The sequence below is a fragment of the Caldalkalibacillus mannanilyticus JCM 10596 genome, assembly GCF_000615945.1.
Lineage (GTDB): Bacteria > Bacillota > Bacilli > Caldalkalibacillales > JCM-10596 > Bacillus_AT > Bacillus_AT mannanilyticus.
Window position 1 is genome coordinate 1 of sequence record NZ_BAMO01000038.1, and the last position, 49,953, is coordinate 49,953.

General features: G+C 41.0%; 48 protein-coding genes, 1 other RNA gene, 5 pseudogenes, 1 riboswitch and 1 other annotated feature. Of the genes and pseudogenes, 9 read left to right on the plus strand and 45 right to left on the minus strand.

Annotated features, from left to right (window positions below):
• On the minus strand, positions 1 to 884 hold an 884-nt coding region (gene icd / locus JCM10596_RS18280), incomplete at its 3' end, for an NADP-dependent isocitrate dehydrogenase (protein ID WP_025028370.1).
• A gap of 70 nt (positions 885 to 954) precedes the next feature.
• Positions 955 to 2,064: a citrate synthase gene (gene citZ / locus JCM10596_RS18290; protein WP_025028371.1), complete on the minus strand. Its 1,110-nt coding sequence runs from the start codon at positions 2,062 to 2,064 to the stop codon at positions 955 to 957.
• Positions 2,065 to 2,394: 330 nt separating this feature from the next.
• Here citZ and ytvI point away from each other — a divergent pair.
• Positions 2,395 to 3,425, plus strand: a pseudogene (gene ytvI, locus JCM10596_RS26360) (sporulation integral membrane protein YtvI).
• 53 nt (positions 3,426 to 3,478) lie between these two features.
• Here ytvI and JCM10596_RS18300 read toward each other — a convergent pair.
• The 9 genes from JCM10596_RS18300 to JCM10596_RS18340 form a co-directional block, all read right to left on the minus strand.
• On the minus strand, positions 3,479 to 3,871 hold the full coding sequence (locus JCM10596_RS18300; RefSeq protein ID WP_025028372.1) for an FxsA family protein: 393 nt from the start codon (positions 3,869 to 3,871) through the stop codon (positions 3,479 to 3,481).
• A 4-nt stretch (positions 3,872 to 3,875) separates the two neighbouring features.
• Positions 3,876 to 4,301: an acyl-CoA thioesterase gene (locus tag JCM10596_RS18305; RefSeq protein WP_025028373.1), complete on the minus strand. Its 426-nt coding sequence runs from the start codon at positions 4,299 to 4,301 to the stop codon at positions 3,876 to 3,878.
• A gap of 11 nt (positions 4,302 to 4,312) precedes the next feature.
• Positions 4,313 to 6,061, minus strand: coding sequence for a pyruvate kinase (gene pyk, locus JCM10596_RS18310; RefSeq protein ID WP_025028374.1), 1,749 nt, complete (start codon positions 6,059 to 6,061; stop codon positions 4,313 to 4,315).
• Between the two features lie 45 nt (positions 6,062 to 6,106).
• Positions 6,107 to 7,066 (minus strand): 6-phosphofructokinase, encoded by a 960-nt coding sequence (pfkA, locus tag JCM10596_RS18315; RefSeq protein WP_025028375.1) that lies wholly within the window; start codon positions 7,064 to 7,066, stop codon positions 6,107 to 6,109.
• A 112-nt stretch (positions 7,067 to 7,178) separates the two neighbouring features.
• Positions 7,179 to 8,156: an acetyl-CoA carboxylase carboxyl transferase subunit alpha gene (gene accA / locus JCM10596_RS18320; RefSeq protein WP_025028376.1), complete on the minus strand. Its 978-nt coding sequence runs from the start codon at positions 8,154 to 8,156 to the stop codon at positions 7,179 to 7,181.
• Entirely contained in the window at positions 8,156 to 9,013 is an 858-nt protein-coding gene (accD, locus tag JCM10596_RS18325) for an acetyl-CoA carboxylase, carboxyltransferase subunit beta (protein WP_025028377.1), read from the minus strand. The genes accA and accD overlap by 1 nt, the downstream gene beginning before the upstream one ends.
• Before the next feature lie 21 nt (positions 9,014 to 9,034).
• A complete protein-coding gene (locus tag JCM10596_RS18330) occupies positions 9,035 to 9,217 on the minus strand; it encodes a hypothetical protein (protein ID WP_025028378.1) in 183 nt (60 codons plus the stop codon).
• A gap of 64 nt (positions 9,218 to 9,281) precedes the next feature.
• The gene (gene ystJ, locus JCM10596_RS18335; RefSeq protein ID WP_025028379.1) at positions 9,282 to 10,517 is read right to left on the minus strand and encodes an NADP-dependent malic enzyme; all 1,236 of its coding nucleotides are present in this window, start codon (positions 10,515 to 10,517) and stop codon (positions 9,282 to 9,284) included.
• A 94-nt stretch (positions 10,518 to 10,611) separates the two neighbouring features.
• Positions 10,612 to 14,043, minus strand: coding sequence for a DNA polymerase III subunit alpha (locus tag JCM10596_RS18340; RefSeq protein WP_025028380.1), 3,432 nt, complete (start codon positions 14,041 to 14,043; stop codon positions 10,612 to 10,614).
• 89 nt (positions 14,044 to 14,132) lie between these two features.
• Here JCM10596_RS18340 and JCM10596_RS26365 point away from each other — a divergent pair.
• The 4 genes and pseudogenes from JCM10596_RS26365 to JCM10596_RS31745 all read left to right on the plus strand — a co-directional run.
• Positions 14,133 to 14,932: pseudogene (locus JCM10596_RS26365) on the plus strand (Cof-type HAD-IIB family hydrolase).
• A gap of 83 nt (positions 14,933 to 15,015) precedes the next feature.
• Positions 15,016 to 15,342, plus strand: a complete 327-nt coding sequence (locus JCM10596_RS18350; protein WP_025028381.1) for a YtrH family sporulation protein — start codon at positions 15,016 to 15,018, stop codon at positions 15,340 to 15,342.
• A complete protein-coding gene (locus JCM10596_RS18355) occupies positions 15,339 to 15,833 on the plus strand; it encodes a LapA family protein (RefSeq protein ID WP_025028382.1) in 495 nt (164 codons plus the stop codon). The genes JCM10596_RS18350 and JCM10596_RS18355 overlap by 4 nt, the downstream gene beginning before the upstream one ends.
• Before the next feature lie 173 nt (positions 15,834 to 16,006).
• Positions 16,007 to 16,168, plus strand: a pseudogene (locus JCM10596_RS31745) (YtzJ family protein); the annotation flags it as partial.
• A 111-nt stretch (positions 16,169 to 16,279) separates the two neighbouring features.
• On the opposite strand, the gene JCM10596_RS18360 reads toward JCM10596_RS31745, so the two are convergent.
• The 7 genes from JCM10596_RS18360 to JCM10596_RS29620 all read right to left on the minus strand — a co-directional run bounded on the left by JCM10596_RS18360 (position 16,280) and on the right by JCM10596_RS29620 (position 22,972).
• Positions 16,280 to 17,350 (minus strand): TadE/TadG family type IV pilus assembly protein, encoded by a 1,071-nt coding sequence (locus tag JCM10596_RS18360; RefSeq protein ID WP_025028383.1) that lies wholly within the window; start codon positions 17,348 to 17,350, stop codon positions 16,280 to 16,282.
• Complete coding sequence (locus JCM10596_RS28185) at positions 17,343 to 18,011, minus strand: TadE/TadG family type IV pilus assembly protein (protein ID WP_025028384.1); 669 nt, start codon at positions 18,009 to 18,011, stop codon at positions 17,343 to 17,345. The genes JCM10596_RS18360 and JCM10596_RS28185 overlap by 8 nt, the downstream gene beginning before the upstream one ends.
• Positions 18,012 to 18,141: 130 nt before the next feature.
• Positions 18,142 to 18,930 (minus strand): tRNA threonylcarbamoyladenosine dehydratase, encoded by a 789-nt coding sequence (locus JCM10596_RS18370; protein WP_025028385.1) that lies wholly within the window; start codon positions 18,928 to 18,930, stop codon positions 18,142 to 18,144.
• Positions 18,931 to 19,057: 127 nt separating this feature from the next.
• Positions 19,058 to 19,236: non-coding RNA, 6S RNA (ssrS, locus tag JCM10596_RS28905), on the minus strand.
• 81 nt (positions 19,237 to 19,317) lie between these two features.
• Positions 19,318 to 21,090, minus strand: coding sequence for an aspartate--tRNA ligase (gene aspS / locus JCM10596_RS18380; RefSeq protein ID WP_025028386.1), 1,773 nt, complete (start codon positions 21,088 to 21,090; stop codon positions 19,318 to 19,320).
• Positions 21,090 to 22,367 carry a histidine--tRNA ligase gene (gene hisS, locus JCM10596_RS18385; RefSeq protein ID WP_025028387.1) on the minus strand — a complete coding sequence of 426 codons (1,278 nt, stop codon included), beginning with the start codon at positions 22,365 to 22,367 and terminating at the stop codon, positions 21,090 to 21,092. The genes aspS and hisS overlap by 1 nt, the downstream gene beginning before the upstream one ends.
• 89 nt (positions 22,368 to 22,456) lie before the next feature.
• Positions 22,457 to 22,721, minus strand: a binding site (T-box leader).
• A 74-nt stretch (positions 22,722 to 22,795) separates the two neighbouring features.
• Positions 22,796 to 22,972 carry a hypothetical protein gene (locus tag JCM10596_RS29620; RefSeq protein WP_159102375.1) on the minus strand — a complete coding sequence of 59 codons (177 nt, stop codon included), beginning with the start codon at positions 22,970 to 22,972 and terminating at the stop codon, positions 22,796 to 22,798.
• A gap of 136 nt (positions 22,973 to 23,108) precedes the next feature.
• On the opposite strand from JCM10596_RS29620, the gene JCM10596_RS28190 reads away from it, so the two are divergent.
• Positions 23,109 to 24,632: an N-acetylmuramoyl-L-alanine amidase family protein gene (locus JCM10596_RS28190; protein ID WP_025028389.1), complete on the plus strand. Its 1,524-nt coding sequence runs from the start codon at positions 23,109 to 23,111 to the stop codon at positions 24,630 to 24,632.
• A 58-nt stretch (positions 24,633 to 24,690) separates the two neighbouring features.
• Here JCM10596_RS28190 and JCM10596_RS18405 read toward each other — a convergent pair whose 3' ends face one another.
• From JCM10596_RS18405 to JCM10596_RS18465, 16 genes are all read right to left on the minus strand, one after another.
• Entirely contained in the window at positions 24,691 to 26,268 is a 1,578-nt protein-coding gene (locus JCM10596_RS18405; RefSeq protein WP_025028390.1) for a Na+/H+ antiporter NhaC family protein, read from the minus strand.
• Between the two features lie 130 nt (positions 26,269 to 26,398).
• Positions 26,399 to 26,588, minus strand: a riboswitch (Lysine riboswitch).
• Between the two features lie 89 nt (positions 26,589 to 26,677).
• Positions 26,678 to 27,124, minus strand: coding sequence for a D-aminoacyl-tRNA deacylase (gene dtd / locus JCM10596_RS18415; RefSeq protein ID WP_025028392.1), 447 nt, complete (start codon positions 27,122 to 27,124; stop codon positions 26,678 to 26,680).
• A gap of 17 nt (positions 27,125 to 27,141) precedes the next feature.
• Positions 27,142 to 29,307: a RelA/SpoT family protein gene (locus JCM10596_RS18420; RefSeq protein ID WP_025028393.1), complete on the minus strand. Its 2,166-nt coding sequence runs from the start codon at positions 29,305 to 29,307 to the stop codon at positions 27,142 to 27,144.
• Between the two features lie 231 nt (positions 29,308 to 29,538).
• The gene (locus JCM10596_RS18425) at positions 29,539 to 30,054 is read right to left on the minus strand and encodes an adenine phosphoribosyltransferase (protein WP_025028394.1); all 516 of its coding nucleotides are present in this window, start codon (positions 30,052 to 30,054) and stop codon (positions 29,539 to 29,541) included.
• Positions 30,054 to 30,512: a single-stranded-DNA-specific exonuclease C-terminal domain-containing protein gene (locus JCM10596_RS30440; RefSeq protein ID WP_439644863.1), complete on the minus strand. Its 459-nt coding sequence runs from the start codon at positions 30,510 to 30,512 to the stop codon at positions 30,054 to 30,056. The genes JCM10596_RS18425 and JCM10596_RS30440 overlap by 1 nt, the downstream gene beginning before the upstream one ends.
• 50 nt (positions 30,513 to 30,562) lie before the next feature.
• Positions 30,563 to 31,648 (minus strand): single-stranded-DNA-specific exonuclease RecJ, encoded by a 1,086-nt coding sequence (locus JCM10596_RS30445; protein ID WP_051541376.1) that lies wholly within the window; start codon positions 31,646 to 31,648, stop codon positions 30,563 to 30,565.
• On the minus strand, positions 31,624 to 32,430 hold the full coding sequence (locus JCM10596_RS30450; protein WP_051541377.1) for a single-stranded-DNA-specific exonuclease RecJ: 807 nt from the start codon (positions 32,428 to 32,430) through the stop codon (positions 31,624 to 31,626). The genes JCM10596_RS30445 and JCM10596_RS30450 overlap by 25 nt, the downstream gene beginning before the upstream one ends.
• 115 nt (positions 32,431 to 32,545) lie before the next feature.
• Positions 32,546 to 32,875, minus strand: coding sequence for a LapA family protein (locus JCM10596_RS18435; protein ID WP_025028395.1), 330 nt, complete (start codon positions 32,873 to 32,875; stop codon positions 32,546 to 32,548).
• A gap of 49 nt (positions 32,876 to 32,924) precedes the next feature.
• Positions 32,925 to 33,860 carry a cation diffusion facilitator family transporter gene (locus JCM10596_RS18440; protein WP_025028396.1) on the minus strand — a complete coding sequence of 312 codons (936 nt, stop codon included), beginning with the start codon at positions 33,858 to 33,860 and terminating at the stop codon, positions 32,925 to 32,927.
• 275 nt (positions 33,861 to 34,135) lie between these two features.
• On the minus strand, positions 34,136 to 34,549 hold the full coding sequence (locus JCM10596_RS18445) for a hypothetical protein (protein WP_025028397.1): 414 nt from the start codon (positions 34,547 to 34,549) through the stop codon (positions 34,136 to 34,138).
• Between the two features lie 26 nt (positions 34,550 to 34,575).
• Positions 34,576 to 35,355: an undecaprenyl-diphosphate phosphatase gene (locus tag JCM10596_RS18450; protein WP_025028398.1), complete on the minus strand. Its 780-nt coding sequence runs from the start codon at positions 35,353 to 35,355 to the stop codon at positions 34,576 to 34,578.
• A gap of 176 nt (positions 35,356 to 35,531) precedes the next feature.
• The gene (gene secF, locus JCM10596_RS30455) at positions 35,532 to 36,083 is read right to left on the minus strand and encodes a protein translocase subunit SecF (RefSeq protein ID WP_234410557.1); all 552 of its coding nucleotides are present in this window, start codon (positions 36,081 to 36,083) and stop codon (positions 35,532 to 35,534) included.
• The gene (locus JCM10596_RS30460) at positions 36,065 to 36,463 is read right to left on the minus strand and encodes a hypothetical protein (RefSeq protein WP_234410558.1); all 399 of its coding nucleotides are present in this window, start codon (positions 36,461 to 36,463) and stop codon (positions 36,065 to 36,067) included. The genes secF and JCM10596_RS30460 overlap by 19 nt, the downstream gene beginning before the upstream one ends.
• Positions 36,453 to 37,751: a protein translocase subunit SecD gene (secD, locus tag JCM10596_RS28920; RefSeq protein ID WP_081792105.1), complete on the minus strand. Its 1,299-nt coding sequence runs from the start codon at positions 37,749 to 37,751 to the stop codon at positions 36,453 to 36,455. Before secD ends, JCM10596_RS30460 begins: the two co-directional genes overlap by 11 nt.
• Before the next feature lie 56 nt (positions 37,752 to 37,807).
• Positions 37,808 to 38,053, minus strand: coding sequence for a post-transcriptional regulator (locus JCM10596_RS18460; protein ID WP_025028399.1), 246 nt, complete (start codon positions 38,051 to 38,053; stop codon positions 37,808 to 37,810).
• A gap of 14 nt (positions 38,054 to 38,067) precedes the next feature.
• Complete coding sequence (locus JCM10596_RS18465) at positions 38,068 to 38,568, minus strand: COG2426 family protein (protein WP_034681708.1); 501 nt, start codon at positions 38,566 to 38,568, stop codon at positions 38,068 to 38,070.
• Positions 38,569 to 38,675: 107 nt separating this feature from the next.
• Here JCM10596_RS18465 and spoVB point away from each other — a divergent pair, with 107 nt between their 5' ends.
• On the plus strand, positions 38,676 to 39,884 hold the full coding sequence (spoVB, locus tag JCM10596_RS26395) for a stage V sporulation protein B (protein WP_369345669.1): 1,209 nt from the start codon (positions 38,676 to 38,678) through the stop codon (positions 39,882 to 39,884).
• Positions 39,885 to 39,934: 50 nt separating this feature from the next.
• Entirely contained in the window at positions 39,935 to 40,255 is a 321-nt protein-coding gene (locus JCM10596_RS31495) for a hypothetical protein (protein ID WP_439644865.1), read from the plus strand.
• A 21-nt stretch (positions 40,256 to 40,276) separates the two neighbouring features.
• On the opposite strand, the gene JCM10596_RS18475 is transcribed toward JCM10596_RS31495, so the two are convergent.
• Positions 40,277 to 40,966: a DUF421 domain-containing protein gene (locus tag JCM10596_RS18475; protein WP_025028401.1), complete on the minus strand. Its 690-nt coding sequence runs from the start codon at positions 40,964 to 40,966 to the stop codon at positions 40,277 to 40,279.
• A gap of 233 nt (positions 40,967 to 41,199) precedes the next feature.
• On the opposite strand from JCM10596_RS18475, the pseudogene JCM10596_RS31500 reads away from it, so the two are divergent.
• Positions 41,200 to 41,501: pseudogene (locus JCM10596_RS31500) on the plus strand (TIGR04086 family membrane protein).
• 83 nt (positions 41,502 to 41,584) lie between these two features.
• Here the strand turns inward: JCM10596_RS31500 and yajC are convergent.
• From yajC to JCM10596_RS18530, 10 genes and pseudogenes are all read right to left on the minus strand, one after another.
• Positions 41,585 to 41,851 (minus strand): preprotein translocase subunit YajC, encoded by a 267-nt coding sequence (gene yajC, locus JCM10596_RS18485; protein WP_025028402.1) that lies wholly within the window; start codon positions 41,849 to 41,851, stop codon positions 41,585 to 41,587.
• 33 nt (positions 41,852 to 41,884) lie between these two features.
• Positions 41,885 to 43,023: pseudogene (gene tgt, locus JCM10596_RS26405) on the minus strand (tRNA guanosine(34) transglycosylase Tgt).
• Between the two features lie 6 nt (positions 43,024 to 43,029).
• Complete coding sequence (gene queA, locus JCM10596_RS18495; protein WP_025028403.1) at positions 43,030 to 44,058, minus strand: tRNA preQ1(34) S-adenosylmethionine ribosyltransferase-isomerase QueA; 1,029 nt, start codon at positions 44,056 to 44,058, stop codon at positions 43,030 to 43,032.
• 27 nt (positions 44,059 to 44,085) lie between these two features.
• Positions 44,086 to 44,895, minus strand: a complete 810-nt coding sequence (locus tag JCM10596_RS18500; RefSeq protein ID WP_025028404.1) for a DUF8618 domain-containing protein — start codon at positions 44,893 to 44,895, stop codon at positions 44,086 to 44,088.
• Positions 44,862 to 46,193, minus strand: coding sequence for a SpoIID/LytB domain-containing protein (locus JCM10596_RS18505; protein WP_025028405.1), 1,332 nt, complete (start codon positions 46,191 to 46,193; stop codon positions 44,862 to 44,864). The genes JCM10596_RS18500 and JCM10596_RS18505 overlap by 34 nt, the downstream gene beginning before the upstream one ends.
• Positions 46,194 to 46,246: 53 nt before the next feature.
• Entirely contained in the window at positions 46,247 to 47,254 is a 1,008-nt protein-coding gene (ruvB, locus tag JCM10596_RS18510; protein ID WP_025028406.1) for a Holliday junction branch migration DNA helicase RuvB, read from the minus strand.
• 81 nt (positions 47,255 to 47,335) lie between these two features.
• Entirely contained in the window at positions 47,336 to 47,974 is a 639-nt protein-coding gene (gene ruvA / locus JCM10596_RS18515) for a Holliday junction branch migration protein RuvA (RefSeq protein WP_025028407.1), read from the minus strand.
• Positions 47,975 to 47,988: 14 nt separating this feature from the next.
• The gene (gene ruvC / locus JCM10596_RS18520) at positions 47,989 to 48,495 is read right to left on the minus strand and encodes a crossover junction endodeoxyribonuclease RuvC (RefSeq protein WP_025028408.1); all 507 of its coding nucleotides are present in this window, start codon (positions 48,493 to 48,495) and stop codon (positions 47,989 to 47,991) included.
• A 109-nt stretch (positions 48,496 to 48,604) separates the two neighbouring features.
• Entirely contained in the window at positions 48,605 to 49,198 is a 594-nt protein-coding gene (locus JCM10596_RS26410; RefSeq protein WP_148302643.1) for a BofC C-terminal domain-containing protein, read from the minus strand.
• 149 nt (positions 49,199 to 49,347) lie between these two features.
• A partial coding sequence (locus JCM10596_RS18530; RefSeq protein ID WP_025028410.1) for a YhcN/YlaJ family sporulation lipoprotein occupies positions 49,348 to 49,953 on the minus strand: 606 nt, incomplete at its 5' end.

Below are 49,953 nucleotides of genomic sequence, written 5' to 3' on the forward strand. Positions count from 1 at the left end.
CGACATCTTTTAATAATAATCTTGCCTTCTGCCTCTGCCTTTGCTTGTGCTTCATTAGCCGCTTTTTGTCCTTGTTCGGCAGCAATTTTATCATATTGAGCCCATGTAAATACTCGATCACCGTATTCACGCTCAGCTAATTCATAACCCCAGTTCTTGAAAGCTCCTTCAGTAAACTTCATGATGTTCCCTTTATGTACAAGGGTAACACTTTTACGATTGTGTTGGATCGCATACTCGATAGAAGCTCGAACGAGTCGCTCTGTTCCTTCAGAAGATACTGGTTTAAGTCCAATTCCGGAAGTTTCAGGGAAGCGGATTTTCTTTACACCCATTTCATCCTGCAAGAACTTTAAGACCTTTTGCACTTCATCTGATCCAGCTTGCCACTCAATACCAGCATAAATATCCTCTGTATTTTCACGGAAGATAACCATATCTACCTGCTCAGGATGACGGACAGGAGAAGGTACCCCTTCAAAATAACGCACAGGGCGCAGACAGACATATAAATCTAATTCCTGGCGTAATGCCACGTTTAGAGAACGGATTCCTCCACCAATAGGAGTTGTAAGCGGTCCTTTGATCGCAATCAGGTATTCACGAATCGCTGTAAGAGTATCCTCTGGTAACCACTCATTGTATTTATTAAAAGCTTTTTCTCCAGCATATACCTCATACCAAGCAATTTTCTTCTCACCATTATAGGCTTTCTCAACCGCTGCATCTAAAACTCTTGATGCCGCAGCCCAGATATCTGGTCCAGTACCGTCACCCTCAATAAAAGGAACGATCGGGTTATTAGGAACCTGTAGTCTTCCTTGTTGATCAACTGTAATTTGTTCTCCATGAGTTGGTGCTTCAAATGTTTTTAAATTTGCCATTGCAGTAGCCCTCCATCAACTTATATTTCTTAGTAGTCAAATACCATTATTAATGATTCATTTCCATCCATTATCTTTGATGGATTGGAACATAGTCTTGTTTCTGTGGTCCTACATAATCTGCACGAGGACGAATCAAGCGGTTGTTTGCATATTGCTCTAGGATATGTCCGATCCAGCCCGAAGCACGAGAAACAGCAAAAATAGGAGTAAATAGGTCACGCTCAATTCCTAAACTGTAGTAAACCGATGCGGAATAGAAATCAACATTTGGTTTTAATCCTTTTTCTCTTTCTACAACTTCATTGATCTTCACAGACATATCATACCATTTTGGCTGCCCTGTAAGTTCTGTTAACGCCTTAGACATTTCTTTTAAATGCTTAGCGCGCGGATCTCCATCCTTATAAACACGATGACCAAAGCCCATAATCTTTTCTTTATTCGCTAGAGCATTTAGAATATACCCTTCTGCTTTATCTACTTCTCCGATTGCTTCAAGAGTCGCCATAACTTGCTCATTTGCTCCCCCATGCAAAGGACCTTTTAATGCTCCAATAGCCGAAGTAATCCCTGAATACATATCCGATAGTGTCGCAACGGTTACACGCGCTGTAAACGTTGAAGCATTGAACTCATGATCAGCATGAAGAACCAAAGCTTTGTTAAAGGCTTCAACAGAGATGGCAGATGGCTCTTCTCCAGTCAGCATATATAAGAAGTTGGCTGCTACTCCAAGATCAGAACGTGGCGCAATTGGATCTTTTCCTGCACGTATTCTAGCAAAAGCGGTAACAATGGTTCCGATTTTCGCTTGAATACAGATCGCCTTACGGATGTTAGAATCATCATCCATCTCCTCAGCTTCTTGATCAAATAATCCTAAAGCAGAAATGGCCGTTCTTAATGCACCCATTGGATGAATATTATTAGGGAACAAGCGAATTTGATCAATTAATTCCTGTGGAATCGAAGCGTTTTCAGCTAATTGCTTCGTTAATTGATCAAGCTCACTTTGATTTGGGAGTTTCCCATACCATAATAAATAAATGACTTCCTCAAAGCTTGCATGTGACGCTAAATCATCAATGTCAATTCCTCTGTAAGTTAACACTCCATCAATAATCGAACTGATTGATGATTCTGCTGCAATGACTCCTTCTAATCCGCGAGTACTCATGAGCATCTCTCCTTTATTTAGTAAGAATATGGTGAAAAAAGGGATATTATAAAACATTCCTAGTGGTTTCACTGCTTGAAACCGCGTTTCTATTCCATTTAATATTATATATTAAAATTCTACTTGAGTACATGTTTTTTCTAAAATTGTTTCAGTTTCATTAATTTTTATGCATGATTGATTGTTCTACAGCGTAATAAAAGGTAAAATTTACTTACTTAATTCCGATTAGTTTTCTATAGGAGGTCATTTTTTTGGATAAATCATTCTGGAATGCATTAGTTCGATTCATACTCGTCACCTTGGCTATTATCTTCTCTTTTATTTGGAATGTATTACATTCTTCCTTTAATTTATCCATTTTTAATTGGAATTATCTTTGCTCTCATGCTTAACCCCCTTGTCGATATATTAGAAAGAAGAGCCAAGTTCCCAAGATGGCTTTCCGTTACATTAGCCATTATCCTGCTCTTAGCCATACTAGTAACCATCGTCGTCCTAGTAGTGATTGAAATTGCAAATGAGATTACCAATCTACAAGTAATGCTTCCGGTCTATATTGAAGATTACGTCACTCGAATTCAGGAATTTATCCTTGATGATATCTTGTCCTTCTATGACCAATTCACTGCTTTCTATAGTTCATTGGAACCAGATGTGCAAAAAAATATTGAAACACAAGTCACTACCTTTACGGAACAAGTCGTTTCACTAGGTAAAAATGCGGTAAAAGAGATTTTTAATGGTTTACTTGCCTTTATTGGAGCCATTCCTAGTATGGCAACAGCCTTTATTATTTCATTACTCGCCTCCTTCTTTATTAGTAAAGACTGGCCCAAGCTACGCAAAAGATTCTTGCAATTCGCACCAGATCGAATTCATACAAGCGGTGGAGCTGTTTTGCGAGATTTAAGAAAAGCTTTATTCGGTTTTGTTAAAGCCCAATTTACCCTGATCTCGATCACTTTTACCATCGTTCTCATTGGTTTTATTGTCTTGAGGGTTGAATATGGGTTAACCCTCGCTATCATCATTGCTTTTGTCGACTTATTACCTATATCGGGACGGGCATGATCTTCATACCGTGGATTATTTATCTCTTTATTAATGGAGATTATTCTATGGTGATTGGGCTCTCTGTCCTTTACGCTATTGTCGTTGTTCAACGCCAAATGATGGAACCAAAAATACTTGGAACCAACGTGGGGCTTGATCCTCTTCTTACTCTTGTTGCTTTATTTGTTGGCTTTCAATTGTTTGGGTTAATCGGACTTATTATCGGACCCGTTCTCATGGTCATTTTTAGCGCAATGGCAAGGGCAGGGGTATTTAGAGATTTATGGGCGTTTATACGAGGATAAAAGAAAGGACGATTCATCAATATACAACGTGATGAATCGTCCTTCTTTATACTTTATCTTTTTATTATCGTGAAATGACCGTGCTTAATCCATTTTTCGAACCATTTTCTTAACATCGCCTTTACAATGTTTCGAGTATAGGGTACTAAGAGAAAGAATCCCACGATATCCGTGAAAAATCCAGGTGTCAACAGAACAGCTCCTCCTACAAGGATACAAATGCCATCTAGGACAGCCTGGCCGGGCATTTCTCCCTTCTCAAGCTGAAGTCTTACAAGCTGTAGGGTTTGTAATCCTTCTCGCTTCGCTAGCCATGCCCCAATGATTCCTGTCAGAATCACCAAACCAACTGTGGGCCATGCCCCGATCCATTTTCCTACACTGATTAATCCCCAAAGCTCTATAACAGGAACGATAATTAACATTAGGACCAAAATTCGAAACATGTCCTTAGACTCCTTCAAGAGTTTTTTGTTGGATCAGCTCGTGAAGCTCTTGCCATATCTTTTTCAAATGAATTGGTTTGAAATTGGCATTTGTCCAGCAGTGCGAAGAATCTCCTGTGACCAATAGCTCACCGTCTCGACAAATCTCATATTGAAAGGAGAGCTTCACACCTGTATATTTCTCAATTCTAGTACGAATTTCAACCATATCATCGTAAAGCGCGGGTCTTAAAAAGGAGCATCGTACATTTAGAACAGGAAGCTTCAAGCCTTTTTCTTCAGCTGTTCGGTAGTCTTGACCTAATGCCCTCAGCATTTCTGTCCGCCCTACTTCAAACCAATTCAAATAATTTCCATGATAGACAACTCCCATTTGATCCGTTTCAGAGTAACGCACTCTAAGGGTTGTCGAAAAAAAAGTGTTTTTCATTATCATCTTCCTTACAATACTTTTGCATGACCGGAATAGATATGTCCTCTGATCGCATCCACTGTGATTTCTTTGCCATCTGCCAGCGTTTTTGTCGCACCTTCTACTCCCACTATAACAGGAATACTTAAGCTTAGTCCTACAACCGCTGCATGAGAGGTTAAGCCAGCTTCTTCTGTAATGACAGCTGCAGCCTTTTCAAAGGCTGCCATCATATCCTTATCCGTGCCAATCGTTACTAAGATTGAATTCTCTTCTACCTTCGCAAGAGCTTCTTCCGCAGTATGGGCGACAACAACCTTACCTGTTACTGCCTTGGTACCGATCCCTTGACCTTTGGCTACAACGTCACCGACAACATGAATTTTCATTAAATTCGTTGTTCCAGATTCGCGTACAGGAACCCCTGCGGTGATGACAACTAAGTCACCATACTTGATTTTGTTAGCTTTTACTGCTGCGTCTACTGAAACCTCAAGCATCTCATCCGTTGAGTTCGCCATTTCAGCAAAGACCGGATAGACACCCCAAACCAATGAAAGCCTGCGAAATACTTTTTCGCTTGGTGTAACAGCTATAATTGGAGCTTTAGGGCGATATTTTGAAACCATTCTGGCTGTATAACCACTTTCTGTCGGTGTCAAAATAGCGGATGCATTTAAGTCTAAAGCAGACTTAGAAACAGCATGACTGATCGTATCTGTGATGGTACTTTGACGCTCCCCATCATTCTCCCACCCTTTATATTGCAGAGAATCTTCAGAGCGCTTAGCAATTCTAGCCATTGTTACAACAGATTCAACTGGATATTTTCCAGCTGCTGTTTCTCCTGAAAGCATGACAGCATCTGTTCCATCAAAAATAGCGTTTGCCACATCCCCCACTTCAGCGCGTGTAGGTCTAGGGTTTCTTTGCATAGAATCTAACATTTGAGTCGCTGTAATAACCGGCTTCCCTAATTCATTACACTTGCGAATCATCATTTTTTGATAAATAGGAACATCTTCGGCAGGAACCTCAACCCCTAGATCACCACGAGCCACCATAATTCCATCAGCAATCGCTAATATTTCATCAATATTGTCAACGCCTTCTTGATTTTCGATTTTAGCAATGATTTGTACATCTGGCTGATTTTGCTCTTCAATAATTTTTCTGATTTCTAGTATATCACTTGCTTTTCGTACAAAGGAAGCAGCAATAAAGTCGATTCCCTGTCCTAATCCAAAACGGATATCGGCAGCATCCTTTTCTGTGATTCCTGGCAGGTTAATCGCCACTCCAGGTACGTTGACACCTTTTTTACTTTTCAGTTGCCCTCCATTGAGAATGCGAGTATGGATATCAGAACCTTCTACTTTTTCTACTTGAACCTCGATCAAACCATCATCAATCAAGATTTTACTTCCTGGCTGAACATCATTTACTAATCCAGGGTATGTAATGGATATTCTTGTTGTATCTCCTTCTATTTCCTCAGTGGTTAAAATCAAGGATTCTCCTTCAATCAAATCAATCGGTTCTACCTTTAATTTTCCCGTTCTAATTTCAGGTCCTTTGGTATCCAATAGAATGGCAATCGTTTGCCCTGTTTCCTCTACTGCCTGTCTAATATTTTTGATTCGTTGTCCATGTTCAGCAAAATCACCGTGGGAAAAGTTTAATCTTGCTACATTTAGGCCAGCCTCAATAAGCTGTTTTAGCTTTTCAACTGATTCACTCGCAGGTCCAATGGTTCCAACTATTTTTGTTTTTCTCATCTCATAAGCTCCTTCACTAAGATCACTATATATTTTTTGGTATCCTTAGATGGACAGTTCCTTAGCAAGTTGATATAAAGATAAATCAACAGTATGCTTTTGGTTTAATGCTTCTGATATTGGAGTTGCAACAGGCTGGTTATTTTGTAATCCAACCATCTTTCCTTTTTCACCATTCAGCAGACATTCTACTGCATAAGCACCTAGGCGGCTCGCTAATACACGATCAAAAGCTGTCGGTGAACCTCCACGTTGAATATGACCCAGAACGGTCACACGACACTCTACTCCCGATTTCTCACGGATAGAATTTCCTAGCTCTACTGCACTGCCAATCCCTTCTGCAACCACAATAATACTATGTTTCTTTCCACGTTCTTGTCCTCTTTTTAATGTTTTCAGTAATTCATCTACAGAATAATCTGCTTCAGGAATTAAAATCGTTTCTGCTCCATCTGCTAATCCTGCCCAAAGAGCTAAATCTCCAGCATCTCGTCCCATGACTTCGATGATAAAGGTTCTTTCATGAGAGGTAGCAGTGTCCCTGATCTTATCAACTGCTTCAATCACAGTATTTAAGGCTGTATCAAAACCGATGGTGAAATCAGTACAAGGAATATCGTTATCAATGGTTCCTGGAACTCCTATTGCCGCGATGCCTTTTTCGCTTAATTTCTCAGCACCACGAAAAGAACCGTCTCCTCCAATCACGACAAGTCCTTCAATTCCATGACTCTTTAATGTTTCAATGGCTTTCAATTGCCCTGCTTCTGTTTTGAACTCTTCACTTCTTGCTGTCCCAAGCATGGTTCCTCCACGATGAATAATATCTCCAACAGAACCAATGGTTAACGGTTTAATTGAGCCATTCATCAAGCCATGATATCCATGATAAATCCCGCTTACTTCGATATCATGGAATAATGCTTTCCTAACGACAGCTCGAATCGCTGCATTCATTCCTGGAGAATCTCCACCACTTGTTAGTACTCCTATCTTCTTCATTCTCTCTCACCTCGGACAATATTTAGTATGCTTTTATTAATTTAACATGCTAAAACTCAACTTACAATATACTGAAAATGTGCTTCTGAAGTCACTTCAGAAGCACATATCCTTATACATCAACCATGGAATCGGTTACAAAGGCGAATTGTCCGATATTTTTAAATTTTTCGTAACGTTTTGTGACGATTTCAAGTCCACTCAGGTATTGTAATTCATGCAAAGATTTGGATAAATATTGCCTGATGTTTCCTGATTGCACATCCGCATCCAGATGAGCACCGCCCATTGGTTCAGGTATGACACCATCAATAACCTTCATTTCATAAAGGTCTGGTGCTGTAATTTTCATAGCTTCTGCTGCTCTTTGTGCTTCCCCGCGGTCCTTCCAGATAATCGCTGCAGCTCCTTCAGGTGAAATAACAGAGTAAATGGCATTTTCTAACATATAAATATGATTCCCAACTCCAATAGCCAATGCTCCTCCGCTTCCTCCTTCTCCGATGACAATACAAATAATAGGAACTTCAAAGCCAGCCATTTCTCTTAGATTACGGGCAATGGCCTCACTTTGTCCTCTCTCTTCCGCTGCTTTGCCTGGATAGGCGCCCGGAGTATCAATAAAACAGATAATAGGGCGTCCAAATTTGTTTGCCTGTTGCATGGCACGTAGTGCCTTGCGATATCCTTCTGGATGAGGCATCCCAAAATTTCTATAGATGTTGTCCTTTGTATCTTTTCCTTTTTGATGTCCAATCACTGTCACAGGAAGTTCGCCAAATTTGGCAACTCCAGCAATTATAGCGGGGTCATCGCCATAGAGTCGATCTCCATGAATCTCTACAAAGGAATGAAAAATTCGATTTATATAATCAAGTGTCGTAGGTCTCTGAGGATGTCTTGCAATTTGAATGCGTTGCATCGGTGTTAAATTGCCATAAATCTCTTGAGCCAGTCGACTTGCTTTTTCTTCTAAACGCTCAATCTCATCTGAGAAATCAATTTCTTTTTCATCTGTAAATTTCTTTAGTTCGTTAATTTTGTTTCTAAGCTCTATAAGAGGGCGTTCAAATGATAGTTCCCCTGCCATTATCCACCCCTCCGTTCTGAATGAATATCAAGTATAATGCCAAGTTGTTCCCTCATTGACTTACGTTCAATCACCATATCAAGTTGACCGTGCTTTAATAAAAATTCTGCTGTTTGAAAGTCAGCAGGTAATTCCTGACGAATGGTTTGCTCGATCACACGCCGTCCAGCAAAACCAATTAAGGCTTGTGGCTCTGCAATATTATAGTCCCCTAAAGAGGCAAAACTAGCCGAAACGCCACCCGTAGTTGGGTACGTCATGACAGAGATAAAGAGGCCTTTCTCCTTGTCAAATTGAGCAAGTGCTGAGCTTGTCTTAGCCATCTGCATTAAGCTTAGCAGCCCCTCCTGCATACGTGCTCCACCAGAAGCGGAGAAAAGAATAAAGGGATACCTTTTTTGCCCAGCTCTCTCAATGGCACGTGTAATTTTTTCCCCAACAACGGAGCCTAACGTTCCACCAAAAAAGTTGAAATCCATCACACCAATGACAACTGGATAGCCTTTAATCGTACCTTCTCCGGTTAAGATCGCTTCCATCATACCTGTTTTTTCAATATTTTTCTTTACCCTTGGGACATAATCAGGGAAGGATAAAGGATCTTCTGATAACATATCACTATCGTATTCAAAGAAATGTCCTTCATCCAAGGTCATTTGAATTCGCTCGTGTGCGGTTAGTGGAAAATGATATCCACAAGCATGACAAACTTTAAGATTTTTAACTAATTCCTTAGTATAGCTAATCGTACCACATTGCTTACACTTCACCATCAGGCCTTCTGGAATATCCTTCTTCGCTTGCTCTGAAGGAATGGTTGCGTATTTTCGTCTCTTATAAAATAAATCCTTAAACACTTGAACACCTCACAGGGACATTTATTGAAGGATTGAACTCAAGGCTTCCTTGACTTCTTCAAGTTCTCCCTCTGGGACTAGAATTTCAAATTGCTTTCCGTGCTGACTAGGCCTGACCTTCACAAGAAATCCTTCATCTGACAGACGATCTTGTATTCTTTCGGCGATCTTCACACTTGGGGCAATGTAAATTATCGTCCACATCTATGATTTCCTCCTTATTGGTACATTTTTACATCGGTTGAGGTAATCATACCATATACATTTGCTAATTTTCAATGAGAGCTAGATGACGAGTTCTTTCTGCTACTTCCTCTGGATTCACCTGTCTTCTGGCTACCCCTGTTTCCATCGCAGCCTTTGCTACTGCCGCTGCAACTGCAGGTGCCACGCGCACATCAAAAGGAGCAGGAATGACATAATCTGCGCTAAGTTCAGATGGATCAATAAGCTCTGCTATCGCAAAAACAGCAGCTACTTTCATCTCTTCGTTAATATGGGTTGCGTAGACATCCAAAGCCCCTCGGAAAATTCCAGGGAAGGCAAGAACGTTATTTACTTGATTCGGAAAATCAGATCTACCTGTTCCGATCACTTTAGCACCGGCTTCCTTCGCATCGCTTGGCATGATCTCAGGGTCAGGATTTGCCATAGCAAAAATAATAGGATCTGGTTTCATGCTTTGGATCATTTCTTTACTTAAAGCTCCCGCAACGGATACACCAACAAAGACATCCGCATCCTTTAAGGCGTCTTCCAAGCTTCCTTCCATTCGATTTCGGTTTGTTCGCTTGGCAACCTCTTCTTTAATCGGGTTCATCCCCTCAGGGCGCCCTTCATAAATCGCTCCTTTGGTGTCACACATGATAATGTCTTTGACACCCATCCGAAGCAATAGTTTAATAATTGCAATTCCCGCAGCTCCCGCTCCATTAGCGACAACCTTGATTTCTGACATCTCTTTACCTACAACTTTTAACGCATTCACTAAGCCTGCTAAAGTTACAATCGCTGTTCCATGCTGATCATCATGAAAAATAGGAATATTCGTTTCCTTTTTCAATCTCTCCTCAATCACAAAGCAATTGGGTGCCGCGATATCTTCTAGATTGATTCCACCAAATGTTGGCTCAAGAAGCTTCACTGTTTCTACAATTTTGTCCACATCTGTTGTATTTAAACAGATAGGGAAGGCATCAACACCCGCAAAAGACTTAAATAAGACTGCTTTTCCTTCCATTACAGGAAGCGCCGCTGCAGGACCAATATTCCCCAATCCGAGCACAGCTGTCCCGTCTGAAACGACAGCAACCATGTTTCCCTTCATTGTGTATTCATATACTTTTCTGGGATAATCAAAAATCTCTTTGCAGGGTTCTGCTACCCCTGGAGAATACGCTAAACTTAGATCTCTTGCATTTTGTACAGGTACTTTGGATTTAACTGCTAATTTCCCTTGATGCTGTCTATGTAAATGTAATGATTCTTCTCGTGTGGTAGCCATACCATTCACTCTCCTTATTTGTCATGGACACACTGCTTGCTTTCCATTATACCAAAAGCTAAGAAGGTGTAAACAAAAAGTATACGACCTATAATTATGACCTTGTCTTAACTGCATTCGAATATCCGAGAATTTCCTCTATTTCATTTATTAGAGTAGGACTCAACTGTACGTTGTATTCATCGTCTAACAAAATTGTTTTTTTCTCCTCTTCATAAAATAGATAGACTGGAGTTGCCCCGCGATTGGCATGCAACCATTTTTGGAGCTTCTTTAGACCATCAGACTGGGAAATAGAGGGGGCAATCCGAATAAATAGCTTCGTTGAATCCTCCTGTTTAGGTGGTAACATCTGTAATTCAGTGGCCCTTTGTGCAATAATTTGAATCTCATCCTCCTTTACCTCCACTTTCCCTTCGATAAACAGTAAGGTTTCTTCCTCATAAAGAGTCGGGCTTTGTTTAAATACCGAAGGAAAAATAACCACATCTACTTCTACTCCTTGATCCTCTAAGACAAGAAAAGCCATCGCTTCTCCTTTTTTGGTTTTGATTCGCTTCACTCTTTGGATACATCCTATGGTTCGAATGACAGACGGATTTTTATTTTGCCGTGCATGGGGTTGCACCAATTGCTGTAATCCAATCGCTTGATAGCTTGCTGCCAGCTCTCGGAAAGAGTCCAGCGGATGACCGGATAAGTAGAAGCCTAAAACCTCCTTCTCACAACGTAAAATCTCAACAGGTGAATAAGGCTCCATATCAATCCAATGGTAGTCCTGAGGAAGCTCATCGGCAAAAAAGAAAAGCTGATCCGTTTGCTTGTTGCCCTTCGCTTTTTCTGCCATATCTAACATCGGATCTAGATTAGCCAACGCCTGGGCTCTGTGCATTCCAAATTCATCAAAAGCCCCTGCCATAATTAAGGACTCAATAACCCGACGATTACAGATTCTAAGATTCATTCTCTGACAGAAGTCTAACAGATTCAAGAAGGGCTTCTTCTTTCTTTCCTCTATCATTTCTCGAATTGCCTGTTGTCCCACATTTTTTATGACACTTAACCCTAAACGTATTTGCCCTTCCTCCACAGAAAATTGAGATTGGCTGGCAAGCACCGATGGAGGGAGAACGGCAACCCCGCGACGTGCCGCTTGCTGTAAATACTCCGCTATTTTTTCCTGATTTCCTAGTGAGGTTGATAGCAAGGACGCGAGAAAGGCGACTGGGTAATGGGTTTTTAAATAAGCAAGCTGATAGGCAATCACCGCATAAGCAGCTGAATGAGAGCGATTAAATCCATAGTCGGCAAAACGAACAATCAAATCATACACGTGCTCCGCAACAGCCTCAGGATAGCTCTGCTGAATGCATCCTTGAACAAAATGCTCTCGCTCTTCTTCTAGAATCTCTCTCTTTTTCTTTCCTACGGCTCTCCGTAATAGATCTGCTTCGCCTAAGGAGAAGCCTGCCATCTTAGAAGCAATCTGCATGATTTGTTCCTGATAGACGATAATGCCATAGGTATCCTCTAAAATGGGCTTAAGATCATCGTGCGGATACTCTACTTTTACCCTGCCATATTTCGCATCAATAAATAAAGGGATATTTTGCATCGGACCGGGTCGGTAGAGAGCGAGAACAGCAATAATATCTTCGAATGTTGAAGGACGCAATCGTTTCAGCACACTTCTCATCCCATCCGATTCTAATTGAAAGATTCCTGTCGTATCTCCCTCACTTAATAACTCATAGGTAGCTGGATCATCAAAAGGAATATGATCTAGCTGAAGAGGGGCAGTGGAGCTTGAATCCTGATTAACGATAGATAAAATCTCTTCGATTAAAGAGAGATTGCGCAAACCAAGAAAGTCCATTTTTAATAAACCAATCTTCTCTAAATCCTCCATAGCGTATTGAGTAAGCGGGACTTGTTCATGTCCCTTTTGCAAAGGAACATAATGAGTCAAAGGTTCTTTAGAAATAATCACTCCTGCCGCATGAGTAGAAGTATGTCTTGCCGTTCCTTCTAATCTTTTGGCCATTTCAAACAAATGCTCTAGACTTTCATCCTCTGCAAGGAGCTGTTCCAGGAGAACCGATTCCTTCTTGGCTTCTTCTAGAGTCACTCCTGGGTATCCTGGAATACATTTTGCCATTCGATCCACCTTAGCTAAGGGGATATCCAGCACTCTGCCCACATCACGTACTGCTGCCTTCGCCGCCATAGTTCCAAAAGTAATGATCTGAGCGACATGATCAGGTCCATATTTCTCCACCACATACTCAATCACTTCATCTCTTCTGACATCGGAGAAATCAATATCGATATCAGGCATGGTAACTCTTTCTGGATTTAAAAAACGTTCAAATAACAGCTTATATTTAATCGGATCTACATTTGTAATTTTTAGTACATAAGCGACAAGGCTCCCTGCTGCCGAACCTCGTCCAGGTCCCGTTAATATTCCCTGCTCATGAGCAAAGCGCATAAAATCCCAGACAATGAGAAAGTAATCCGCATATCCCATTTGTCCGATGACATGTAGTTCATAGTCTAGTCTTTGCAGGATCTCTGGAGTGACCTGCGTGTAACGTTCGCTTACCCCACGTTCACACTGTTCTCTTAGATATTGCGGACCCGTCACTCCCTCTGGTACGGGATAGGCAGGTAGAATCTCTTGTCCAAGAGGAATCTGGAACTGACATCTCTCTGCAATTCGAACTGTATTCTGATAAGCTTCTGGAAGATGTGGAAAGAGCTTACGCATCTCTTGGGGCTGCTTCAAATAGAATTGAGCACTTGGGAATTTAAGACGTTGATCCTCCTTCACCTTAGAACCTGTCCCAATACATAATAAGCAGTCATGCGGAACAGCATCCTCACGGAAGGTATAGTGTACATCATTGGTCACTACCAAGGGAATCTTTCGGTCTTCTGCCAGCTGAATCAAGCGGAGGTTTACTTTACGCTGCTCCGCCATGCCATGATCCTGAAGCTCTAAAAAATAATTCTCAGCCCCAAAGATCTCCTGATGTTCAGTAATAATCTCCTTGGCTCTCTCCTGTTGGTCAGAGAGAAGCGCTTGTTGAACCTCTCCGGCTAAGCAGGCACTGAGCGCAATGATCCCTTGACTATAGGTCCGAAGCCACTCCTTTGTCACTCTTGGTTTATAATAGAACCCCTCTAAATGAGCTTTTGTCGTTAGCTTGATTAAATTTTGATACCCCTGATACGTTTCAGCCAACAAGACGAGATGAAACAGCTCTTGCTTGTTTTTCATCATTTTCTCGTCTAACGGCTGATTGGTGATATATACTTCTACACCAATAATGGGCTGTATTCCTTGTTTCAGGCATTCTCTATAAAAGGACATAGCTCCGTACATCGCCCCATGGTCAGTTAAGGCCAATGCTGACATTCCTTGACGCTTTGCTTCTGAAACTAATTCTTGAATCCGACTCGCTCCATCTAACAAACTATATTCACTATGGACATGTAAGTGGACAAATTCTTGTGAATCCATGCTGCTCCGATCACCTGCCTAAAAATTTCCTTCTACAGTTCTTTTATGTATAATAAATTTTAACATAACAAGTAAAGGTAGTGGTAATTATGAGTCATCCCTTACTAATCGCTATTGATTTAGATGGAACGTTGTTAACTGATGCCAAAAAAATCAGTCCACGAACCAAAAAAGCCCTTCAGCTCGCCATGAAACAAGGTCATAAGGTCGTGATCTCTACTGGACGTCCTTTCCGTTCAAGTGAGCCTTATTATCAGGAACTACAGCTAGATACACCCATTGTCAACTTTAATGGGGCTTTGGTTCATCATCCCATCGATCATCATTGGGGTGTCTTTCACACACCTTTGCAAATGAACGTAGCGCAGGGCGTTATTCGAACCAGCGAAAAATTTGGAGTACGTAATATTATGGTTGAGGTCCTGGACGAAGTATTTCTCAGAGAGCATGATGAAGTGATTATGAATACTTTTTTCGACCCTTCTCTGGATGTCAATAAATTACCAGAGATTTTGCATACTGACCCTACTTCTGTATTGATTCATCCACATGAACATAACGTTGATCAACTGAGAAGATTTCTAGAGGAAGAACATGCTGAGGTGATCGATCACAGGAAATGGGGTGCCCATGGAACATTATCGAGATCGTTCGCTCTGGGCTCAGTAAGGCTGTAGGATTAGAACGAGTCTGTGCCAGCTTCGATATTCCGGCTAAGAATGTTATCGCTTTTGGTGATGAGGATAATGATATTGAAATGCTTCAATTCGCTGGGACAGGCGTCGCTATGTCCAATGCCATCCCACAACTGAAGGAAGTCGCCAATACCATTACCTTAAGTAACGAAGAGGATGGGATCGCTCATTTTCTAGAAAAGCATGTTCTATAGGGTCACATCCCGCATCTCCAGTAACATATCTCGCCTCTTTGTCCCATATACTGATTGGAGAAGGACAGATGGGGGAGATAACAATGAGCAAATTTATGGCAACCATCGTTTTAGATTTTTTTGTGGCTTTTGGCGTCATTATTGGAGGAGCATTATTAGGAGGATTAGGCGCTTTTGTCGCTGGACAACAGCCCATGCAAACCATGATGGTCCTCGCAGATAAATTGAAAATATGGGCTGTTGTCGCCGCCATAGGCGGGACTGTTGATACCCTATCCCTTATAGAACGTAATTTTTTCGATGGGATGCATAGTGAAATTATTAAGCAGGTGCTTTATATTTTCAGTGCTTTTTTTGGAGCTTATATTGGCACAACTCTGATTCATTGGCTTGGGGGAGAACTTAAATGAGAGTACCTAGTGCTCACATTTTTCGTCTGCTAACACAAATCGTCGCTTCTTTTATCTTAGGAATGCTACTAGGTGCCATCATTTTTCTTTTTATGTACGGACAACTCATGGATCAATCTCTTATTGATAACCGGAAATTGAAATCAGAAATTACGGAGCTAGAACAAGAGCTGGACTCCATAAAGAGTAAAGAAGCAGAAATTAAAAACCAACAAAAGCTAATCGTCCAAAAAATAAATATTCAAATCGTCACATCAAAGGAAAAACAGCCCAATGAGTTTATTGAAACCGAAATCACAGACCGTATGCGTAATGATCTTAAATTCCTCATCGGCATGCCTTTAGAAAGTGTAGCAGATACTGCTGAAACCATCGTTCATTTAGTCAATGGACGGAAATACACGATTGAACAGCAGGAGTTCAGCTTAGAATTAGATATGTTGGTACTCTATACAACGATGACATTTAAGGTCAAGGTGAAAAGTCGTTAGTCCCTGTTCTGTATATCACGCTGAACACTGCATATTGTCATGATAATGTAAAAATCATGATGCATTAAGGGTCGCTATCTTACGCTTTTTTTAGTATAATATTTATGTAATTTAGATTATAATCATGAAATTGGAGGTTGATGCGTAATGATTATTAACAGAAGGGTCTAGCGAGAAAAAAAGTAGAAGAATTAAAAAATGGATTTTCTGCTTTTGCTGAAACTCATGAAGTTGCTGATTTCATTGAAAAAGAACTAGCCAATTTAGACATTAAAATCCATGTTGACCGCACCTCTGTCGGCGCTTGGTTTATCCCTGTAAAGGAGCAAGGCTAACTCATGATTCCCTCTGATTCCTTACCTTAAAAAAGACCAACTTTCTCCATAATAAGTTGGTCTTTTTTATATGCTCATTCTGTTTTTCACCTTCTATTATCCTCTATTTGTCTAGTGTCCTCTCTTCTTGTCCAGACGTTTTTTTATATACGCTTCCATGCTCGCTTTGGACAACACTTCGAATCCACCTCTGGCTTCTTGTTCATCTAGTGTGAGAATCGCTTCATAGGCTCCTTCTTTAGAATTCCCTCCAATGATGATTTCACAGCTCATCCAGCCCTCAGCATTGGTTGGACAGCTTTCAGATTTCACAAAGCCACTCTGATATTCTAATGTGACTAGAATGCTCTGATTAGGAGGACCACAGGCTAAGATTTTGACCTTTTTACCACGTTGTACAGGCGAATTGATGGAATCAAGGTAAAAACAATCCTCTTCCTCTATCTCTTCTTGCGGGGGCGGTTCCTTAGACACCCCTTCTTCCGAATCTATATCCGACGAATCTGGATCTTGCTTCTCTGTACTCCCATCTTCTGCTCCTTCATCCTCTTGTTTATGAGAATCTCTTTCCTTTTTATTTTTTTCTGACGGACGATTTGGATCCATATCGGTTGGTAGAGGAGCTTGTGTTTCCCCAATCCAAACTCTCTCTACGGCTTTTTTCTTAAACGTCATCGTCTGATTAAAGAAAGGAAGATAGAGCGGCATATCGTATCTCGCTTCTACAGCCAAATAAGCTTCAGAACGGTTTCGAAGGTTAGGGAGCGATGCTTGGGTGATTTGAAAGTTCTCAATACGGAGCACAGTATCGTCAATATAAGTATCAAAGAGAGGCTGAAATACATTGTCCAAAATGGCTCTATCTGCTGCACCTGTCCCTTGTACAAATGCTTCCCTTAGCTCTAACACCTTCTGACTTTTAGTTGGGTATAACGCAGTGAGAGTACTCTCCTTTTCAGGATCTTTTATTTGAGTCATCGATACTCCAACTGGATAGATCTGTGTAGCCACTTGCTTTACCCCACTAGAAAGAGCTTGAGTTAAAGCCATATCAACGATTGATATTCGAATGAGCGTCGTTAAAAAAAGCATGAAACAAAGAAAAATCGGTAAAATAATCGCTGCCTCAAGAACAATACTACCTGTTACTTTTCTACAGAACGAAAGCCTTCTCTTACTCATAAAGTCCATACTCTTTCCTCTGCTTCGAAAAGATCAAATCAAGCTTCGGTTTGCCCAGTTCCTCTACACGTTCCTGGTAAGCAGAGACAAATGACACATTGCGTATCAATTCAACAGGGTCATGAACTGGAGAAGCGACGGTGACCGTGACCTTCTCACTCAAGACATAGCCTAATAGACGTGGGAGCTTCAATGGCTTTTCTAGACTCACAAGAACATGACTCTCCCCGTTTTCCTTTTGGTAGACCACTTCTCCATTCAATCTGGAAGGCAGCCACTCTCCTGCTTTCTTGATTTTTTTCTGTGTCAGGTTAATTATCCTGCCTGGTACGTCAAAATCTAGTTTTGTATCCCTCTTTTTCTGGGGAAATCCGAGCATCGCATCCAACCATGATTCTTCTGTATCCCTCCAGTATAATGGATCATATTCTCCCACTAAGAATTCTCCACTTTGTGAGTCCTTATGGCTGTTTGTCCAATTCATGGAGGTCTTTTCTGCTGTGATGGAGGCAAGATAATACAATGTCACCTTTTGATAGGTAACAATACTAAGAAATAAAAAAAGAATAATGGTGATGAAGAGGATAGGAAAAACCAGAGAGGACTCTATTGTAAAACTTCCTTGTTCACAGCGAATCAACGTTTTTTTACGCTCTTGCATACCATCACCAGTTCCTATCGAAAATACAAAGATTTTGTCATTTATTTTCCAATTTTGAAACTAGTTTAATGGTAAACAAAAAATAGGTGTTTGTCACCTATTTTTTGCAAGTTTTTTCTATTTTTTTGATTTAAACAGTCTGATTTCGAGCACGATCAATCGTGATATCATGGGTTTTCATTAGATCATTCACTACAACCCCCGCCGCTAACAACCCTGCTACCGAAGGAACAAATGCATTGCTGGCAGGAGGCATTTTGGCTTTGCGAATCTTAGCATTGGGATCAGGTACAATTTCTTGAAGGGTATCATGCTTTTGGAGAACAGGAATTTCTTTAGAATAGACCACCTTAACCCCCTTATAAATTCTTGCTTCACGCAGCTTTTTGCGAATCACTTTAGCCAGTGGATCATAGCTCGTTTTCGAAATATCATCCACTGTTAATTGAGCAGGGTCCATTTTATTTGCTGCACCCATGCTTGAGATGACGGGTATATTGCGCTGTTTGCATTCCTTGATAATATGTATTTTATATGTGACAGTATCACAGGCATCCACCACATAATCAAGTCCATAAGAGAAAAACTGCTCATACGTTTCTTCTGTATAGAACATTTTTAAGGCGATCACTTCGCATTCAGGATTAATGTCTGCGATTCTCTCCTTCATCAATTCTACCTTAGGACGCCCTACTGTAGAGAGCAACGCATGGATTTGACGATTGATGTTTGTAATATCGACATCATCCTTATCCACCAAGACAAGTCTTCCTACACCTGAGCGAGCGAGTGCCTCTGCTGTAAAAGACCCTACTCCCCCAATTCCTAAGATCGCTACTGTACTATTTTTTAGAGCATGGACCCCTTCTTTTCCTATGGCAAGTTCAGTTCTGGAAAACTGAGTTAATTTTACGCTCATTCGATTCACTCCTTTATATAACATATTTATTCCACAATATTAGGCGGAGTATGTCAAGGGGAATTTGTATTTTGGTTGATTAATCATTCTGTTGTTTTATTAAATCACATCTAATCACACAAAAAAAAAGAGCCCCATGTATGCCGTGGCTCCTCAGTTTTGAACCTGCCTTCGCAGGTGGGTGCTCTGCTTTTGATTTCTCATGTCCACAATGAAGAGGCATATGTTCCATCAAATAGACTCCGAGCTCCCTAACTCAAAATGTTGGCTCAAAACGTTGGTTATTCACGAACATCTCAGGACTCTTTGCTCTGCCTTTATGTTATCACAAGGATAAGGGGCATTTCAAGCTTCTTTTTATCAGAAAATTTTACGTTTTTTGACATATTATACGCTTGACTTCTGGATGGTTTTTAGATGAAGTTGATCTAACTGCTTCTCATCTACTTCAGATGGTGCCAGCGTTAAAAGACAGCTTGCGCTCGCTGTTTTTGGAAAGGCAATCGTTTCACGAAGATTCGAACGCTCAGCTAAAAGCATAATAATCCGATCTAAACCAAAAGCAATTCCACCATGCGGAGGTGTACCATATTCAAAAGCTTCTAGAAGGAATCCAAACTTTTCATTTGCTTCTTCCTTACTAAATCCTAAAAGCTCAAACATTTTTTCTTGAATTTCTCTTTGGTAGATCCTCATACTGCCTCCACCAATTTCGAAGCCGTTCAGAACCATGTCATAGGCCTTCGCTTTCATGACCGCTGGATTGCTTTCAAATAGCGGGAGATCTTCCTCTCTAGGCATGGTAAACGGATGGTGTAGAGCCACATAACGCTGTGCTTCCTCATCATATTCCACTAGAGGAAACTCAGTTACCCACAAGAACTTATATTCTTTTTCATTGATCATGTTCAGTTCTTTTCCTAGCTTTAATCGAAGAGCTCCTAAAGCATCTGCTACCACCGATTTTTTATCAGCAACAAAGAGCAAGAGATCTCCTTCCTCTGCTTCTAATGCTTGCTTGACCTGCTCTAAGGCTTCTCCTTCAAAGAACTTCGTAATCGAACCTTTTACTTCCCCATCTTTAAAGGCTATCCAAGCCAAACCTTTCGCTCCATAGATGCTCACATATTCCCCTAATTGGTCAACGTCCTTACGACTGTAATGAGCACAGCCCTTGGCGTTGATTCCTTTCACCTGTCCACCAGCCGCTACAGCTCCGCTAAATACCTTAAAAGAACTCTCGCGAACAAGCTCAGAAATATCCTTCAGCTCTAATCCAAAACGTAGGTCTGGCTTATCAGAACCAAAGCGAGCCATTGCTTCATCATAGGTTAATCTCTCAAATGGAGTTTGAACCTCTACACCTATGGTTTCGCGCATTAACTTAGCCATCAGATCTTCCATCATTGCCTGAAGTTCATTCATCTCTAGGAATGATGTTTCAATATCGACTTGGGTAAATTCGGGCTGACGATCCGCTCTAAGGTCTTCGTCACGGAAGCAACGAACAATTTGAAAGTAACGCTCAAATCCTCCAACCATTAATAACTGCTTAAAAAGCTGTGGAGACTGAGGAAGAGCAAAAAATTCACCAGGATGCACGCGACTTGGAACAAGATAATCTCTCGCTCCTTCTGGTGTACTCTTGGTTAACATAGGGGTTTCCACTTCTAAGAACCCATTCTCGTCTAGAAAATCCCTAAATATCTTTGAAGCTTTATGACGAAGCATAAAGGTTTTCTGCATCTCAGGTCGGCGAAGATCAAGATAGCGATACTTCAAGCGCACGGCTTCATCAACATCAACCTGATCCTGAATCATAAAGGGTGGGGTTTTCGCCGTATTGATGATCTCAACATTTTCTACTTGAATTTCGATCTCACCCGTTTCAATCTTCGTATTATAGGTTCCCGGTTCACGTGCAATCACTGTCCCCTTCACCGCTAAAAGATATTCACTTCGCACCTTTTCAGCCACTGCCAAGGCATCAGCTTGTTCAGGATGAAAAACGACCTGCACGATCCCTGAGCGATCCCTTAGATCAATAAAGATTAATCCCCCTAAATCTCTTCTCTTCTGAACCCAACCTTTTAATTCTACTGTCTGACCGATATGCTCTGAACGAAGAGCACCACAGTTGTGAGTACGTCCCACTGCCATTACTTTTCCTCCTTCACTAGGGCTGTAAGCATATATGCCTTAGCCTCCTCAAAACCTAATTCTTGCTGTTCTCCACTTGCCATTTCTTTTACGACCACACTGTTTTTCTCTAGCTCATCATCTCCTAGGATCACAACAAAACGAGCTCCCAAGCGATCAGCCGATTTCATCTGTGGTTTCATGTTTCGATCTAAATAATCCTTTTCCACCCGAAGCCCCGCAGTTCTCCAATTGTGTACAAGTGAAACGCTTTTCTGTTTTGCAGCCTCACCTAATGTGACGACAAAACAATCAATGTTTCGATTGATCGGAAGTTCAACCTCTTGTGTTTTTAGAGCGAGAAGCAGTCTCTCGATACTGAGGGCAAAACCGATTCCTGGCATATCTTGTCCCCCGATCTGCTCCACAAGACCGTTATATCTTCCTCCCCCACAGACAGTACCTATCGCTCCAATACCTTGAACCATAATTTCAAAAGCGGTTTGAGTATAGTAATCTAAGCCTCGAACCATTCTGGGGTTAACAACAAAGGGAATATTCATCTCCGTTAAATAGGTCTGAACCTTCTGGAAATGAGGAGCGCAATCGTCACACAAAAATTCCAAAATAGAAGGAGCATCCTTCGTTAGCTCTTGTGTCTTAGGGTCTTTGCTATCCAAGACTCGAAGGGGATTTCTTTCTAATCTCGATTGATCCTCGGCTCCCAATTGATCACGAACACCTTGTAGATGATCAAGAAGCGCCTCACGGTGAACAGGTCTACACTGGCTACACCCTACGCTGTTGATCTCTAAGTGTAAATCCTTCACTCCTAGCTCCTGATATAGCTGCATGGCTAAAGCAATCACCTCAGCATCTATACTAGGGTCTTTTGAACCAATTGCCTCTACACCGAATTGTGTAAACTGTCGCATGCGTCCAGCTTGAGGACGTTCATAGCGAAACATTGGACCAATATAGAACAGTTTTGTTGGCTGTTGAGGACTGCCAAACATTTTATGCTCTACATAGGAGCGGACTGTGGAAGCTGTCCCTTCTGGTCTCAAGGTGATACTGCGGTCTCCCTTATCTATAAAGGTATACATTTCTTTTTCAACAATATCTGTCGTTTCTCCGACACCTCGTTGAAATAGCTCAGTATGCTCAAATATCGGAGTCCTTATCTCAGAATAATTATAACGGCTGCATAAATCCCTAGCCTTTTCTTCAACATACTGCCATAGCTCTACTTCACCAGGCAGCACATCTGCGGTTCCTCTTGGCATTTTAATGGACATGCCAACCCCTCCTTCATCTTCTACTCATGTTTTGCTGTTGCTCTCCCATAATCAGTGGAATTAAAAAATCTCCCGCCACTGACATAATTGTCAGGGACGAGAGATTGAATAAACTTCACCCGTGGTACCACCCTACTTGATTCCGGCATTTTCTTAAAAACACCAAAATCCACTCTACTTAACGCGGGAAACGCCATCTGTTTACTAAAATCAACTCTAAAGGAAGTCTTATCTTTCAACAGAGGTTCTCCTGGATGTCTTTCAGTAAGAGCGTATAGAGAAACATTTTCAGCCACGATGTTTCCTCTCTAGCTATTCCGGGTTCTTACTTACTTTTCCAATCATCAAAGCCAACATTTTTTCATGTAATTGTTTTATATCATACTGATTGAAACAAATCATGTCAAGTATCTTTTTTTTCGTCTGCTTTATCTTCTAAACTTCTTTTTCAGATGCCGTACATCGGCAATGGAAATTCCGAGTTCTCTGGAGATCTCTAATTCAGTCAGGATCGACTCTCTTTCAATAAAATTATGAAAATCAACATTCTTTAAAGTAGCTAAAGATCCTTGGCTTAACGTGTCCTTCGCACTCCTTCTCATCAATCCACTTCCTCCTTTTTCTTCATTTTTCCCAAAATAAATAGATTTAATAGCAAAAAAAGCAGGAGATTAGAGAGAGGAAAAAGAATATATGTAGATTGACTTTATACACTACATAAACAGAAAGGAATGGGTAGATTTGATTCTAACGTTTCGCAAGCACCCCTTATTCCTGGTATGTTGTTTCCTATTGCTTCTCTTAGGAGGTTCCCAATCGGTCTATGCAAGTGGAGAACTCACGGTCAAAAGTAACGTTCTCAATGTCCGATCTGGTCCAGGTCTAGAACATAAGATTATTGGGCAAATATCTCAATCAGAGGTTTATCGAGTTGAAGAAGAAAAACAAGATTGGTACAAAATTTCCTTAGACAAGAATCAGAGCGGATGGGTCGCCTCTTGGCTTGTCGACTATAAAAAGTCATCTGGAACAACCAAACTTGTAGAAGCTACCTCCAATCAAATTAACGTTCGATCAGGACCTGGAACCGACTTTAAAGTTGTCACACAAATCAAGCCTAAGCAAACCTTCCCCCTCCTTAAACAAGAAGGAGATTGGATTCAAATTCAGCTTAATGGCAATGAAAAGGGCTGGGTTGCAGGATGGCTTGTCACAACATCGGAAGGAGAACGCTCCTCCGCCACACAAGTGCGAGAAAAGGTCAAAGTACAAGCCAGCGTATTAAATGTTCGATCTAAGCCAGATACCTCAAGCTCCATCCTCGGAAAGCTAGAACAGGGGACGGAAATTGAAGTGATCGAGGCACAAAAGGGCTGGTACAAAATTAAATTTAATCAAGAGTTTGGTTGGATTGCAGGTGAATTTGTTACACCTGCTAATGAAAGCAGTCCCGCGGTTGCAAAACAACAATCGCCTTTAAAGAACCAACCTAAGGTCACCATCTTAAATCAAGGAACCAATATTAGAAAAGGGCCTGGAACCAATCACGAAGTCGTCTCTCGGGCAAACCAAGGTGATACATTTGATGTTGTTTCCACAAGCGGCGAGTGGTTTGAAATTCAATTACAAGATGGAAGCAAAGGCTTTGTAGCAGGATGGATTGTATCCACAGAAGGAATTTCTTCTGTAGATAAGCATACCTTGTTATCTTATCTAAAGGGCAAGAAAATCGTCATTGACGCTGGACATGGTGGTAAGGATAGTGGTGCGACAGGCTCACACTTCGACACTCTAGAAAAAATAGTTAATCTTGAGGTTTCTAATCTCCTAAAAAGCAAATTTGAAGCAGCAGAAGCAAGTGTAACGATGACGAGATCCACAGATCGCTTTATCTCCCTTCAACAAAGGGTCACTGTTAGTACAAGTGAAAAAGCAGATGTGTTTCTAAGTATCCATCACAATACCAATGAAAATTCTAAGGTAAATGGGACCATCACCTATTTCTATTCAAATGGACAAGATCGAGTACTGGCGAATACCATCCAAAAAGAATTGGTCAAAAATAATGGGTTACAGGACCTCAAGGCAAGACAAGGGAACTTCTACGTCCTTCGAGAAAATCCACAACTAGCGGTACTTATCGAACTTGGGTTTCTCACCAATTATAATGATGAGCTGACCATACGAACAACAAAATTCCAAGAGAACTCAGCAACAGGAATCCTACATGGAGTTGCAAAATATTTCAAAGATAAAGAAGAATAAATCAAAAAAACTGGTTCAAAGTGGGCTTCAGATCACCTCCCACTTGAACCAGTTTTTATTATTCAGCCGTTTCTTCCTTCTGCCCAGAAGTCTGAATAACATAAATCATAACAATAGCAAATAGAATAAGAGTCGCGATAAATCCTAGCCATAGGCTACCCGTTAACCCTAAAATGATATAACCAAGGATCGAAATGACGGCACAGATGACAGCATAAGGCAACTGTGTCATAACATGATCAATATGGTGACAGCCTGCCCCAGTAGAAGAAAGAATCGTTGTATCCGAGATTGGAGAACAATGATCTCCAAAAACAGCTCCCGCTAAAACAGCAGATAGAGCTGGCAGAAGCATACTCGTATCAACCACAGCCATAATCTGTCCAGCAATAGGAAGCATTAAGCCGAAGGTTCCCCAAGAGGTTCCCGTTGAAAATGCCATTAATCCAGCAATCACAAATAAAATCACAGGCAGCCAGCCAACACTTAAATGCGAATTTTCAACCAGCCCAGCTAGGTATTGTCCTGTTTCTAGCTGACCAATTAAATCAACAATACTCCAAGCAAACAATAAGATGTATACAGCTGGGAGCATTGATTTTATCCCTTCCTTTATGGCACGTCCAGTTACATTTGCAGGAAGCTCTTGGTCCCTTTTATTCAAACCGATGAACAGAGCTAGAGCAACCACTAAGCCAATCAAACCACCCCATAATAAGGCTGTGGACACATCCGTATTTTCAAATATAGCTAAAAGGGTAAGGGTTCCCTCTGTTCCCTGTATCCCTGTATAAATCATCGCTCCAATGGTTCCAAGAACCAAAGCTAGGATAGGGAAAGCCAAATGCATTACCGTTCCTTTCTGGCTTACTGGTATGTCTTCTTTCAATTCACCAGGTACTTCTCCCCTCTCTGCATGAACCGTTTCTCCTGTGCGCATCGCTCTGCTTTCATGCTTTCTCATGCTTCCAATATTCACATTATAGAGGACGGTTACTAGAACAAATAAAAGTGCCGTAAGCACATAAAAGTTCATAGGAATCATCTGAATAAAGGCAGAAAACGCACTAAATTCGGTTAATTGATGTGTGGCGATAATCGTTCCAATAATTCCAATGATATAAGCACCCCAGCTAGAAATAGGTGATATTACACACACTGGCGCGGAGGTTGAATCAATTAAATAGGCAAGCTTAGCTCGCGATATTCTGTGTCGATCTGTCAGAGGACGGCTAATTTGACCTACCGCTAACGCATTAAAATAGTCATCTATAAAAATAATAATACCAAGAAAAAAGGTAACTAACTGCGCCCCCACTCTACTTTTTACTCGTTTTAGAGCCCATTCACCAAAGGCGCGACTTCCACCTGATACCGTAATAAAAGCAGTAATAATACCTAATAAAAATAAAAAGAGAATAATGTAGACATTCCACGTATTAAGCTCTCCATCAGAAACAAAAATCCCTAGAACACTCTCATAGACTTTGGTCAAGGATGCCAAGGGAGAGAAGTTCTCCAATAACAACGCTGCGGAAATGATTCCAATCCCAAGCGATAGTAAAACCCTTCTTGTCAGAAGCACCATAATAATCGCTAATAACGGTGGGATCAGTGAATAAATAGTACCAATCATAGGTTGATTCCTCCTGTTCATAATTAGGAACCGATGCTATTAAAATATGAAGAGACTAAAAAAAACAGAACAAGGATAGACATAACTATCATTACTCTGTTTTAACATTTGCAATGTTGTTAAATCCATCACGATCAGTAGCCCTCCATTATAAGTATCGAATTCCAACCTCATAATGACAGTGTTACTCTTCTTCAAAGCAACACCAACAGAGAAGTTTGACCTCTTTCTCTGCTTCGGCAAGAAATCCTTTCTGTAAGTGATCATAGGTTGTCAGCCTCACACATCATACTCTTATTTCCTGCACCTCTACCCCATCATGCTGATAAGGTATTATTCTATTGTCTGGTATATCCTGTGTTTCTATACACCCCTGCTATTATATCTTGTCTATCCTAGGTTGACAATGCTAATTTTCTTTGCTCTCAATAATAAGTGTTACAGGACCATGATTCGTCAACTTAACATCCATCATGGCTCCAAAAACGCCTGTTTCAACCTTAATTCCCTTGGCACGTAAAGCCTCATTAAATGCTTCATATAGCATCTTAGCCTCATCGGGCTTAGCAGCCTGCATAAAGTTAGGACGCCTTCCTTTACGACAATCCCCATAAAGGGTAAATTGAGAAATCGAGAGAACTTCTCCTCCCACATCGACCAGTGAGCGATTCATCTTTCCTTCTTCATCTTCAAAAATACGCAAATGCGCCACTTTTTCAGCTAAGAATTGAACATCTTGTATCGTATCCTCATGTGTAATCCCCACAAGAACAACCAAGCCAAATGATATCTCTCCAGTCACTCTTCCTTCCACGGTTACCGAAGCCTGTTTACTTCTCTGAACAACGACTTTCATTTTGAACTCCTTTTCCCTTACTGCATGATACGCTGCACTGAAAAAATATCTCTAATACGCTTAATTCTTTCTACTACTTTGTGTAAATGATCAATATTTTGGATCGAGATCGTCATCGAGATAAGGGCTAATCGGTTTTTATCGGATCGACCTGATACGGCAACAATATTGGTTTTTGTTTCATTCACAGCTTGAAGCACTTCATTAAGAAGTCCACGGCGATCCATTCCAGTAATCTCAATATCTACATTGTAATTTTGATTACAATCTCCCTCCCACTCTACAGGAAGTAGACGATCCTCCGCATCCTCTACAAGAAGATTTGGACAATTCACTCTATGAATAGATACTCCTCTCCCTCTTGTGACGAAACCAATAATCTCATCCCCAGGGACTGGATTACAGCATCTTGAAAAGCGAATCAAGAGGTTATCGATCCCTTTTACTCTTACACCATGGTCTAGCTTCTTTTTCTTCGTGGTTGGTTTCACTTCAGGAATCTGAATTTGTTCTTCTTCCTTCTTTTCTTTTCTAAACTTATCCGTTAATCTAGTCGTGATTTGAGAGGCTGTAATCCCACCATAGCCAACAGCAGCAAACATATCCTCTTCCCCAGAAAAGTTGAATTTATTAGCTACATAAGCAATGTTCTCTTCAGTTAAGACCTTTTTCAAGTCATATCCATTTTTTTTAATCTCTGACTCGACAAGCTCTCTTCCCTTGATCACACTTTCCTCACGCTTCTCTTTCTTAAAGAACTGCTTGATTTTACTCTTCGCATGAGAGGACTTGGCGATCTTCACCCAATCTCTACTTGGACCATAGCTGTGCTTCGAGGTCAGAATCTCAATGATGTCCCCCGTCTTTAATACATGATCCAGGGTGACAATCTTTCCATTGACCTTAGCACCTACACAGCGATTTCCCACCTCGGTATGAATGCGGTAGGCAAAATCAATAGGTACTGATCCTGCTGGAAGCTCGTAGACATCTCCCTTTGGAGTGAAGACAAAGACAAGATCCGAAAACAAATCCATCTTGAGTGACTCCATAAACTCTTGAGCATCATTGGCATCCTGTTGTGAATCTAAGATTTCTCTAAACCATGTTAGCTTGTCTTCAAATCTTGGGATCTCTCCTTTGGGAACATCCTTTCCTTCTTTGTAAGCCCAGTGTGCTGCAATCCCGTACTCAGCTGTACGATGCATTTCTTCCGTACGAATCTGTACTTCAAGCGGTTCTCCCTTAGAGCTAATCACCGTCGTATGCAAGGACTGGTACATGTTTGCCTTGGGCATCGCAATATAATCCTTAAATCTGCCCGGCATGGGCTTCCAACAGGTATGAATAATTCCTAGTACGGCATAGCAATCTCGAATGTTTTGAACAATGATGCGAATGGCTAAGAGATCATAGATTTCATTAAATTCTTTTTTCTGAATCGCCATCTTACGATAAATACTGTAGATATGCTTCGGTCGACCTGAGATTTCAGCTTCGATCCCGACTTCAGTAATTTTTTCCTTAATTTGATCCTTCACCGAATTAAGATGTTGCTCTCGTTCCGCCCTCTTTTGTTTCATGAGCTGTACAATCCGATAATACTGTTGCGGATTCAAGTAGCGCAAAGCAATATCCTCAAGCTCCCATTTAATGGCTGAAATCCCCATTCGATGGGCTAAGGGAGCAAAAATATCGAGGGTTTCTTCTGCTATTCTTCTCTGTTTCTCCTCTGGAACATGCTTCAATGTTCTCATGTTGTGTAAACGGTCCGCCAATTTGATCAATATCACTCGAATATCCCGCGCCATAGCAACAAACATTTTGCGATGATTCTCTGCCTGTTGCTCCTCTTGAGTTTTAAAGGTGATTCGTTTTAGCTTTGTTACTCCTTCTACTAAAAGAGTCACCTCTTGACCAAATGCTTCTGTTAATTGTTCAGATGTTACCTTTGTATCTTCAATGACATCATGTAACAATGCCGCCGCCACAGTTACTCCATCCAATTGAAGCTTGGCTAAAATCCCTGCCACCTCTACTGGATGATGGATATATGGCTCTCCTGATTTCCGAAATTGTCCGTCATGGGCTTGTTCCGCCAGCTGATAGGCTTTTTCGATCATTTGAACCTCAGAGGATGGTAAATATTCACTTGTAATCTGCAATAAGTCTTCTATATTCATATTGACCACCTTTGATAGGCTATTACTTTTTTCCTATTATCGTCTAATTATACGTGATTGTAAAGCGCTAGAAGCAAGAAATAACTGTCAATCAAGCAGGCTCCTTGAAGAATCTGCTTCCTCTAAAAAATAAATGAAGTGTCCCATAGGAATTGAATCTTAGGGACACTTCATCTTTATCCTGTCAATGCGAAAAGACGGTTAGTTATATGGAGCCCTTTACTTTCGTCATTAATACTGAACTAAAGAAAAGACATCATACTGCGAACCGATTTTTTCTCTGCCATCTAAATACGTAAGTTCGATCAGAAACGCACAACCAATGACCTTCCCGCCTAATTGCTCTACTAAACGAATCGTAGTAGAAATCGTTCCCCCTGTTGCTAATAAATCATCAGCAATAAGTACTCTCTGACCCGGAGTAATGGCATCCTTATGAATCGCTAAGGAATCCTTGCCGTACTCTAAATCATACTCTTCTGTGACGATCTCTCCAGGAAGCTTTCCTGCTTTACGAACAGGGACAAATCCTTTTCCTAGATGAAAAGAGATTGGGCAGCCAATCACAAAGCCTCTTGCTTCAGGACCTACAATCACATCAATCCCTTGCTTATCCGCATAGCTAGCAAGCTCCTTAATGGCAGCCTGATAAGCCTCTCCATCTTTCATTAAAGTCGTGATATCTTTAAAACGAATCCCTGGCTTCGGAAAATCCTCCACCACTCTTATTTTTTCTTTAAAATCCATTATGCGTATGCCTCCTCTAATTGATAGGAATGATCTATTAGTTTCTCTAAAGTCATAATCATCTCTGAAAAAGAAGAATAGATAAGTTCTTGCTCGAGCTGAATCTCCTCTTGCTTGATTTGATATGTCTTAGATTGGTGAAGTTCTTTTTTGACCACATTTGGTTGAATATGAATGACACCATCTACTATTTTAACAAATTCTAAATCTAAAAACACCTTCGTCATAAAAGAAATTGTATTCATGCTCCAACCTTTATGTTTAGCTAAGGCTGCCCCTTGCTGCTGTAAGCTAAATGTTCCTTTTTTATGCAGCAGAGCATAGAACCATTTAAAATCTTCTCTTCCCGGAAGAACAGAGAAAAAATGCTCCTCTTCATGCTGAAAGAGGACATAAACCCGCTTAACCCTTTGAAGGGCTGCACATAGCTTTTTCAATTGTTCCTGATCCTGCGGCAAATCATATAAGATACACGTATCGATCTCAGCAAGAGAGCATGAATCATTTTCTACATGAAAAGTACCCTTCTGATCCCATCTGAGCTGATGAATATGGCTGGTATGTTAAGCTGCTCTGCATGCTTCTCCCGACAAAAACAAACTGCCATTTGCTCCTCTGCCCGAAGCTGCTCCCATTTGTCTTGCAGGTTCTTTACTCCTCGCCAATCAAAAAACTGTCGATGCTCCACTCTCATATCCCGAATCATGATCTGCGGCTTTTTCATGCCATTCCACTCGTTAATCTCCAATTGACCAATGACATCTACTCTTGCTTCATGACTAATCAAGGAAGTAAGGTCCCCAAGTCCAAAGCCAATTCCATCTAAACAAGCGGCTTCTTGGCTAAATTGGCATTTCAAATGCTGCTGTGAAGAGCCAACCCCTCTCATTTCCTTCAATTTGACATTGTTCAATAAAATAGTTGGCTTCGGGTTGTCAACTCCAAAAGGGGCTAGCTTCCCCAATTCTTGAATGGCTTCAATATCGATTTCTTCAATTATGCTTTCTATATCAATCGCTGTAACGGGTATGAAATCTTCTTCATTTAACCATTTTTCTGACAATAGTGCCATTCTCTCCCGCAGCTCTTCGAGATCATTGGCAGCCAACGTCATTCCCGCTGCCATAGGATGGCCTCCGAAGTGTGGTAACAGGTCCTTACACTCCGTTAAAGCCTTATACATATCGAAGCCCTCAATACTTCTTGCCGAGCCCTTTGCCTTTCCTGTTTCAGTATCAATCCCTAAGACAATCGTCGGGACATAATAACGTTCGACCAGCCTTGAAGCGACAATCCCGATCACACCCACATTCCAATTCTCTTTCGCCACGACAAGAGCTTTGGGTTTCAGTGTCGAATATCGTTCCTCTACCCATTCTATGGCTTCCTTCGTTATTTCGTCCACGGTCGCCTGTCTTTGTTTGTTTAAGTGATCAATATCCTCAGCCAAGATGGAGGCTTCGTCAGGATCAGTTGAAATCAGGAGTTGAACAGCTTTCACCGCACTCTCCAAACGACCACTTGCATTGATTCTCGGTCCTAAAGAAAAGCCGACCTTCTGCTCATCAATCAGTTGATCTGCAAGACCAGCCACTTTAATAAGGCTTCTAAGCCAATATGTCTAGTGTGGTTCAAGTTCTTTAGTCCATGATAAGCAATCAATCGATTTTCTCCTTGAAGTGGCACAAGGTCTGCAATGGTTCCAATGGCTGCAAAATCAAGCAAATGATAAGGTACTTTCCCAAGTAACGCTTGTCCCAGCTTAAAGGCTACCCCAGCTCCGGCTAAATATTTGTAGGGGTATGTACAGCTTTCCTTCTTCGGGTTAACAACCGCTACACATTGGGGAAGCTCTGGAGGCGGCTCGTGATGATCCGTAATGATAAAATCTAGGTCCAGCCCAGTCCCAAACTCTACTTCCGCCTTAGAAGAGATTCCGGTGTCCACAGTAATCATCAGCCCGATTCCTTGCTCCTTGGCTAGTTTAATCGCCTGTATATTTAGACCATACCCCTCTGTAAATCGGTTAGGGATATAGAAATCAAAGTCAGCACCTAATTCCTTTAAGACGTGAACCATGATGGTCGTACTACTCACACCATCACAATCATAATCTCCATATATCCGAATCTTTTCTCCTTGTGAAACGGCTTGTTGAATTCGATCTACCGCTTCTCGCATTCCCTCCAACAAAAAAGGATCATGGAAGCGACTCTCTTCGATTCGTACCATCTCTTTTGCATCTTCAGGGTTCTGATAACCTCTTGCTATTAGAAGTTTTGCTACGAGAGAGGAAATTCCTAGTTGTTCCTGCCATATGGCTATCTTCTCTGCATCATATTCTGTTACTTTCCATCTCGTTTTCGAAGTTAACATGAAAAAAATCACCCCTTACCCTCATCCATTATACTTGATGAAGGAAAGGAGTGACAATGTAACATTTATTCTTTCTCGATTTTCTTACCCTATTCAGAGTTTGTTCAGTCAGCCATTACTCCCCTTCTTTTTTGTCTGCTGCTTCCTTTGGTTCCTCTTGTTTAGGCTCGGTTGCGTCTTCTTTCAGAGCATCTGGCCCCAGCTTTTCCTCTATTTTTTTGCGCAATAATTTATTTTCTTTTTGTAGTGAAAATTGCCTAAACAACCCCACAGAACCTACAATCATTCCTCCAGCCAGAGTGGAAAATAAAATAACAAGGATAAGTGGAATGGATGCCTCTCCAAACAAATAATGGACTCGAACTGATTCTACATTAATCACTGAAAAAATTGCCACAATAACAGCAAATATAATTCCTAAGATAAGCGATGATTGTCCTTTCATATCAAACCTCTCCTTTTTTCTCTTGTTTGCTCTATGATCTTTGTTACATTTACTTTATCTCTTTTTCATCTCCTCCATTTTTCCCCTCATCATAAGGGTTAATATGGATTAAGACATTATGTACATGGTCATGTTTTTGGATCAGCTTTTCTTTTACTTGCTTCCCTATACGATGTCCTTCTTCTACCGTAAGATACGGATGTACAGCGATTTTGATATCCACAATCACGTAATGTCCATGCTCCCTCGCATGAAGCTCATCAATTTGTATGACTCCCTCTACGCTCCCGGCAGTTTCTCTTAATTCTTGAGCATCCTCTTCATGAAGAACATGGTCCAAGGTATTATGGATGGATTCTTGTCCAAGCTTCCAAGCCATCCGCACAACCATAATGGAAACAACAAATCCAGCAAAAGGATCTAAATACACCATCCATGGTATTCCTATGTAGCCTCCTAACACAGCTCCACCTATCCCCACCACGGCAGCAATGGACGAGTACACATCGGAGCGATGCTCCCAAGCATTAATGATCAGTGCATCACTCTTCAGCTTTTTGCCCAAGCGATATTTGTATTGAAACATAATTTCTTTGGTAATAATCGAAAACAACGCAACATAAATAGCAATCACACTTGGGGTTACAACTGGTTCAAACATGGCTTGAAATGAAGCATAACCAATCTGTACTCCAACCATAAATAGAATGACAGCAACGATAATTGCTGCAATCGACTCTGCTTTGCCATGTCCATAGGGATGGTCCTCATCAGGTGGAAGCTTGGCTGCTCGTAATCCAATAAGTACTGCTAATGAACCGACAACATCTGAAGCTGAGTGTACAGCATCCGCAACTAACGCTCTAGAGTTTCCTACTAATCCAACAACGATTTTTATGATTGCTAAGACAATATTTCCCACTATACCAACCCACGCTGCAAATTCAGCTTGTTTGAAGCGTTCTGGGTTATGTTGATGCTGCATTCTCTGCCTCACTCCTTCGTTTTAGGGCTGCTATGTATACCGTTCTAACCGTCAAGTGAGCAAAAATTCCACTTGACAGTTAGTCCACTTTTCCTAACGCTGCTCTTTTCCCTTGCCGAATTACTCATTTCACCTATTAGCTATTTCCACTTATTATAAATATATATCAATACAAGCGATAATGGAAACATATATGTGCTACCGTACCATTGGTGGACTTTTTATAAACTCTGAGTTGGTTTATTACATTTTTTTTACAAAAGAAGCGCAAGATTTTAAGAAGAATTTGACTCACTATTCATCAGCTTTAACTTTCTGATATCCCTGACTATTTGACCAGTTGTAATTAGAAAAACAATAACAGCTACTGGATTTGTGTAAGTAATTCCTACCTGAGATGTTCCTCCAAGTAGATTTAAGATGATTAATATACTTACTGAATAAATCATCATAAAAATATTAAATCTAACAGTTTCCTTTAGTTCTTCTCTTTCATTTTTTTTCTTCCACGTCATAGGTAATAACAACAAAAAAATAACCAAGACGACCATTAAATAGGCGGTGAATTTGGTAGGAAATACTTCACTTAATATAAAGTAAGGAAAGTAATCATTTATTAATAAAATTGTAAATCCTATCAACAAGCATAGTCGAAAAGTGAAGGAAACAGCATTTTGAATTATTCCCATCAACAAATCACTCCTGTAAAATTAATTTAGAACGGGATAAATTGAAAATACAACACAATACACCCTAAAATCCATACATAGATGGCAAAAATCTTCAAGGAGCCTTTCTGCAAATAATGAATCATCCACCTTACCGCAATATAGCCTGAAACGGCTGAAGCCATTGTCGCTATGAGCAGAAAGGTATAGGATACTTCTGGGGTTTTGATTCCCGATACCAATTCAAAGGATTGCAGTACAATCGCACCTGAAATAGCAGGAATAGAGAGCAGAAAAGAAAAGTATGCTGCCGTTTCGCGATCCAGCTTGCGGAAAAGGGAAGCCGCAATGGTCAAGCCTGAACGTGAGATCGCTGGCAATATAGCCATCCCTTGAAAGACTCCAATAAATAAGGCGTCACCATAGGTAATATCATTCATTTTTTTAGCACCCTTTTTTATGGAATCTGCAAACCATAACACAACTCCTGTGGCAAGAAACTCCCAGCCTATTGTCCTTCCACTCACGGAAATCTCCTCAAAAAAATCCTTACATAATAAACCAATGACGACAGCAGGAATGGTTCCTAGGATCAAGAGAAACGATAGCTTACTAAAAGGCTTCTTGATCATAGACAAGAGCTCATCCTTATACACGACCATAACGGCAATAAGAGTTCCGATATGAAGCATCGTATCCAAAAACAACCCCGCTTCTTCCAGTCCAAAAATAATTCTTCCTAAAAAGAGATGTCCTGTGCTGCTAATGGGCAAAAACTCAGTTAACCCCTGCAAAATCCCTAGAATAATGGCTTGTATCCACTCCATCCAGATCTCTCCCTTACTCTACATTCGATAATTCCCTACGATACAAGCTATGGCTTGTCAGCTTGTCTTATGCTAAAGAAAATGGAGGAGAGGTAGATCAGAAGAGTTTAAAAAAACCGACTTACGTCCGTTACCTTATATAAAGCAACGATGTAAGCCGGTTATCATCCTTTTTTCTATGAGCCCTCTGGCTGTGGACGATACATTTTCTTTTTTAATTCTCTTCCTTTTAAAACTAACCAAACTTGAGCTGCAATAAAGATGGAGGAATAAGCCCCAACAAACAACCCAATCATCAAAGCGAAAGAAAAGTTTCTAATCCCTTCTCCTCCAAGGAAGAAGAGAGCTACAGCAGCTACAATAACGGTTAAGGAAGTATTAATCGAACGCGCCAAGGTTTCTACAATACTTCGATTTACGACAGCAGATAAGTCCTCAAAGGTTTTTACTTTGGCAAACTTCATATTTTCTCTGATCCGGTCAAAGATAACTATGGTGTCATTGATGGAATATCCTACTATCGTCAGAATCGCTGCAATAAAGGTTAAATCTACTTCTACTCGAAGGAGAGAAAACACCGCAATGACAAACAAGGCATCATGAAAGAGAGCAATAATAGCCGCAATTCCATAACGGAACTCAAAACGAAAAGCAACGTAAATGATGACCCCAATAGAAGCAATCAGAATAGCAATAACAGCATCTCTCGCTAATTCTCGGGCAACCATTGGTGAAACAGTGGATTCATTAAGCGCAATATGCTCAGCTCCATATTTCTCGATAAGGCTAGTTCGATCTCTTTAATCTGCTGAGGATTGAGCATGTCCTGAAATAGGATCATGGCATACTCATTCTGATTCCCAGCCGTAGTTATATCACCGGGAATATGCCCTGTTCCACTGACAATCTCTCGAACCTCACCCGCTGTAAAGGATTGGTTTTCAATCAATACCTCCAGCGATGTACCACTTTCAAAATCTACCCCTAGATTTAAGCCCATAAAGAGGAGAATCAAAATACCTAGTCCAATAATGGCTCCAGAAACCATAAAATACTTATTACGATGCTGGACAAAATCCAGTCCTAATTTATCTTGATCAAAGTTCACGTATTTCACTCTCCTTTACCCCAAACCAGCGAGGTTTGCGATCGAAGGCTCGACTGGAAACTAAAAGACTTAATAATAATCTCGCTCCAAATACGGCTGTTAGAATACTTAATAAAATACTTAGAATAAGCATCACAGCAAATCCTTGAATCGCACTACTTCCAAAATAGAACAGGACTCCAGCTGCTAGGATCGTCGTAATATTGGCATCCATGATCGTTCCTAAGGCTCTTCTTGATCCAGCTCTAAAGGCGGACATCAACGTTTTTCCTGAACGAAGCTCATCCTTGATTCGCTCATATGTAATAATATTGGCATCTACTGCCATCCCCACCCCTAGAACCAAAGCAGCAATTCCCGGTAAGGTTAAGGTCGCATTCATCCAATCAAAGACCAATAAAATTAAGTAAATATAAGCAATAATCGTGACGGCAGCTACAACACCAGGGATACGATAATAGAACAACATATACAGGATGATAAGAGTACAGCCTACATATCCTGCAAAGATTGTTTTATTCATCGCATTTTCACCCAGCTTAGCTCCCACACTTCTCGCTTGCATCTCCACAAGCTCAACAGGTAAAGCACCTGCATTTAGTAAATCAGACAGCTCCTTGGCTTCATTAAAGTCCCAATAAGCAGAATCAATGACTCCTGAATTAGAAAGGACTGCACGTACCACAGGTGCTGAGATATATTTTGGCTCCTGTCCTGTTAACTCTTTCATTTTTTCCACTTCATAGGAGTCTACTCCCTCTTCAAAATCCATCCAAATAACCATTGGCTGACCTAACACCTCAGTGGTAATCTCCCGTACTTTATTCGGGTCTTTAAAATGCATTTCAACCATTGGAAGATTGGTATTTGGATCATAAACAACTCTTGAGGAACCTTCTTTAAGGTCTTCTCCACTTAGTAACTCATTATCTTCCGCATCTCGAAAGGTAAGATGAGCTTCGGTTGAAAGAAGTCGTCTAGCATCATCTGGGTTGTCTATTCCAGCCAGCTTTACTCGAACACGATCCGTTCCTTCTGGACGAATATCCGGTTCACTAACTCCGATGACATTGACTCTTCGGTCTAGTGCAGCCACCGTGTGACTAATTAACTCTGATGTGACCTCTTGTCCATCTTTCGGTACTACTTGATACAATATTTCAAATCCACCCTTCAAATCTAAGCCCAATGTAATACCTCGGGCTACATCCATCACCGTACCGCCAATAGCAGCAAAAGTGAGAAGAACGATGAGAAGGAATATAATAATCCTGCTCCATTTGGTCATGAATCCTAGTGCCTCCTTTTTAGTCCAATAACTCCATTATACGAAACCATAATTTTCTATGTCAATTTTCCTTGCATTGCCTGCATCGTTAACCAATTCATAAACATAGTTGGCTTCAGTGAATAAATATCATTGACAACCTTGCTTAGTTGTGGCCACTCCTTCTTGTACTTAGAAGTGACACAGAGCCATATATCATCTGTCGTCACTGCATCATAGCCGAGCATATGAAATTCCTCCATCTTGCTCTGCAATACTTCAAATATTTTTTTCTTCAGCTCAAGTTGACGTTGACTCTCCATGATTTAGATTCCCCTTAGCCAAAAATTGAAAAACTGAAAACCCCCATAATAAGTCCTGCGATCAGCACCCCTAGAAAAATTGCGCTAAAGGCATACGTGACACGAATATTAAAAATGATAGCAGCAAAGCTAGCGGTCCACGCACCTGTAACGGGTAGTGGAACAGCAGTAAACAGAATCAGCCCTACAGCACCAAGCTTCTCAACTTGGGAGCTTCTTTTCAAAGTTCGCTGATATAACCAGGTGTAAAATCGGTCATACCACTTAAAACGTCTTAAAAAATCGCTTAAAGGCTGGAACAACAACAAGATAGGAAGAACAGGAATCATATTTCCCGCGACCCCTAGAAGTAACGCCTCCCAAAAGGGCATATTGAAGACCCCTATAGCCAGCGGAATACTTCCCCTGAGCTCAATAATGGGAAGACAGCTCATAATCAGTACAATCCACTCTGGAGGAAGATTACCTAAAAAATGCAATACGGTTTCTATTATTTTTTCTTTCAACTCACTCATTTTTGCCTCTCCTTTTTAAATCTTGGTCATGACAAGCCATACACCAAGCATATAGATAATTAACAAATACGGACAAGTAGGATAAATGAAGAAGGAAGGGAACAAAGATGAGTAAACAAACCTTTTTACAAGGGACTATTATTCTCATTATCGCTGGATTAATCACCAAAATTCTTGGTTTTATAAACAAAATCGTTATGGCTCGAATACTTGGTCCTGAAGGAATCGGGCTCTATATGATGGCAGTGCCTATCCTCATTCTAGTCATTACATTAACACGTCTAGGTCTACCTGTTGCGATCTCTAAGCTTGTCGCTGAAGCAAGTACACAAGGGGATCATCAGCGCATCAAAAGAATTTTAGTCGTTTCCTTAGCGATTACAGGTTCCTTGAGTGTGTTATTTACCATTCTTACGATTATGGGTGCTAAGGTGCTTTCCACTCTCTTTTTGACAGATCAAAGAGCGTATTATCCTCTTGTTGCCATTACTCCCATTGTTCCAATTGTCGCCATCTCGTCCGTTATTAAAGGGTATTTTCAAGGGAAACAAAATATGAAGCCTTCTGCTTACTCTCAAGTCATTGAACAAGTTGTGCGTATTTCTTTAGTCGCCTTCTTATCCATTCTCCTGCTACCCTACGGATTAGAATTTGCTGCTGCGGGGGCGATGATCAGTGTTGTTATTGGTGAAGCTGCCGCATTGCTGTATCTCTTCACAACCTTTGAACTTAGAAAGGGGAAAACCTTTAAGATAAGGTCTCAATTCTTCGCCCAGCTAGCCAAAGGAAAACAAACGCTAAAAGAACTCTTACGCATTGGATTACCTACTACTGGGAGTGGGCTTATTGGCTCCATTTCGTGGACGATGGAAGCCATCATTGTAGCCCAAAGCCTAGCGCTTGCAGGCATTGCGACGGCTGTGGCGACGGCACAGTATGGACTTCTATCTGGATATGCCATTCCTTTAGTCACACTTCCTATGTTCATTACTTATTCTCTATCTGTATCCCTTGTTCCTGCTGTAAGTGAAGCGGCTGCTAAAAGAGATTATCGTCTTATCCACAGAAGAATCTATCAAGCGATTCGCATTGCTCTTTTATTTGGGGCTCCAAGCACTGTGCTTATGTATGTATTTGCTGTCCCTTTAACGAAAGTGATCTATCAAGCTCCAGAAGCAGGCGTTTTTCTGCAAATTCTTGCGCCCTTCTTCTTACTACTATACTTTCAAGGACCGTTACAAGCAACCCTTCAAGGCTTAGACAAAGCAAATGCAGCTATGATGAACACCTTATCGGGAATGTTGTCAAAATCATAGCCATCTTTCTTCTTGCCTCACGACCTGAACTTGGTATTAATGGCGCCGCGATGGCGATCAATATCGGAATCTGCTTGGTCACTCTTTTACACTTCTTTTCTATTGTTAAAATCATCAGTTTTTCCTTACATATCTGGGATTTTATTAAGGTGGGCGTCGCTATGCTAATCATGGCTTATTCTGGAAAATATATGCTAGAGAAATTATATGGGGCTTCCATTGAGCTTCTTTGGGCACTGATTCTTTCCATCATTGGAGCTATGTGCGTCTATCTCTTCTCCCTAATCATGTTGAAAATGATTGGGAAACAAGACGTCGAGCGTATCCCTTACATTGGAAAAGGAATAGCTCCACTCTTTCCCAAACGCTAAAGAATCCTTTGATTTGAGTATTCACTTCAAAGGATCCTTCAGCTCAATAAACCATTCTCCAGTGGAATCAATACTGCAAAACAAAATCTTTTTAAAATCAGAGGTACCTGCACGTTTTTTCAGTTCTGCTTTAAGCCAAAAACGGTTCTTCCCCAATTGTTTAAGTCCTTCTTCTAGGACATCCTGATCTTTAATTAAGATAACGGGCAATTCAAAGCGTTTTGCAGGTATATTCAAATCCTTCTTCGTTACATTTAGCTCCTCTTCCTTTGGAAAAACGGTGAGCTTTCCTGAAGGTTCTAAAATGGCAAATTCCACTTGGGAGAGGCTGTGAATTTTATTTTCTCTTAACTGGAGCAACAAATCATCAAGATTGTATCTCTGCTTTTTCATTTCACTTTCCTTCAATTTGCCATGCTCAACAATAATGGAGGGCTTCCCATCAACGATATCTCTGATCTTCTGTGACTTTAAAGAAATATATGACATGGTAATTTGAATGATAAATAAGACAATAATCGGTACTAAGCTATGGAACATGGGGATCATTGTACTCTCAAGAGAAATCACCGCCAATTCGGCGATCATAATGGAAACAACGAGATCAAAGATGGAAAGCTTCCCTATTTCCCGTTTCCCCATGATCCTCATAATGACCATAATAAAAAAGTAAATAAACACCGTTCGGAGAACTAAGATTCCAATATCCATTGCAAGCCGCCCTCCTCTTGTATCAGAAACTCTTTTTATTTTCACCGAGCAAAGAATGAATCATTCGCTAAAAAGATATAAAAAAAAGTTTTAAATACTGGGACAAGTGAATATCTTGTACCAATAAACTAATTTTATTGGAGAGGAGGATTCAATTGGAGAATAAATTATGGATCACCCCGATCCTGTACGGATTGATTGCTGTCGTTGGCACATTGTTAGCCTCAAGCTTTATGTTATCACTTTTGTTACACTTCACCGCTCTAAGTGAAACAGCCATCCATTGGTTTTTGCTTCCCATTACACTAATTACCTTATTTGCAGGAGGCTTTATTGCCGGCTTAAAATCCGGTACCAAGGTTGGTATGTAGGAGGGGTAACCGGACTTGCTTTTTTACTCCTAGTCTGGCTCATTTCCTTCCTTGGTTTTGATACGGCATTTCGCTTGCAAAATCTGTTGATCTATTCCTCCTACCTTCTTAGCTCAGTCATCGGCGGAGTGATCGGTGTCAACATGAGTCCTAAAAAATTCTAGTTGAATAAGGGAAAAAAAGCTGACTTTCCAATGACCTAGGGTCATCATGAAAAGCCAGCTTTTTTCATTCTATGTACGTCGAATTAATCTTTATTTACAGCGTTAATCGCAGTTCTTTCAAATACTAATCGAGTACTATCTGATACTTTCAGAGTCACATTGTCATCAGTAAGCTCAACAATCGTCCCATGAAGCCCACCAATCGTGATGACCTTGTCTCCTTTTTGAAGAGCATCTAGCATGCTACTACGCTCTTTCTGTCTCTTTTGTTGCGGACGAATAAGTAAGAAATAAAAAACAGCAAACATCAGTACCAAAGGTAGTATAAAGCCCATAACTGAATCTTGCATTGTTGTTCTCCCTCCTTTGTTTATGATTATTTTTTAGAAGGCACGAGCATTTGGTTTATTTAACCCATACTCTTCAAAAAACTGATTGCGATAATCAAGCAACGAGTCCTGACGAATCGCTTCTCTTATATTCTCCATTAATTTTAATAAAAAGTAAAGGTTATGATAAGAAGTAAGTCTAAATCCAAATGTTTCATCGCATTTCACCAGATGTCTGATATACGCTCTTGAATAGTTCGTACAAGTATAGCAATCGCACTTTTCATCAAGCGGTCTGAAATCTCGTGCATATTTCGCGTTTCGAATCACAAGCCTTCCTTCACTTGTCATCGTTGTCCCATTCCGCCCAATCCGAGTCGGTAAGACACAGTCAAACATATCGACTCCACGAATCACTCCATCCAATAGGGCATCGGGAGAGCCAACTCCCATCAAATAACGCGCTTTATTTTGCGGCAGTAAAGGAGTCGTACTTTCTAGAACCTCATTCATCAAATCCTTGGGTTCCCCTACACTTAGCCCTCCAATAGCGTAGCCTGGGAAATCAAGAGCGGTGATCTCTCTGCACTCTGCTCCCGCAAATCGGCATACATTCCACCTTGGACAATACCGAAAAGAGCCTGATCATGAGGTCTTTGGTGTGCTTTTAAGCAGCGTTCTGCCCAGCGTGTTGTTCGCTCCAAGGATTGTTTTACATAATCACGATCGGCTGGATAAGGGGCACACTCATCAAAAGCCATCATAATATCGGCTCCAAGATTATTTTGAATCTGAGTTGCTTTTTCAGGACTGATAAAGAGCTTTTCACCGCTTAAATGATTCTTAAAATGAACGCCTTCTTCTTCAATTTTACGCATATTACTTAAACTAAATACCTGAAACCCTCCACTATCCGTTAAAATGGGACGATCCCAATTCATAAAGGAATGCAACCCCCCTGCTTCTTTCACGATGTCATCTCCAGGTCGTAAAAAGAGGTGGTATGTATTACTTAAAATGATTTGAGCATTCATCTGCTTCAAATCTTCAGGGCTCTGCGTCTTTACAGTAGCTAGAGTCCCTACAGGCATAAAAATAGGGGTTTCAATCGTGCCGTGAGGCGTATGTAGTCTTCCTAATCGTGCCCCTGTTTGTTTACATGTTTTGATCAGTTCATACTTTACTGCCATGATAGCCTCCTACAAAATAATCATTGCATCTCCAAAACTAAAGAAACGGTACTTTTCTTTAATTGCCTCTTCATAAGCTTGCATAATGTTCTCTCGCCCTGCTAAAGCACTAACAAGCATCATTAAAGTGGATTTGGGAAGATGGAAATTCGTAATCAATCCACTGATCGCTTGAAATGGAAAGCCAGGATAAATAAAGATGTCTGTCCAGCCTGAACTCTCCTCGAAACGCCCATGATGATCTCTTGTAACTGTTTCAAGCGTGCGGCAAGAGGTTGTTCCAACAGCGATGATTCTTCTTCCATCCTGTTTTGCCTTATTCAGCAGTTCTGCTGTTTCCTTATCTAGCTCGTAATACTCCGCATGCATTTCGTGTTCTTCAATATTATCCACTTGAACAGGACGAAATGTTCCTAATCCGACGTGTAAGGTAATATAGGCGATTTGTACACCTTTTTGTTCGATCTGCTTTAGAATTTCTTCCGTGAAATGCAGACCAGCCGTTGGAGCTGCCGCAGAACCTCGATGCTTGGCAAACACCGTCTGATAGCGGTCAGGATCATCTAATTGCTCTTTAATATAGGGAGGTAGGGGCATTTCTCCAAGCTGATCCAATATCTCTGGAAAAATTCCTTCATATTCAAATTGGAGTTTTCTCCCACCAACAGGAGTTTCCTCTAAGCATGTTGCTTTCAATAGTCCCTCACCAAATAAGATAACAGTTCCCTTTTTTACCCTCTTACCTGGCTTAACAAGTGCTTCCCATACATCTCCTGCTTCCTGTTTCAAGAGAAGAACTTCAATTTTAGCTCCTGTATCCTCTTTGACTCCAAATAATCGGGCAGGAATAACCCTCGTATTATTCAATACGAGGGTGTCTCCCGCTTGTAATAAATGAAGAAGATCACTAAACGTATGATGAGCAAGCATACCAGTCTGTTTATCTAGATGGAGTAAGCGCGAACTCGTACGGTCTTCTAATGGAGTTTGAGCGATTAATTCCTCTGGTAAATAAAAGTCATAATCATTAACATTCATCTTCTGTCTCCCATTCCTGTCATTACCCTAAAGTTTTTTCTCCAATTTAACATCCTTATGGAAATAGTGTTGCAATATTTGACGATAATCATACCCTTCAACGGCTAGTCCACGCATTCCCCACTGAGATACTCCTAGACCATGACCAAATCCGTTACCATGAAAACGATACATGGGAGCTTTTGATGCCACACGCACTTGTCCATTACGTGCTAGCATCACAAATTGATCAGAGTTCCCTGTGACAGCAGAAACCTGCTCAGAGCCCCCTCTAAGAGCAAACAGCTTTGCTTCTTGAGCATTCGCCTGAGGATAGCTTACTTTCTGTCCCCCCGCTCCTAAAACTGTGAAATTCCCCATTTCTTCTACTTCAAATTTAGTAGAACGAAGAGAACGGGTTCCTCCTTCTTTGAACACAGAACGCAATGCATCTCGGAATGATTGGATGACTGTCCCATTAGCTTCCATTCTTGTTGCTCTACCTGATTCTCCTCTTTCTGTTACCTTTAAAGAAGTTACAGGTTGTGAAATCTGTTGACCAGCTTGATTCGGCATGGCATTTATAGAATCTCTTATTTCCTGTGCAGAAAAGGGACCACTGATCCACGAATACGCATTGTTTTGTTTCACTTCTTCAATAATCAGGACTCGTGATCCTTCGTTTAATGTACCTACAATATTCGTGTTAATATCGGTAGTCGGGCCTGATCTGTAGTTAAGAGAAGGCGTATTGACCGTCCCATAACTAAAGCCAAGAGGAGAGGTTTGGGTTGTCTTATTAATATACTGACTATGCACAAACCCTACTTTTCCTGTCGGATCTTGAACCGGTACCATGTTGCTGCCACATCTGCTGGATGGCTATCCTTACTACTGACAACCTTATGTGTCGGAACGGCAGTTCCCCATACCTCTCGACCGTCCGCTGTCATACCACCTGCATTCGAATAATAGAAGGTAGAAAAGACTTGTCCATTGTGTGTAAGAACCTCTCCTTTGGTCGCATCGACAGCATTTCGTATATTCTGCCCTTCAACATTAAAGCCATAATAGGCTTGGTCCGCTGTGGTATCGGACAGATGAGCAATCCCGTATTTATTAGCTTGTCTTCCCATAAAGGCATAGTTTCTAGCTAGAACTGCTTGCGCTTTTAGCGTTTCTATCGGCCAGCTATCTCCAAGCTCGGAGCCGACAACTCCGTATAAATAGTGTTCTAATGGCAACACGTTAACGAGGGCAAAACGTTGGTTATGCTGACTGATTTCCATCTGTCCACGGTACTTTCGATTTTGCTTCTCCGAAATGGTAATCAGAGGTGTTTTTCCGCTGACACTTTTCGGCGATATGGTTATTTTCTTCCTAGTTAAATAATACGGAACTCCACTTTGATTTCCTTCTAGATAGCTGCTGGTATGCAAAATATATTCATCTGCTTGGGCTGGAGCAAACGTAATTTGAGGAAAAGCCTGCTGAAGCTGATTTTGTAAGGTAGACTGCTCTGTTGCACTCGCACCATCCCCTACCCATACTTGATAGCTCAGTGCTGTTCCCGTTCTGACTTGAGCAAGGTAAGCATAATAATCCTGCGCTTGAATCTGTCCCAACCTAGCATTCGCTTCTTCCAATGTAGCAAAAGACCCTGCTAGCACACGATGAGCCCCTGCTAAGGTCGCATTCGCAGCCGCTTTTGACCTGATTTCCTGTAATCTTTTCTGCGCTTCTTCCTGAGTAGCTCCCATTGAAGCAATCACTCGGTAGACGGTTTCATTATTTTTCTTCTGTTGAACAATCACGTTGGGAAAGCTATGTTGCGATAGTGTTTGAGAAATCGTTCGCGCTCCTGAAATATCTTTCGTTTCACTGGCAACGATAAAAAACTGATCAAGTGATACACGTAGTGAAGAAGCATCCCCAATGTTAAGCAGAGCACCTGATTCCCCTCCTAACGTCAAGCCTGTTTCACTTGTCAGGGTCACTATTGAGCTGGTACTTTGATTCATCATTAATCCTATTCTAATATCATCCTGAGAAGCACTAGTTGAACCACTAGTAAATATTGTTGTTACTATCGTAGAAAATAGAAGTATAGCAAGAAATAAACATCCTTTTCCTAGACGACTCTTCAATCGAAACAAATGATCTCACTCTCCCTTATTTATCTATTATTTTGTAACCATAACCTTCTAGATTATGAGTTCGATTGTGGCGGTTCTATCTTAAAATGGTGATAAGCAGCTGGAGTAACAACCCTTCCTCGGGGGGTACGCTGCAAGAAACCAATTTGCATTAAGTATGGCTCGTAGACATCCTCAATCGTATCAGGTTCTTCTCCTATCGTAGCAGCAATCGTATCAACTCCAACGGGTCCCCCACCAAAATGCTTCATGATAGAAAGCATAAATTTATGATCAACATAATCAAGTCCCAGCTTATCTACCTGTAATCTTTCTAGCGCTTCCTTCACCAATTCTTGATTAATAACCCCATTCCCTGCCACTTGTGCAAAATCACGTACTCGCTTTAACAAGCGATTGGCAATACGAGGGGTTCCCCTGGAACACATCGCTATTTCTTTGGCTGCTTCGCCCCTAATTTCAACTTGGAGGATATCAGCTGCCCTTGATATGATAAAAGCCAGCTCATCTACTTTATAGTATTCTAAACGACTGACCACTCCAAAGCGATCTCTTAAAGGTGCAGACAATCTTCCTGCTCTCGTCGTTGCTCCAACAAGAGTAAAAGAGGGTAAATCGAGTCGAACTGACCTCGCACTCGGTCCTTTACCGATCATAATATCTAGACAAAAGTCCTCCATCGCTGGATAAAGAACCTCCTCAACACTCCGGTTCAAGCGATGAATTTCATCAATAAATAAGACATCTCCTTCTTGGAGATTCGTGAGAAGTGCAGCAAGATCTCCTGCTCTTTCAATGGCTGGGCCTGAGGTAATTCGAAGATTGACTCCAAGCTCGTTGGCAATAATATTGGACAACGTGGTTTTCCCCAATCCCGGTGGACCATATAGGAGTACATGATCTAAGGCCTCTTGGCGCATTTTCGCTGCTTCAATAAATATTTTTAAATTCTGTTTTACTTGTTCTTGACCTATATATTCCGTCAGATATCGAGGGCGTAAGCTTAATTCCACATCTGAATCTGATTCGATCATCTGCGAGGAGATAATACGATCATCCATATTTACGTCCACCTTTTTCTAGATTCTACTTTATCAGGTGGAGTAAAAACTCCATCTGATGGACCTACTTTTATAGACGAATCATTTCATTAAAAGTTGTAGTCCAAGTTTAATATAACGATCTGTCGTCCAGTCGCCATTTCCTTGCTCCTTCCATTCGGGAAGGATTTTGTTGACTTCTTTTTCCGAATATCCTAATGCATACAAAGCTTCAATCGCTTCATTCATTTCGTTTGATTTTTGTTTTGTTGTTTGTCGTTGAGCTTCTTTGAAAGCCGCTGGCTGATAGCTAACTAGTTCATGTGCAAAGCTGGCTTCTAGAGCCCCAAGCTTATCTTTCAAGTCAATGATGAGCCTCTGCGCTGTTTTCTTTCCTACACCTGGAAGGCGAGTTAGAAAAGCCAGATCTTCCGACTGAATAGCTATAATTAACTGCCCTGGTGTACCAGCAGACATGATCGACAAAGCCGCTTTTGGTCCAACACCTGAAACAAGTAACAGTTTCTCGTATAGGCTCCTCTCTTCTCTAGAGATAAATCCGTAAAGAGCCAGTATATCTTCTCGGACATGCTGATACGTGTATATGGTGATTTCCTCTTGCTCTTTATGCTGAAGCTGAAAGGGGTTCGACATATGAACTTGATACCCAATGCCCCCTGTTTCTACCACAATATAGTGTAAATCAATATAGACTAATGTTCCCTTAATATAATCAATCATGTTTTCTTATCCCCTCATATACCCTTTCCTTTTTGGTGAAGGATGTGCTCTAATTGGGCGGAATGAGCATGACAAATCGCTATGGCTAACGCATCCGCTACATCATCAGGCTTCGGCTTTTCCTTAAGATGAAGAAGCATCTTCACCATTTCCTGCACCTGATTCTTTTCAGCTTGTCCATATCCCACTACGGCTTGTTTGACCTGTAAAGGTGTATACTCTGCAATAGGGACATTGGCTTCTTCTGATGCCAGCATCATCACTCCTCTCGCTTGTCCGACAGTAAAAGCAGTCGTCACATTGCGGTTAAAGAAGAGCTTCTCTATTGCCATCGCCTGCGGCTGATAGGTCTTCAAAAGATGCGTCATGGCATCATATATTTGCTTTAATCTTGTTTCTGTTCTTAAACCTGCTTCTGTCATGATGCTACCATATTGAACAGGCTTTAATCTACTTCCTTGCTTCTCAATGACTCCAAAGCCCACGATAGCAATTCCAGGATCGATCCCCATTATGATCACTGATGTTTCCTCCTACAAAAAGTCTTCCCGACGGTTAGAACGTAATAAACGAACATATATTTCCTTGTTCATTTTAACATACCCCTATAAACAAAAAAAGCCATAGAGTTTAATACTCTACGGCAAATTCCCCAAAAGTAGATAGTACACTTAGATATTCGGCTACGTTATGAATTTTTATTCCATTGCGTAAAAAGGTTACTTCTTCTTTTGGCAGCTTCGATTCGAGAAGCTCAGTATCGATACGGAAAAAAGTCTGGATCACTTGATTGTCCATGGGAGGTCCTTGGAATAAAGTGAGGACTCCATCTTCAGACATTCCAAAATAACCTTCATTTTTACATAAAGGAGATAAGTCATTAACCACATCTCTTGACAATGTGATTTCATCATCATTTTTTGCTGAAACCTTCCATTCTTCATTTTGTTTATCGATCCAAGCTTCTAATTCTTTGACATTTTTAAATTCCTTCACTTCCGTTTCAGTTCCGCATAGATATTTAGTTTTTAATAAAAGTTTTGTTGGATTCTTTGCCAGTACATCCAAACTTTCATCATGATGCAGGATGATCTGATCTTTTCTATGTTCTACTACCATTTGCAGCATAATAAAGGAGGAAACCAAAAGAAAAATAGATCCTAATAATGCCAGACCTCGGTACCTTCGTAATATTCTTTTTAATTTTTTTAATAAGCTAGACATTAAAAACCCCTCTTTTACTGGTTTTTTTTCAGTATTTCCAGTAAACAAGAAGGATATACACCTAAGATGGGCTCAACTTCATTATAAAGCAGATATAAAAGAGTAGAGGCTTATTTCCTCTACTCAGATTGAATACATTTGTTACTGGATTAGCGGGTAGCTCCAGTCCCAAATACTCCTCCACCCGTGTTCCCAGCACCTCTAGTACCAGTTCCAGCAGCTCCTCCACGAATCGGAGCAGTCATCGTTCTTCCTAGATCGTTCATCAATGTTCCTATTTCATTAGCCATATTTCGGATCGGTTGACCTGTACGAACACGATTATCAATGTCCCCTATACGTGTAACCATTCCACGATCTGTCGTAACATGGACCTGTTCGCCTCTGGTATGTCCTTGTAATTGTTGACGCACTTGTCTAACAAGATTATTCGTATTTCCTTCAGCGTCTACACCAACAATAACGGCATTATTGTGGAAGACAACCTTCGCATCGCGCACTCCATTAATACTCATGACTCTTCTTCTCATATCATCAGCACGGTTCTGGTCATAAGGACCAGCGTCCAAAGCATTATTGACACCAGCCCTAGCTCGAGCTCCTAAATCTGTTGGTGTACCAAGCCCCGTTCCTCTGTTCATTCCACCAGCACCTTGCATTCCAAACCCTGCTCCTTGGTTCATTCCACCAGCACCCTGCATTCCAAACCCTGCTCCTTGGTTCATTCCACCAGCACCTTGCATTCCAAGCCCTGC

Coding starts and splice junctions, on each gene's coding strand:
- citZ (WP_025028371.1), bottom strand. CDS start 2,064: ATGAGTACTCGCGGATTAGAAGGAGTCATTGCAGCAGAATCATCAATC.
- JCM10596_RS18300 (WP_025028372.1), bottom strand. CDS start 3,871: ATGTTTCGAATTTTGGTCCTAATGTTAATTATCGTTCCTGTTATAGAG.
- JCM10596_RS18305 (WP_025028373.1), bottom strand. CDS start 4,301: ATGAAAAACACTTTTTTTTCGACAACCCTTAGAGTGCGTTACTCTGAA.
- pyk (WP_025028374.1), bottom strand. CDS start 6,061: ATGAGAAAAACAAAAATAGTTGGAACCATTGGACCTGCGAGTGAATCA.
- pfkA (WP_025028375.1), bottom strand. CDS start 7,066: ATGAAGAAGATAGGAGTACTAACAAGTGGTGGAGATTCTCCAGGAATG.
- accA (WP_025028376.1), bottom strand. CDS start 8,156: ATGGCAGGGGAACTATCATTTGAACGCCCTCTTATAGAGCTTAGAAAC.
- JCM10596_RS18330 (WP_025028378.1), bottom strand. CDS start 9,217: ATGTGGACGATAATTTACATTGCCCCAAGTGTGAAGATCGCCGAAAGA.
- ystJ (WP_025028379.1), bottom strand. CDS start 10,517: ATGGCTACCACACGAGAAGAATCATTACATTTACATAGACAGCATCAA.
- JCM10596_RS18340 (WP_025028380.1), bottom strand. CDS start 14,043: ATGGATTCACAAGAATTTGTCCACTTACATGTCCATAGTGAATATAGT.
- JCM10596_RS18350 (WP_025028381.1), top strand. CDS start 15,016: ATGAGCAAATTTATGGCAACCATCGTTTTAGATTTTTTTGTGGCTTTT.
- JCM10596_RS18355 (WP_025028382.1), top strand. CDS start 15,339: ATGAGAGTACCTAGTGCTCACATTTTTCGTCTGCTAACACAAATCGTC.
- JCM10596_RS18360 (WP_025028383.1), bottom strand. CDS start 17,350: ATGAGTAAGAGAAGGCTTTCGTTCTGTAGAAAAGTAACAGGTAGTATT.
- JCM10596_RS28185 (WP_025028384.1), bottom strand. CDS start 18,011: ATGCAAGAGCGTAAAAAAACGTTGATTCGCTGTGAACAAGGAAGTTTT.
- JCM10596_RS18370 (WP_025028385.1), bottom strand. CDS start 18,930: ATGAGCGTAAAATTAACTCAGTTTTCCAGAACTGAACTTGCCATAGGA.
- aspS (WP_025028386.1), bottom strand. CDS start 21,090: ATGGCAGTGGGACGTACTCACAACTGTGGTGCTCTTCGTTCAGAGCAT.
- hisS (WP_025028387.1), bottom strand. CDS start 22,367: ATGTCCATTAAAATGCCAAGAGGAACCGCAGATGTGCTGCCTGGTGAA.
- JCM10596_RS18405 (WP_025028390.1), bottom strand. CDS start 26,268: ATGATTGGTACTATTTATTCACTGATCCCACCGTTATTAGCGATTATT.
- dtd (WP_025028392.1), bottom strand. CDS start 27,124: ATGAAAGTCGTTGTTCAGAGAAGTAAACAGGCTTCGGTAACCGTGGAA.
- JCM10596_RS18420 (WP_025028393.1), bottom strand. CDS start 29,307: ATGAATATAGAAGACTTATTGCAGATTACAAGTGAATATTTACCATCC.
- JCM10596_RS18425 (WP_025028394.1), bottom strand. CDS start 30,054: ATGGATTTTAAAGAAAAAATAAGAGTGGTGGAGGATTTTCCGAAGCCA.
- JCM10596_RS30450 (WP_051541377.1), bottom strand. CDS start 32,430: ATGTTAACTTCGAAAACGAGATGGAAAGTAACAGAATATGATGCAGAG.
- JCM10596_RS18435 (WP_025028395.1), bottom strand. CDS start 32,875: ATGAAAGGACAATCATCGCTTATCTTAGGAATTATATTTGCTGTTATT.
- JCM10596_RS18440 (WP_025028396.1), bottom strand. CDS start 33,860: ATGCAGCATCAACATAACCCAGAACGCTTCAAACAAGCTGAATTTGCA.
- JCM10596_RS18445 (WP_025028397.1), bottom strand. CDS start 34,549: ATGGGAATAATTCAAAATGCTGTTTCCTTCACTTTTCGACTATGCTTG.
- JCM10596_RS18450 (WP_025028398.1), bottom strand. CDS start 35,355: ATGGAGTGGATACAAGCCATTATTCTAGGGATTTTGCAGGGGTTAACT.
- secF (WP_234410557.1), bottom strand. CDS start 36,083: ATGGTTGCCCGAGAATTAGCGAGAGATGCTGTTATTGCTATTCTGATT.
- secD (WP_081792105.1), bottom strand. CDS start 37,751: ATGACCAAATGGAGCAGGATTATTATATTCCTTCTCATCGTTCTTCTC.
- JCM10596_RS18460 (WP_025028399.1), bottom strand. CDS start 38,053: ATGGAGAGTCAACGTCAACTTGAGCTGAAGAAAAAAATATTTGAAGTA.
- JCM10596_RS18465 (WP_034681708.1), bottom strand. CDS start 38,568: ATGAGTGAGTTGAAAGAAAAAATAATAGAAACCGTATTGCATTTTTTA.
- spoVB (WP_369345669.1), top strand. CDS start 38,676: ATGAGTAAACAAACCTTTTTACAAGGGACTATTATTCTCATTATCGCT.
- JCM10596_RS31495 (WP_439644865.1), top strand. CDS start 39,935: ATGGCGATCAATATCGGAATCTGCTTGGTCACTCTTTTACACTTCTTT.
- JCM10596_RS18475 (WP_025028401.1), bottom strand. CDS start 40,966: ATGGATATTGGAATCTTAGTTCTCCGAACGGTGTTTATTTACTTTTTT.
- yajC (WP_025028402.1), bottom strand. CDS start 41,851: ATGCAAGATTCAGTTATGGGCTTTATACTACCTTTGGTACTGATGTTT.
- queA (WP_025028403.1), bottom strand. CDS start 44,058: ATGAATGTTAATGATTATGACTTTTATTTACCAGAGGAATTAATCGCT.
- JCM10596_RS18500 (WP_025028404.1), bottom strand. CDS start 44,895: ATGGTACCGGTTCAAGATCCGACAGGAAAAGTAGGGTTTGTGCATAGT.
- ruvB (WP_025028406.1), bottom strand. CDS start 47,254: ATGGATGATCGTATTATCTCCTCGCAGATGATCGAATCAGATTCAGAT.
- ruvA (WP_025028407.1), bottom strand. CDS start 47,974: ATGATTGATTATATTAAGGGAACATTAGTCTATATTGATTTACACTAT.
- JCM10596_RS26410 (WP_148302643.1), bottom strand. CDS start 49,198: ATGTCTAGCTTATTAAAAAAATTAAAAAGAATATTACGAAGGTACCGA.